Raw genomic sequence first — 54,994 nt, forward strand, 5'->3', positions numbered from 1 at the left:
GAATCCGGCGGATTCAGTTTTCCGTCGTCGGCGGCGCGACGTCCGCAGGTTTGCCCGGCCGCGCCTCGATCGCATTCTCGCTTTTCGCCGGGGCCCGCGAATGAGTAGGCCCTACTCATTCCGCCGGGGCCGCGCTTCGCGGTGGCGGGCGAACCACGCGCGCGACGACGGCGGCACGAAGAGCAGGACGATGACGGCGGCGCCGGCCAGCGCCATGACGGACGCGCCCGCGAGCACGGCGGGCGGCGCGCCCGTGCCCGTCAGCGCGTCGGCCAGCGTGGTGCCCCCATGGAGGACGACGAAGGCGCCAAAGAAGGCGGCCAGGACGCGGGGGCCACGCCATCCCGGCCACAGCCCGCGCGCGATCGCCGCGCCGAGGAGGCCGAAGGCCCCCGGCAGTACGGCGCTGCGCGGCAGGCCGCCCGCGATCAGGAGGGCGCCGGTGCCGAGGAGCAGCGCGGCGACGACGCCGACGGCGACCACCGCGCCGATCACGGGCGCCGGGGGCATGGGTTCGCTCATGACACCAACATGGCCGGGACGGGCAGGGGTGAAACCTGTTTCATGACCTGCTCCAGAACGAATGTTTACTCATGGAGTTGATCTTGTTAGTATCGGGTTTCTTATCGGTGATGATGGATTTTGACACCATAGACAGAATCCTCGGCGCGCCGCCCGCATATCCGGCATGGCGGGTGGCGCATATGGCCGCGAAGGCGGGGATATTGGCGACCTGGTTGTCCTCGGCGCAGGCCCGGGACATCGAGCTCACCGGCGCGGCGACGGCCTATCTGGAACGGGCCCGCCGCCGGGTCGCCGAGCTGGCCAGAGTGGGTGAGGAGCAGGCGGCGGCGCACGGGCTGACCGTGCTCAAGGGGCGCAGGATCGCCGTTCACATGCCCGGATGGATGCTGCGCCAGTCCGGGGACGCCGATCTGGTCGCGCCCGACGAGGAGGCGCTGTGGCGCTGCGTCCTGGACCTGTCGGCGCGTTACGGCGCCGTCCCGCAGGGTGTCAGTGTCATGGACGGAGAATTCGGACGGCATATCTGCGTGGCCATGAAGTGGCCGGCCGAGGAGCCACATCTCGACAAACCGATGGGCGCCGACGTCTCCACCTGTGCGTTCACCGGCGACCTGAAGGGAGTTCCGGTAAGGGCCGTTCCACCGGAACACGATGATTTATGCGGGCTGTTCGCCGTGGCCGAGGAAAGGTTCCAGCGCAAATTCCGAATTAAGGACCTCCTCGACTTTTCCGTGCTCGCCGGCCTCGCCGAGCGACGCCTGGGCGACGCGCTGGTGAGCGTGGTCCGCGAGCACGCCGAGGCGCTCGCGCTCGCCCCCGAGCTGCGCGCGCTCATCAAGAAGACCGGCCCCTGGTCACCCCTCTCGCCGCGCTGGCGCGCGACCCTGGACGAACTGGGACCGCCGGCCAAGGCCGAGAAGGCGCGCAGGCGGCCCGGCCGGGCGGGGGTCGCGCGGGTGCGGTACGGCTTCCCGCTGGACACCGTGCCGAGCCGCGCGATGAGGGCCACCGTCCACCGCGGGCCGGGCGGCGACGTGGCCACCACCCCGCTCGGCAGCTGCCTGCTCGTCGAGACCCCCGTGCTCACCGAGGACGTCGTGGCCGAAGCCCTCGACCACGCACGGACACTCGCAGCAGAAGGAGGTGAATCCCATGCGTCACATCGTGACCGCTGAATTCAAGATCATGACCACCGGCACGGTCAAGCCCGGCAAGTAGCGCAACGGCGGGACGCTCCTCGGGCCGCTGGGGAGCGACCGCTCATCGTCACCCCTGGAGATCACGCATGACGGCAGGCTCCTACCCCTTCGGCCCACCCGACCTGCTGCGCCTGCACCCCCGTTTCGCGCAGTTGCGCGAAAGCGAGCCGCTCTCGCGGGTCCGGATGCCCTACGGCCGCGAAGGCTGGCTCGCGACCCGCTACGAGGACGTGCGCGCGATCATCTCCGACCCCCGCTTCAGCCGGGCGCGGGCGGCCGGCGCCGACGTGCCGCGCATGACGCCCCTGCCCGGCGGGGCCGGCTCCATGGCGATGATGGACGCCCCCGAGCACACCCGGATGCGCCGCCTGGTCTCCAAGGCGTTCTCCCTGCGGCGGATCGAGGAACTGAGGCCCTCGGTGACCGCCCGCGCCGAGACGCTCCTGCGCGACCTGCGCCCACCCGCCGACCTCATGCGGGACTTCGGCGCGCCGCTGGCGCTGATGACGATCTGCGACATGCTCGGCGTCCCGTACGGCGAGCGCGACCGGTTCGGCGGCTGGGCGGAGGTCGTGGTGACCACCACCGCCTACACCGCCGAGGAGGTCGAGCGCGTCCTGGGCGAGTTCGCCCAATACCTGCTGGAACTGGTCGAGCGGCGGCGCGCCGTACCGAGGGACGACCTGCTGAGCGCGCTCGTGCACGCCCGCGACAGCGAGCGGCGGCTCAGCGAGCAGGAGCTGGTCACCTTCCTCGGCAGCTCGCTGACCACCGGCCAGGACAACGTGGCCAAGCAGGTCGGCAACATGGCCTACACGCTGCTGACCGAGCCCGGCCTCTACCGGAGCCTGGTCGAACGGCCCGGGGCGATCCCGGGGGCGGTCGAGGAACTGCTGCGCTACCTCGTCATCAGCCCCGGTCTCGGCATCGCCAGGATCGCCACCGAGGACGTCGAGATCGGCGGGCGGACCATCCGCGAGGGCGAGGCGGTGCTCGTCTCCTTCGCCTCGGCCAACCGCGACCCCGGCGCCTTCCCCGATCCCGATCAGATCGACGTGGAGCGCGAGGGCAGCGCGCACCTGACGTTCGGGCCGGGGCTGCACCACTGCCTGGCCGCCTCGCTGGTGCGGATGGAACTGCAGGAGGCGGTGCGGGCGCTCGTGCGCGGCTGTCCCGGTCTGCGGCTGGCCGTACCGGAGGAGGAGGTCGAGTGGCTGACCACGGCGATCACGATCGGACCGGTGCGGCTGCCGGTGCGGTGGTGAGCCTCTGGCGGCACGCCGACTTCGTGCGGCTGTGGTCGGCGAACACCGTCAGCCAGCTCGGCAGCCGCGCCGGCGCGATCGCCGTCCCGCTGGTGGCGGTCACCGCGCTGGCGGCCACGCCCCTGGAGATGGGGCTGCTCAACGCCGCGGGCACGGTCGGCGCGCTGCTGTTCGGGCTGCCCGCGGGCGCGTGGGTGGACCGGATGCGACGCCGGCGTGTCCTGCTCACCGCCGACGTCACGCGGGCGCTGCTGCTCCTGTCGATCCCCCTCGGGTACGCCGCCGGGGTGCTCACCGTCTGGCAGCTTCTGGCCGTCGCCCTGCTGGTGAGCATCGGGACGATCTTCTTCGACGTGGCCCATCTGGCGTACGTGCCGGCACTGGTCGAGCGCGAGCGGCTCATCGAGGCCAACGCCAAGCTGCAGGCCAGCTACTCCGTCGCGGTGGTGACCGGGCCCAGCCTCGGCGGCCTGATCGCCGGGCTGGCCGGCGCGGCCGCCACGGTGTCGGTCACCGCGGTGACGTTCCTGGCCTCGGCCGGGCTGCTGCGCCGTATCCGCACGCCCGACCCCGCGCCGGCGGCGGCGAGCAAGCGGGGGACGCCGGCCGACATCGGCGAGGGGCTGCGCTTCCTGCTGCGCGACCCGGCGCTGCGCGCGATCGGCTTCTGCACCGGCAGCGTCAACCTGTTCATGTCGATGGTCGCCGCGCTGCTGGTGCTGTTCCTGACACGCGAGCTGGGGCTTTCGCCGGTGATGACCGGTCTGGTGGCCGCCGCGTCCGGCGCGGGCGGGGTGCTCGCGGCCGTGACCGTCAAGCGGTGGACGCGCGCGTTCGGCCCCACCCGCACGATCGTGCTGTCGCTGCTGCTCACCGAGCCGCTCGGCGTGCTGATGGCGCTGTCCTCGCGCGGCTGGGCGGTCGCGCTGTTCGTCTGCGGCTGGTTCGCCTGCGGGTACGGCGGGACGCTCTACAACGTCGTCCAGGTCAGCTACCGCCAGAGCGCCTGCCCGGATCATCTGCTCGGCCGGGTGCAGGCGGCCAACCGGTTCCTGGCCTTCGCCATGGCCCCGGCCGGCGGGCTGCTGGGCGGCGCGCTGGGCACGTGGCTGGGCGTACGGCCCACCATCCTGATCGGCGTCCTGGGCGCGGTCGCCTCGACGCTGTGGCTGATCCTGTCGCCGCTGCGGCGGGCGAGCGGCGCGCCGTCGGCCGCCTGAGACGGCTCACACGGCCGCGTCGCCGCCGTCCAGGACCAGGTCGGCGCCGGTCATCCAGGCCGACTCGTCCGAGGCCAGGAAGACGGCGGCGCCGGCGAAGTCGGCCGGGCGTCCTGGCCGGCCCAGCGGGATGTCCTTGCTGCGCTCGTGCCACAGGTCGGGGTCGTCACGCCACTGCGGGGAGTTGGCCTTGGTGGCGGTCAGGCCGGGAGAGATCGTGTTGACCCGGATGCCGTACCGCGCCAGCTCGTACGCGGTGCTGCGCGTCAGCATCGACAGCCCGGCCTTGCTGGACTGGTAGTGGGCCATCGCGCTGACCGCCTTGAAGGCGCTGATCGAGCTGATGTTGATGACGCTGCCCGGTGCGCCCTCCTCGCGCAGCCGCGCGGCGAAGGCCTGGGTGGCGAAGAACGGGAAGCGCAGGTTGACCGCCATCACCCGCTCGTACTCCTCCGGCGTGAGGTCCAGGAACCCGGTCCTGGTCATCGTGGCGGCGTTGTTCACCAGGACGTCGGCGACCCCCAGCGCGCGGCCCGCCGCCTCCATCAGCTTCCGGACGCCGTCGGGGTCGGCGCCGTCCAGCAGCATGTAGTGCGCCCGCACGCCGTATCCGCGCAGCTCGGCGAGGGTGTCACGGGCCGCGTCCTCGTCGCGCAGGGCGGTGAGGAACACCTCGCAGCCCTCGCGGGCGAAGGCCACGGCGATGGCCCGCCCGATGCCGTTGGCGCCGCCGGTGACGATGGCCCGCCGCCCCTTCAACCTGTCCATGTGCCCGCCCATCCGCTGTAGAAGATCGTTTGACGACACCCTAGCCGTCCGGAACTCCGACAATCAAAATTGTCTTGACAAAAGTTTTTGTCGGCGAAATGCTCGGGGGCATGAACAGAACCCTTCTGATGTGCGGCGTCCTGGCCGGTCCCCTCTACGTCCTGGTCTCCCTGGCCCAGGCCCTCACCCGCGAGCCGTTCGACCTCACCCGCCACGCCGCCAGCCTGCTGAGCAACGGCGACCTCGGCTGGATCCAGATCGCCAACTTCGTGATCACGGGGGTGCTCGTCATCGCCTTCTCGTACGCGCTCGAGCGGCCCTGGGCCCCCTGGCTCATCCGCGCCTACGGCCTCGGCCTCATCGGCGCCGGAGCGTTCGCCGCCGACCCCGCGCTCGGCTTCCCCGCCGGCACCCCCGACGGCCCGCCCGCCGCCATCACCTGGCACGGCATGCTGCACTTCGTCGCGGGCGGCGTCGGCTTCCTGTGCATGATCGCCACCTGCCTGCTCCACGCCCGCCGCCACGCCGCCGAACGCCGGACCGGCTGGGCCCTCTTCTCCGCGCTGACCGGCGTGCTGTTCCTCGCCGCCTTCGCCGGCATCGCCTCCGGCAACTCCTCCGCCCTGGTCAACGTGGCCTTCGCGCTGGCCGTGGTGCTGTCGTGGTCCTGGATCGCCGCCACCGGCCTGCGCTTCCTGCGCGAGGCCCGGTGAGCCCCGCCGCGACACCGGCACGGCGGGGCTCCGGGGGTCAGACCGAGTACCTGCAGAGCAGCGCCTGGCTCACCCCCTGGGAGTAGCCGATGAAGTTCCACGTCGGGTGGAAGTACACGCAGGCCTGGCTCGGGTTGCCCGCCCCCGTGAAGACCAGGCCCGGCGTGCCGAAGCGGTAGCAGTTCAGCCAGCCGTTGTAGAAGCCGATGCCCGAGGTGGGGTTGACCTGGGCGGCGCAGTACCCGCCAAGGGTCAGCGGGCTGAAGACGTCCTCGACGACGGCGGTGGCGTGGGCCTGGGCGGGGGCGGCGGACAGGGCGAGAAGCGCTGCGGAGGCGAGCACGGCGAGACGACGGAGCATGGAACCTCCATGTACCAGGGGGATGGTGCTTGATCGCAGTATTAAATAGGAAACTTTCCTATGCAATAGAGGATTTTCCGGATGCACCGGCGCCTCGGCACGGCCTCGACCAGAATGGGACACCGGGCGTTCACGGACGGTGTCTACTCTCGGGTTTCGACACCCCCGGCCAGGAAAGGGTCACACCGATGAAGAGACGCAACTTCCTGCGTGCCTCGGTTCTCGGCGCCGGCGCCATGGCGCTGCCCTTCACCCTCTGGGAAGGCACGGCGCTGGCCGCGCCCGCCCAGAACGCGCCCAGCCCCTACGGCCCGCTGGGCTCCGCGGACGCCAACGGCATCCTGCTGCCCGCCGGCTTCACCGGCCAGGTGATCGCCCGCTCCGGCCAGACGGTCCCCGGTACGTCCTTGACCTGGCACAACGCCCCCGACGGCGGCGCATGCTTCGCCGACGGCGCGGGCTGGATCTACGTCTCCAACTCCGAGATCAACCCCGGCGGCGGCGCGTCGGCCATCCGCTTCACCTCCTCCGGAGCCGTGCAGTCGGCCCAGCGCATCCTCACCGGCACCCGGCAGAACTGCGCGGGCGGCAAGACGCCGTGGAACACCTGGCTGTCGTGCGAGGAGGTGAGCCGCGGGTTCGTCTACGAGACCTATCCCTTCGGCGGCGCCGCCGTACAGCGGGCCGCCATGGGGCGGTTCAAGCACGAGGCCGCCGCCGCCGACCCGGTCCGCCGGGTGATCTACCTGACCGAGGACGAGAGCAACGGCAGGTTCTACCGCTTCGTCCCCTCGACCTGGGGCGACCTGTCCGGCGGCACCCTGCAGGTGCTCGTCGCCGGCTCTTCCACCTCGGGCTCCTTCAGCTGGGCGAACGTCCCCGACCCCGACGGCTCCCCCACCGCCACCCGCAGCCAGGTCTCCGGCTCCAAGTCCTTCAACGGCGGCGAAGGCTGCCACTACGCCGACGACACCGTCTGGTTCACCACCAAGGGCGACAACCGGCTCTGGCAGCTCAACCTGGCGAACAACACCTACGAGCTGGCCTACGACGACAGCCTGGTCAGCCCCGGCAGCCCGCCCCTGACCGGCGTCGACAACGTGACCGGCTCGACCGGCGGCGACCTGTACGTGGCCGAGGACGGCGGCAACATGGAGATCTGCATGATCACCCCGAACGACCAGATCTCGGTGTTCCTGCGCATCAGCGGCCAGAGCTCGTCGGAGATCACCGGCCCGGCGTTCAACCCCGCGGGCGACCGCCTGTACTTCTCCTCCCAGCGCGGCACCAGCGGCTCCTCCTCCGGCGGCATCACCTACTGCGTGACCGGCCCGTTCCGCCCCTGACCCGTCTTCGGCGCTCACCCGGACGATGACGCGGCCGATGTGCCGGCCGAACGGCACATCGGCCGCGCCGGTCGAACGGCAAGCCGCGGCGGTCGATCCGCCGCAACTGCCCGCTCCTGCCCGCGGCCCCTTCAGAGCCCTTCCGCGCCGCGGGTTCAGTCGTCCATGGCCTCGGACAGGGCGGGGTCCAGAGTTTCGAGCCGTTCGCGCAGGTAGAGCGGCACTCCGGTGAGCCGCAACTCGGTACGCTGCCGCAGCGTGACCAGGGCGGCCAGCCCGTCGGAGTCCCACGGACCGGCCTCGGTCAGGTCCAGCACGAGGCTCGGCAGGCTCCGCGCCCGCTCCAGCAGCTCCAGCGCCGCGCCGTGGTCGAACAGGCCGGACAGGCGCAGCACCGCGCGTCCGTGGTCATGCTCCGGCAGGATCGTCGCGGGACGCTCGGCGGCCTCGCCGGGAAGCGCCATGGCGATGGTGGTGTGCGTTCCGCCGGGGCCCGTGGACACCGTCTGCTCATCAGCCAGCGTGCGCACGATCCAGAGCCCGTGGCCGTGCCTGCGGGGCCACGGCTCGCCGGGCAGGTCGTCCTCGCCCCGGCCGGGGTCACCGACCCGGCACCACACCATCCCGTCCCGTGCCCAGAGCGTCACCGTGCCGTGCCCGGATCCGTGGCGCACGGCGTTCATGGCCAGTTCGTGCACGGCGATGACCAGGTCGGCGGCGCGGCCGTGCGGCAGCCCCACGTCGGTGGCGTGCGCCTCCACACTGGCTCTGAGCGCGTAGAGGGAGCCGCCGTCGAAATCCATCGCGAGCAGGATCTCACCGCCGCCGGGCGGATCGACGGCGGGATCGGTGCGGGGCGGCCGCTCCGCACCGGTGGGCGGGTCCAGGGGCTGGTCACCGTTCATCGGCGGTTTCCACCGTAGCACCGGCGATGTCCGAAGCGCCGAGAAGCACGAAGCGCGCGGTGATCGCCGGATGGCAGCGCAGCACCACCTTGCGGTCCGGGCAGATGCTGCGCGCGCAGTCGAGGATCATCCGCGTGCAGGCGACGTCGATGAAGGTCAGCTCGGCCATGTTGACGGTGACGTCGGCGTCGCCGCGGATGACCTCCGCCAGCGCCAGGGCCAGGGACTCCCCCGCCGTGGAGTCGATCTGCCCGGCCAGCCGGATGCCCGGCGGCGCGTACTGCCGGCAGATGCGCAGCAGCGGATCGTCGTGGTAGGTGGCGGCGGCGACCGAGCGTGTGTGGAAGGCCGACACCGACGCGAGCGTGACCGGGTCGAAGCGCTCGCGGTCGTACTGGCACAGCACCGACACGCGGGTGCCCGCCAGCGTCTCGGCGATCTGCCGCTCGAAGGCGGGCAGCTGCTCGACGCCCTGGATCGGGCTCAGCGCCCAGCCCATGTCGATCGCCACGCGCAGGCCGCGATGCGCCCGCTCGGCCTCGTCGCGCTGGGCGCGCAGCCACCGCATGGCGTCCTCCAGCGCGAACTGCCGGCCGGACAGCAGCCCGTCCTGCCAGGCCACGATCCGCATCCGCCCGCTCTCGCCGGTGTGCCGGACCGCGAGGCCGCGCCGGTCGAGCTCGGCGCGGGCCGCCTGCGGCTCCTCGCTCAGCCACACCACCCGCAGCCCTTCCGCCAGCCCGTCGCGGATGTAGGCGGCGGTCAGGTCGAGGTACTCCTCGCGCTCGCCGAACGTGAGGCACGCGTGGTCGTCCAGTGTCAGATCCGTGATCTGCGAGTCCGCGTCTATCGACCCCACCCACTCCTGTCGGGGCGCGTGCCGCGCATGCCACGCGGACGTGCCGGGCTCAGCCTAGGGCAAGGCCGGACCGGGGCCCGTCACGCCGGGCCCCGGTCCGGTGGCGGGAGGTGCGGTCACCAGCGGTCGGTGCCGTCAGGCTCCCCCTCCACGTCGCCGTCCGCCTCGATGCGCTCCTTGCGCACCTGGCCGGAGACGGTCTCGTCCTCGGTGACCTCCTCCTTGGCCAGCCGTACCCGCTCGACCGGGACGGCCTCGGTGTCCACGACGGCCCGCTCGGCGTGCAGCGTGACCTCGTGCTCGGCCTCGGTGATGTCCTGGCCGCGCATCGCCGCGTCGCGATTGGCCTCGGTGATGGGCTCGCGCTCGACGCGGACCTCCTCGTGGCTGACCGGCACGGTCACCTGCTCCTCCTGGGTGACGACGTACTTGCGCAGCCGGGCGTGGCCGCTCTCGTAGCGCTCGGTGCCCACCCGCAGGTGCTCCTCCGAGCAGGTCATCGCGTCCTCGGACGTCATGTCCGTGCGGGCGGCTGTGTCGGTGCGGGCGTCGGGGCTGCCGGGCTGCCCGGGTACGAGCGGCGGGCGCCGGCCGTCGCCCCACTCGACGCCGTAGTGGCGGTAGAGCTCGCGTTCCTCCCCCTCTGACAACCGGCCGCCGGCCTCGACGTCGACCCTCGGCGCGTCCTTGATCTGGTCCTTGCCGAATCCCGCTTCGACCCGGTCACCGATCATTCTGACCGCGCGCAGCGGTACGAACGACTCGTGCATGCCGAACCACCCGGTCTTGACCGTGAGCCACTCCGGGTCTCCGGACGTGTCGTCCACGTAGATGGTCTTCACCTCCCCCACGCGGTCGCCGTCGCTGTCGTAGAGCGTGTGTCCGATCAGGTCGTGGATCTGCTCTTGCGTAATCACGTGAGAAACCCCCGATTCGCTTTTCTGGTTCGCTGCCCGCAGCCGGGGGGCCTATCGGGGGTTGCCCGAATGCCGAACCAACCCTTACCGGGGCTCACATCACGCGAACCGGGCGAACGGCCCCCCACAGCGCCGACCGCGGCACTCTCGCCCCAGGCGTCTCACATACCTGGTCAGGAGGCCGGCATGACCGTCGCTTGCACCAGGCGCCGGTTGCATGGAAAGCGGCCGAATGTGGATCTACCCGCCCCCCGGAGGGCGGCGGCGCGCGCAGTTGCGCCCGGTGACTTGACCTGACCCCTTCCCAGCATTCATGATAATCCCGACCGATATAGCAGGAAAAGCGGGAAAGGCGGATGCGGTGCGATCACTCATCCTGCTGGGCCTGGTCGGCCTGGCCGCGCAGCTCGTCGACGGCAGCCTGGGCATGGCCTACGGCGTCACCTCCACCACATTGCTGCTGGCCATCGGCACCAACGCCGCCGCCGCGTCAGCGACCGTCCACCTGGCCGAGATCGGTACCACGCTGGCCTCCGGCATCTCTCACTGGCGCTTCGGCAACGTCGACTGGAAGGTCGTCGCCAAGATCGGCATCCCGGGCGCGATCGGCGCCTTCGCCGGAGCCACGTTCCTGTCGAGCCTGTCCACCGAGCTCGCCGCCCCGATCATGTCGGTCATCCTGCTGACGCTCGGCGTCTACATCCTCATCCGCTTCACCGCGTTCGGCCTGCCGCGTGGCAACCTGGGCAAGCCACTGCGCAAGCGCTTCCTCGGCCCGCTCGGCCTGGTCGCCGGATTCGTGGACGCCACCGGCGGCGGCGGCTGGGGCCCCGTGGGCACCCCCGCGATCCTGGCCAGCGGCCGCATCCCGCCGCGCAAGGTGATCGGCTCGATCGACGCCAGCGAGTTCCTGGTCGCCATCGCGGCCAGCGTCGGCTTCCTGGTCGGCATCGGCTCGGAGAACATCAACTTCGCCTGGGTCGGCGTCCTGCTGCTCGGCGGCGTGATCGCCGCACCCATCGCCGCCTGGCTGGTGCGCCACATCCCGCCGCGCATCCTGGGCTCGGCGGTCGGCGGTGTGATCATCCTGACGAACGTGCGTACCCTGCTGCGCAGCGACTGGATCGACGCGCCCGGCAACGTCCAGGCCATCGCCTACGTCCTCATCGCGCTGCTCTGGGTCGGCGCCATCGTCTACTCGGTACGCGAGTACCGCCGCGACAAGGCGAACGAGTCGGTGGAAGCCGTCGACTCCGAGCTGGACCGGCAGGAGGAGCCCACCCCGGCCTGAGCCGCCCGTGAATCGCCTGCGATGCCCCCGGCCGCGAGCCGGGGGCATCGCGCTTTTCCGAAGGAGTGTCCCCTTGAGATCAGCTCACCGCCGCGGGGAACGCTGATGCGGATCTCCGCCAGAACCCAGTACGCGCTGCGCGCCATGTGCGCCCTGGCCACCGCCCCGGCCCCGGTGCACGCCCACCAGATCGCCGCCGGCCAGGACATCCCGCGCCGCTTCTGCGACAGCATCCTGCTGCACCTGCGCCGGGCCGGGCTCATCCGCAGCCGGCGCGGCCCCGAGGGCGGCTACTGGCTGGCCCGCCCGGCCGGGGACATCACTCTGGCCGACGTGATCGCCGTGACGGAGGGGGCCGAGCCGCCCGCCGCCCGCTTCCCCGGCGCCGCCGCCCCGCTGGCCGAGGTGTGGGAGCGGCTGAACGGCTACGAGGCGGCGCTGCTGGGCGAGGTCACGCTGGCCGACGTCACCACGCGGCCTTCCCGCTCCTGACGTACGGCCGGATCTTGACGAAGTACACCACCGCGCCCCAGGCCAGGGCCAGCAGCAGGAAGATCAGCGCGATCCGGCCGTTGCCCGACGCCGCCGACTCGCTCCTGGCGACGTACTCGGCGGCGGTGTAGACGGGCTTGCCGTCGACCACGGCTCCGACCGCGTGGATCCGGTTGGTCCCGTCGGGGTAGCGGGTGGCCGAGGTGAAGGCCTCCTCGGCGTCCTCGAGGATCTCCAGGCGTACGCGCATGCCCGCCGTGACCCCGCCCGCCGGAGTCGTGTCCAGCCGGAACGAGACGTTCTGCGGGCGGCCGGTCAGCGTGAGCAGGTAGTCGACGCGGGTGGACTGGCGGTTGCCGGTGCCGGTCTGGGTCCTGGAGACGTCGAAGGCGGCGACGGTTCCCTCGATCACCTTGACCTCGGCCATGGTGAAGTCCGGTTCGCTCTTGCCGCCCCTGTCGTTGAAGAAGATCGCGAAGCCCAGCAGGACCAGAGCGGGCATGACCCACCGGATGATCGCTTTCACCGGCTGACTATCTCACATCCGCGAACATCCGCTCGATCCCATCCAAAGCGATCGTCAGCTTGCCGGCGAACCACTCCTCATGGCCGGGACCGGCGGCCCGGGTGATGACCTCCAGCACCCGGGGGTCGAAGTTGCCGGTCCAGGCGCGCGGCGGCTCGCGGTCGCCCTCCAACGCGCCGGCCAGCATGAAGTCCCGCGACAGGACGGTGTTGCAGGCCAGGTCCAGGACGAAGTCGACGGCGAGCGTGGCCTTGTCCGGCGACAGCCCCTGCTTGATCAGGTCGAGGCACAGCCGGTTGAACGCGAGGATGAGCTCGTCGTTGGCCAGCAGGCGCCTGCCCGCCGCCATCATGAGGCCCGGGTTGTCGCGCAGGATGCCCCAGACCGTCCAGGCGGCGCCTTCCAGCAGGTCGCGCCAGTGCGCGCCCCCGGCCGGCCAGGCGGCCTGCCTGATCAGCAGCGTCACGCCGGTGTCGACGAGGTCGTCCTGGCCGCCGATGTGACGGTAGAGGGTCGCCTGGTTGACCCCGAGCCGCTGGGCGATCGCGCTCACGGACAGCTCGACGAACCCGTGCTCGACGACGGCCTTGGCCACGGCCTCCCGGTCGACCACCCGGGGGCGGCCGCCCTTTCTGGTCGGTTCGCGCATGGGTCCAGTATGGCGGTTTTGCGAATGCCGTTGCAAAACAGCGTGAGCCGCCACTACGGTAAGGCTTACCTAAGTCCTCCGAGGAGTGTCATGGCGCGGCTACGCGTGCTCTACCTGAGCGTCTTCATCATCTTCCTGGGCCAGCAGACCCTGAACCCGCTGATCGCGCCGCTGGCCCGCGAGGTCGGCCTGGCCGACTGGCAGGTCGGCGTCATGATCAGCACCTCGGCCGTCGTCGTCGTGCTCACCAGCCAGTTCTGGGGCCGCAAGTCCGCCCAGTGGGGCCGCAAGCCGGTGCTGGTCGGCGCCCTGACCGGGGCAACGGCGGCGATGCTGGCCTTCGCCGTCCTCGCGCACCTCGGGATCGCCGCGCTGCTCTCGGGCGCGCTGCTGTTCGGCCTGTTCGTGCTGACCAGGGGGGTGCTGTTCGGCGTCGCGTTCGCCGCGGTGCCGCCCACCGCCCAGGCGTACGCCGCCGACGCCACCGAGACCGAGCGCGACCGCCTGGCCGCGATGGCGGCGATCGGGGCCGCCCAGGGCATCGCGATGATCGCGGGAGCGGGCGTGGGCGGGCTGCTCGGCGGCTTCGGGCTGCTGACCCCGCTCTACGCCGTCCCGCTGATCCTCGCGGTGGGCGCCGTGCTCGTCGCGGTGCTGGTCAAGCCGCAGGACGCCCGCGAGCTCGTGGCCGCGCCGCCCCGCGTGCACCCGCTGGACCGGCGGGTGTGGCCGTACCTCCTGACAGGGTTCGGGATGTTCACCGCGCTCGGTTTCGTGCAGATCCTCATCGGCTTCCTGCTCCAGGACCGCAACGGCCTGTCGGCCACCCAGACCGCGGGCGCCACGGGCGGCACCCTGCTCGCGGCGGGGGTCGGCATGCTGCTCGCGCAGGTGGTCATCGTGCCCAGGGTCGGCTGGCCCGCGCGGCGGCTGATGCGCGCCGGCGCCCTGGTCGCGCTGGGCGGCCTGGTGCTGCTGCTGCCGGACCTCGGCCTGCCGGTGTTCGTCGCGGCCGTGCTGATCATCGGACTCGGGCTCGGGCTGGCCATCCCCGGCTACACGGCGGGCCCGACGTTCGCGATGACGAAGGAGGAGCAGGGCGGCCTGGCCGGGGTGGTGGCCGCGAACAACGCGCTCACGTTCGTCCTCGCGCCCACCCTCGCCACCTCCCTGTACGCGCTGTCGCCCCTGGTCCCGCTCGTCACCGCCGTCGCCATCATGGGCCTGGTGATCGTGCTGCTCTACACCCACCCGCTCCTGCGGCGGGACGGCGCCCGGCCCGAGCGGCCCGCCGAGGCGCGGCAGGGATAAGGTGGCTGGCCGACGACCGGGAGTGAGGGGACGCGGTGGCTCGGACCAGGCCGGCGGGACAGCGGCGCGCGCAGTTGCTCGACGCGGCGGAGGCGCTCGTGCTCAGGGCCGGAGTCGAGTCGCTGACGGTCGATGACGTCACCGCCGGGGCCGGAGTCGCGAAGGGCACCTTCTACCTGCACTTCTCTAGCAAGGACGACCTGGTCGGCGCGCTCAGGGACCGGTACGTGGAGCGGTTCGCCGCCCGGCAGATCCAGATCGCGGGCTCGGCGGACGGGGTCGAGCGGGTCGAGCGGTGGATGCTGGCCGGCATCGCGGAGTATCTCGGCGACCTCCGGCTGCACGACGTGCTGTTCCACAGCTCCGCCCGGCCGGAGCGGCCCGGACCCAACCCGGCCGTCGACGCGATCGTCGCGCTGCTGGCCGAGGCCGGCGTGGCCGTGCCCGATCCGGGGGCGACGGCGATCGTGCTCTACCACGTGATGCACGGCAGTGCCGACCACGTCTACCACTTCCCCGCCGACCGGGACCGGCTGATGGCCGAGGCCGCGCGCCTGTGCCGCGCCCTCGTCACGATCTAGGCCTTCACCGGCGCGACGCGCGGGGGCGAGGTGTCCGCTGTTGGCCAGGTGACGGTGGTTGACGGACGGTCCGGACGGGAAAAGGTCGCTGGGTGGGCTTCCCCGGTCCCGGATCGGGTGCTCCAGCAGGCCGCCGTCATCGCTGGGTCCACCGACGGTCTCGTCCTGCCTGGAGGTATCTATGCTCCGTCATCCGTTACCGGTGCTCGCCGGCGTGGTCGCGCTGGTGTCGGCGGTGCTGGCCGCGCCCGCCCACGCCGCCTTCCCCGGCGGCAACGGCCCCATCTACTTCGTCGACCAGACGACCGACCCGGACAAGGAGATCTACCGGATCAACCCGGACGGCGGCGGCCTGACCAAGCTCACCGACAACGACGTCGCCGACTCCAACGCCGCGGCCAACGCCGACAACACGCGCGTGGCCTTCACCCGCTTCGCCGACGGCTCTCACCGGCTCTGGACGATGAACCCGGACGGCACCGGGCAGGCCCAGGTGGACACCGGTGGCCCCGTCGTGGACGCGCCCGTCGACTGGTCGCCGGACGGCACGAAGATCATCTACCGGGCGGGCGACAGCACCCTGACCGTGGTCGGCCCGGACGGCTCCGGCCGTACCTCGCTCGGCGTGTTCGGCGACGCCCCCGCGTGGTCGCCGAACGGCGACAGGATCGCCTTCCGCGACCCCACCCGCAACATCTCCGTCATGAACGCCGACGGCTCCGGCGAGACCCAGCTCACCGGCTACAGCGGCAACGACGGCGCCGGACTGCCCGACTGGTCGCCCGACGGCACCAAGATCACCTACGGCTGGACGCGCTTCGCGCCCAACCGCGCCCAGATCCACGTGATGAACGCCGACGGCAGCGGCCAGGCCAACCTCTCCAACGACGCCACCTTCAGCAGCGCGCCCCGCTGGTCGCCCGACGGCACCAAGATCGCCTACACCTCCGACAACGACCTGTTCACCATGAACACCGACGGCACCGGCAAGAGCGCGCTGGCCGTCATCCCCGGCTTCCAGTTCACGATCGACTGGGCCCCGGCCGGCGCCACCGACGTGGCCGTGGACCTGGCCGCGCAACCGCGCCTCGGCCTGCTCGTCCCCTACCTGAGCTACCGCATGACCGCGCGCAACGCCGGTCCCGGCCCGCTCACCTCGGCCACGCTGACCGCGACGCTGCCGCCCGGCAGGACCGCCACCAACCTCTCCCCCGGCTGCACGTCGGTCCCCGGCACCGTCACCTGCGCCTACACCGCGCTCTCGGCCGGCGCCTCGGCGAGCGCCACCTTCCGGCTCCCGCTCGGCCTGCTCAGCCTCGGCAACGTGACCGTCACCGCGACCCGCACCGCCTCGTCCCCCGCCGACCCCAACCCGGCCAACGACAGCGACGACGCGCCCTGCACCGTCGTCACCGTCCTGCTCGCCACCTGCGCCTGACCCCTTTGTCTCCGGTACGGCTCCCGCGCGCGGGAGCCGTCAAGGGGCGTCGCGCTGGATCCGGGCGCCGATCTGGACCCGGGAGGAGATGGCGAGCTTGGTGAGGATGTTCTCCATGTGGGTGTCCACGGTGCGTTTGGCGATGCCGAGCCGTTCGGCGATCTGCCGGTTGGTCAGGCCCTGGGACACCAGCCGGGCGATCTCGTACTCGCGTTTGGTCAGCGGCTCCGGCACGCTCCGCCCGGGTGCCGGCGGGTCGGTTTCGGCGAGGATGCCGGCCAGGGTGCGTTCGAGGCCGACCTCGTGGCCGATGCGGCGCTGGGCGTCGAAGGCCTCCTCGCCCAGCGCGTCCCTGCACTGCTGCTCCATGATCTCCCTGATGAGCGTGTGCTGGGGGCCGAACATGGAGATGCCGCTGACGGTGCGCGCGTCCTCGACGGAGCCGATCAGGCGCGCGGCCGCTTCCGGTGTGCCGAGGTTGAGCAGGCAGCCGCCGTAGAACTCCAGGGCGAGGGCGATGCCGAGCATGTCGTCGAGGTCGTGCTTGACGCGCAGGGCCTCGCGCAGCCGCAGCAGGCCCGCCGACGGTTCCCCGCTGAGCATGAGCGTCATGCCCCACACCGCCTCGGCGTAGGAGCGGGCCCACAGCTCACCGGCCTCCGCCCCCGCCGTCACGACCGCGGCGGCCTGCTCGACGGCGCCGTCGAAGTCGCCCTGCAGGGCGGCGACCACCGCGATGAACACCGGCCCGAGCGGGACGAGGACGTCGCGGGTGTCCAGGCGCGCGTGGATCGCGCTGCCTTCCTCCAGCCGGGTACGCGCCTCGGCCAGCTGACCGGCGAACAGGCCGGCGATGCCGTCGACCAGGGCGATGTAGCCCTTGAGCGGCTCGTCGCCGGTCGACTCGGCGAGGGCGGCGGCCCGGTCGAGCAGCGGCCGGGCCGCGTCGGCCTCGTCGTGCATGACGATGAACAGCGCGTGCATCGTCAGGCCCTCGCCGGAGGCGGTGGTGCCGGGGAAGGCCCGCCCGGCCCAGTAGCGGGCCTCGCCGATGAGCCCGTGCATCGCGATGAGCCGGGCGACGGTGAGGAACACCTCCTCGTGCCGGCCGCCGCGCAGCAGGTGGTCGCAGGCCTCGCGGATCTGGTGCTGCTCCCGTGCGTACCAGTCCAGCCAGCCCACCTGCGCGCCGGTCGGCAGGTCGCGCCGGGCCCGTGCGGCGTTCTCGACCAGCCAGCCGGCGATCCTGGTGCGCAGCGTGTCGCGCTCGCCGCGCCGTTCGAGCTCGCGGGCGCCGAACTCCCTGACGGTGTCCAGCAGGCGGAAGCGGGCGTCGTCCTGGCTGCCGGTGCGCAGCACGATGGACTGGTCGACAAGGCTGGACAGCGTCGCGACGACGTCGTGGCGCGGCAAGTGCTCGTCGGCGCAGACACGTTCGACGATGTCGAGGTCGAAGTCGCCGGTCAGCGCGGACAGCCGGGCCCACAGGAGCTTCTCCCGGGGCGAGCACAGCTCGAAGCTCCAGCCGATCGTGGCGTCGAGGGTCTGGTGGCGGCCGCGGCGGCCGCGCCTGCCGGGCACCTCCAGGATCCGGTGGTCGAGCCTGGCCAGGATCTGCTCGGCCGACAGGGTGCGTACGTGGGCGGCGGCCAGTTCGAGGGCGAGCGGGATGCCGTCGAGGCGCTCGCAGAGCCGGTGCACGGGCTGCAGGTTGGTGGTGGTCAGCCGCCAGTCGTGGGCGACGGCGGTGGCGCGGTCGGCGAACAGCCTGGCCGCCTCCGACAGCTCGGGCTCGTCGTCGGCCGCGGGAGGCACGCAGGTCAGCGGGCCGATGCCGAGGACGTGCTCGCCGGGGATGTTCAGCGGGATGCGGGTGGTGGTCAGGATGGTCAGGCGGGGGGCGGCGCGCAGGAGGCTCTCGGTGAGGTCGGCGCAGGCGTCGACCAGGTGCTCGCAGGTGTCGAGGATCAGGAGCAGGTGCCGGCCGGCCAGGTACTCGACCAGGATCGTGCCGGGGGCGCCGACATTCTGCGCGCTCAGGCCCAGCGACTCGCAGACCGTGGCGGCGATCAGGTCGGCCTCGTGCAGGGCGCCGAGGTCGATGAAGCAGATGCCGTCGGCGTAGTTGTCGGCCGTCTGCGCGACCGCCTGGATCGCCAGCCGCGTTTTGCCGACTCCACCCGGTCCGGCCAGCGTAATCAGCCGGGATTGACCGAACAGTCGCAGAATCTCGCGCAGCTCGGCATTTCTGCCGATGAAGCTCGTGAATTCCGCAGGCAGCCGCCCCATTCGCCGCTCTGTCGCCGAAATCATCACTCCGGGATCGTAACCGGCCGGTCACGGGCCGGATAGGGTATCGAACAGCTCCGAATGGGAACGCCGAATTTCCCGATGAACCTTCAGTGAATCGCCCGGTGAACGTCGCCTTTGGTTGACATATCTGTATTTTTCGGGATATCGGCGATTAATCCTGATAGTTTTCTGGGCGCATGGGGGCAATTCTTACCCGGGGGAGAAGAATGTGGCGCCTGGTCGCGGCTACTGCCGTGCTCATGGCGCTCGGCTACGGCACGGTCGCCGGGGACGACGACCTTTTCCCTTTCGGGCCGATGGTGCAGTACGCGTTCAGCATCCCGCCCGACGGCGAGATCAGATCGCTGATCATGGAGGCCGACACCGCCGCGGGCACGCGCGTGGAGATCCCGATCGAGCCGTATTACGTCGGCATCCGCCGCGCCGAGCTCGAAGGCCAGCTCGGACGCTACGTGGCCGAACCGTCGCTGCTGCAGGAACTGGCCGCCAACCACGCCAGGATCCGCCCGGAGGACCCGCGGCTGACCAGGATCTACGTGATCACCAAGGTCATCACGCTGAAGGACCGGCGCCCGGCGTCGACGCACCACGTGGAGAGGGTGACATGGCAGGTCCGCTGACCAGGTGGTGGTTCCCGCAGGAGCCGCTGCGGCGGGTCCGTCTCCTGGGGGTCATCGTCTATCTGTTCCTGCCGGTGGACATGATGCTGTTCACCGGCGGGGTGTGGGGGCACGCGCACGGCTCGTCCATCTACCGGCCGGTCCTGGTGGCGCGCCTGCTCCACCTGCCCGGGGCCGGTACGGCGCTGGTGTACACGCTGTTCGCGCTCGTCGTGCTCGCCGCGCTCACCGCCGCCGCCGGCCGGCTGCCGAGAGTGGCGGGCTACGTGGCCGCGCTCGGCTACACCTACTGGGCCGTGCTCGCGATGTCGTACGGCAAGGTCGACCACGACCACCTGGCCCTGATCGTCACCCTGTTCGTCCTGCCCACCGTGGGGCGTACCGCCGGGGCGCCGCGGAGCGGGCAGGCGGCGGGGTGGGCGTTGCGGTGCGTGCAGATCGCCGTCGTGGCCACCTATTTCCTGTCCGCCTACGCGAAGATCCGGCACGGCGGGTGGGAGTGGCCCAACGGCGCCACCTTCCAGTGGGCGGTCACCCGGCGCGGCACGTTCTTCGGGCACTTCGTGGCGGGCATACCCGGCGCGCTGCTCATCGGCCAGTGGGTGGTGCTGCTGGCCGAGACGGCCTCACCGATCCTGCTGTTCCTGCGCGGCAGGGCGCTGTACGCCGGGGTGGGGTTCTTTCTCGCCTTCCACTTCTTCACCTGGGCGGCCATCACGATCCACTTCCTGCCGCACGTGATCTGCCTGGCCGCGTTCCTACCTCTTGAGCGGATCTTCCAGCGCGCACGCCGCGGTGCCGCCGGGCAGCCGGTGCCGGTTGCCCGCGACAAGGCGGTAGACACCATGGGCTAGCCAGCGGATCGGCGGCAGCCGCAGGATCGCGCCGAGCGGGCTCCAGGGCAGGCCCGCGTGGAGGAGGAGCTTGGCCACCGCCTGGGCGCCGCCGTACACGCCGGTTCCGGACACCCACAGCAGCTCGTAGCGCGCCCGCTCCTCCGTCACGCCGAGGGCGGCCAGGTCGGCCGCCTGCCAGGAGGTGATCCGCGGCCGGACGCGCATGCGCCGCTCGATGAAGCGCACGCACGTCGTGCAGAACCCGCAGTCTCCGTCGTAGACGAGCACGGCTGTCATGGATCCAACCTAACCCGTGCCGGACCGGGCGCGTCACAGGCGGGCGGCGTCAAGGAGGTCCTGGGTGTAGGGGTGGGCGGGGGCGGTGATGATCTGGCCGATCCAGGCAGCGGGTCGGCGAAGGCGGCCCCGGGTTGCAGCAGGTGAGAAGGTGGCCGGGCGCCGGGATCCTCGCGTACGCACCACTCGGCGGCGAGAACGTCCTGCGGGTCCTGCGCGAGGTGATGGGGCGCCCGCTCTGATCGGGGTCAGCGCGCGCCGTTCATGCCGGTGTGGTCCTCGTCGACGATGTCGGCCGCGGAGATCACGATACGCGGGTCGGGGGTCTTGACCACGCTCTCGTCCTTGTCCTCGTAGTCGAACAGGCTCAGGACGTGGCGCATCGCCTCCGTCCTGGCGCGCTTCTTGTCGTTGCTCTTGATCACCGTCCAGGGCGCGACCTCGGTGTCGGTGTGCAGGAACATGTCCTCCTTGGCGGCTGTGTACTCGTTCCACCGGTCCAGCGACTCCAGGTCCATGGGCGAGAGCTTCCACTGCCGGACCGGGTCGACCTGCCGGATGATGAACCGGGTGCGCTGCTCGGCGCGCGAGACCGAGAACCACAGCTTGACCAGGTGAATCCCCGACTCGACCAGCATCCGCTCGAACAACGGCGCCTGCTCGACGAACTCGAGGTACTGCTCGTCCGTGCAGAACCCCATCACCCGCTCCACCCCGGCGCGGTTGTACCAGGAGCGGTCGAACAGCACGATCTCCCCCGCGGAGGGCAGGTGGGCGACGTAGCGCTGGAAGTACCACTGGGTCCGCTCGCGCTCGCTGGGCTTCTCCAGGGCGACGACCGTGGCGCCGCGCGGGTTGAGGTGCTCGGTGAACCTCTTGATCGTGCCGCCCTTGCCCGCGGCGTCGCGCCCCTCGAACAGGATCACCAGCCGCCCGCCGGTGTGCTTGATCCAGTACTGGAGCTTGAGCAGCTCGATCTGCAGCAGCCGCTTGTCGTGGTCGTAGCGCGCGCGGTCCATCCGCTCGGCGTACGGATAGTGCTCGCGCCAGGTGGACACCGCCTGGCCGTCGGGGCGGATCAGGACCGGGTCGTCGTCGTCGGAGCTGTCCACGCTCAGCCCGGGGGTGATCGCCAGCAGATGGCTGTCCTCGGCGGCGGCCTGCGGATCGACGACTCCTTCTCCGGCGGCCTCAGTGTTTCCCATGACACCCAGGTACCCGCGCACGCCCAAGACCTTCCGGCGAACCAGGCGAACGTTGGGCAAACACCGCTCAGGCCTCGCGGGGTGGCGCGGGCACCTCGCTGTAGTCGACCTCCGGCAGCTTGGTGATGGCCCCGGCCCCCACGCGCACGTGGACCACGCCCTCGCCTTGGGCTCCGGCGCCGGGCGGCACCGCCAGGAAGCCCTCCCAGTGGTCCGTCCCGCGCCGCCAGGCCAGCAGGAACGCCGGGTCGCCGCCCTTGACCAGCACCATCGGCGGCATCCGCAACGGCCGCGGCTCCGTCTCGCCGGGGCCGGGGCGCGGCACGGCCGAGTAGTCGACGCGGGGCAGGTTGTTCAGCTCCCCGGCCGGCGCCCAGCGGTAGTTGAGCCCATGCACCGGTTCGCCGCGTACGTCGACCCGCGACTGCGGGACGGCCAGCCGGGCCTCCCAGCGGTCCGTGCCGCGTCGCCAGGCGAGCAGGAACGCGGGAGTCTTGCCCTGGTAAAGAACCATCGGCGGCATCTGGAGCGGTTTGACAGCATCCACACCCGGAGAGTAGCCGGGCCCGGCGACAAAAATGACCCCCTCCCGGGGGTCAGGCCGCGCAGGTGGAGCCCAGCTTGGAGACCCCGCCGGTCGGCTTGGGCCTCTTGGTGACTCCGGCCGAGGGCGACGGGGTGGCCGTGCTCGTGGACGACGGTGTGGGCCGGGTCGTGGTGCCGCCGGTGGTGACGGTCCGTACGGCCCTGCGGATGCGCGGGAAGTCCGGGTAGGCCGGGTTGTAGGCGGGCGGCACGAAGTTCATCGTCGAGACCCGGCCCGACTTGACCCGGTCGGCCAGCGGGACGAGCTCGCCCAGCAGGTCGCGAGGGATGTCGGTGACGAACGTGCTCTTGGCCGCGCGGGCCAGCGCGTTGAACTTCAGCAGCACGTTGGCCGGCTGGAGCTGGCTGAGCATCGCGTTCATGACGCACTGCTGGCGCTTCATCCGGGTGCTGTTGTCGCCTCCGGCGCAGCTGCTGCCGGGGTGGTCGCGGGCCCTGCCGTACCAGAGGGCCTGCTCGCCGTTGAGCTTGTGGGTGCCGGCCTTGACCACGCCGCCGTCGCTGCGGCCGACGCCGTAGCAGATGTCGCGCTCGACGTTGATGGTGACGCCGCCCAGCGCGTCGATCAGCCGGGCCACGCCCCACATGTTGACCATCATGTAGTAGTCGACCTTGAGGCCGAGGATCTGGCCGAGCGCGCCCTTGAGCGCGTCTCCGGCGCGGGTGCGGGCGTGGCCGGCGACCTCCGGGTGGGCGTCGGCGTACGCCCACACGCTGTTGAGCAGGTCGGCGCTGCCCCGGCCCTGGCCGGGGGGCAGCCAGAAGTTCTTGGGCGGCGGGAACCGCTTGGCCATGGCGCTTCCCGGCGGGAACGGGGCGTTCTCCATCTCCCTGGGCAGCGCGAACAGGACCGAGTTCCCGGTCTTCACGTCGATGCTGACGACGTTGATGCTGTCGGTCCTGATGCCCACGCCCTGCCGGGAGGCGGCGCCGTCGCCGCCGAGCAGGGCGATGTTGAGGCGCCGGCGCCCGTCGAAGGGGTCCTTGGGGTCGATCGGCTTGGTGGCGGCCTCCTTGAACACCTCGCCGATCGCCTCGTTGGAGGTGCGCGCGGTCGCCGCCACGAAGGTGAACGGCACCGCCACCGCCACGGCCAGCACCCCGGCGACCGCCCCGGTGGCGGCCTGCGCCCGGCGCGGCAGGCTGCCCGGCCGCATCGCCACGTACGAGGCGACCACCACGCCCGACCAGGCCAGTCCCCCGGCCACGCAGCCGACGATCAGGGCGGTCAGCAGCGACGGGTCCGCCACCAGTCCGGCGAGCTGCTTGCCGTTGACCAGGACGACCGTCGTCAGCGTCGCGAGCAGCAGGACGTAGAGTGCGAGGATCACGATTCCGGTGCGCCGCCTGCCGGCGCGCAGGTGCGCGGCGCCGGGCACGAGGACGGACAGCAGCGTCCAGCCGATCACTGACAGAATGCTCGACTTGCCCACGCCGCCTCGGCTTCCCCGACAAAAGCGCTTCCCCGACAAAAGCACAGATATGGGCAAATAACGTAGCAGGGGTTTCACCCTCTACGAGACGACGGTTCCGGCTCCTTCCCGCCCGAGGGTGGAGGCGCGGGGGTGCAGGCCGACCGGGATGAGGCGGGGGCCTGCGGGCTCACCGTTCTCGATGCGGCGGACGAGCAGGTCGACGGCCTCCCTGGCGGTGCGGGCGGGGTCGAGGTCGACGGCGGTGAGCGGCGGTTCGCTGGTGCGGGCGAGGTGGCTGTCGACGCCGACCGAGACGAGCAGGTCGCCGGGCACGCGTACGCCGCGTTCGCGCGCCGCGCGCAGCAGCCCGGTCGCCAGCCATTGCGGCGGCGCGTAGACCGCGTCGGGACGCAGGTCGAGCAGCGCGTTCGCGGCCTCGGCGGCGCTGCCCGGGAGCTTGTCGGGCTTGGCGAGCACGAGCAGCGGATCGCGCCCGCGCGCCCGCGACCACTCGGCGTAGGCGCGTTCCGCGTCGGTGAACCACGACCACTCGATGTCGACGGAGAGCATCGCGACGCGCTCGGCCCCGGCCTCGGCGAGGTGGTCGAGCACCGCCGTGGTGCTGGCCACGCTGTCGGCCGCCACCCACCACGGGTCCCCGGGGCGGGCGATGTCCCTGCCGATGGTGACCACCGGCACGTTGAGCTGGTGGAACATGGCCACCCGCGGATCCTGCGGCACGGGGTCCACGACGATCCCGCCGTCGATGCTGAACCTGCGCAGGTCGCCGAGCTCGCGCAGCGGGGGCAGTTGCAGCAGGGCCTGGTCGCGGTCGAAGGCGGCTTCCACGCAGTTCATGGTGAGGGAGAGGTAGAAGTCCACGGCGAGGATGTGGTGGCTGTTGGTGGTGTCCACGCCGACCGGCAGCAGTAGCGCGATCGTGTCGGTGCGCCCGGAGCGCAGGCTCTTGGCGTTGCTGTTGGGCCGGTAGCCGAGCCGCTCGGCCACCTCCGCCACCTTGGCCCGCGTCGCGGCGTCGACCCTTCCCTTGTTGTTGAGCACGTGGGAGACCGTCGTCTCCGACACACCGGCCGCCTCGGCGACGTCACGGATCCTCGGGCGTGCCCTTGAGGTCTTCATGGGGCCACCTTAAGCCCTTCTGCCAAATCGATTTGTCATCGGCCCTTGTGATGCCAAATCGATTTGGCCTAGAGTCCCCGTCATGCATCAGTTGGAACGAGCGGCCAGGCGTCTCGACGAGCTGTGCGAGGCCCAGGATTTCGTCACGGGCTGGTCGCTCATCGGCCTCGACGAGAGCGCGGGGGCCGCCTCACGGCACGGGTCCCGGCTGTTCCCCGCGGCCAGCACCCGCAAGGTCGCGGTCATGATGACGGTCCTGCGCGCGGTCCACCGGGGCGAGCTGGACCTGGAGGACCGCGTCGTCATCGACGGGCGCTACCGCGACCGCGTGTTCACCGGCCTTCTGCAACACCTGGACGCCGGGCTGTCCCTGTCGCTGCGCGACACGGTCACCCTCATGATCATCCTCAGCGACAACCTGTCCACCGCGCACGTCCTGGACCGGATCGGGCTCGACGCGGTCAACCAATGGTGCGAGACGGCCGGGCTCACCGCCACCCGCCACCGGCACGCGCTCATCCCCCCGCTCGCGCCCGACCATCCGGTGGAGGCGACGAACACGACGACGCCGGACGACCAGGCGCGCCTGCTGGAGCTCATCGCGCGCGGCGCCGCCGGGGAGGAGGCGGCCGCCGAGCGCCTCGGGTGCCCGCCCGGCCTGTGCGCGTTCGCGCTCGACGTGCTGCGCCGCCAGCAGTTCAGGGACGCGCTGCCGGCGCTGCTGCCGTACGGCACGCCGGTCGCGCACAAAAGCGGCGCCGGCTGGCGGGACGTCAGCGACGCCGGTGTCTTCTTCGCGGGCGGGGAGCCCCGCTACGTCCTGGCGGTCTACACCGACGAGGTGCCCGCGATCCTGCCCGGCGGGCTGCCGGGAGTCGCGGGGGCACGGGGCCACATTGCCAATCTCAGCCGTGCGTGCTGGGAGGAGTTGCATCCGTAAGGAGGCTCAGATGTCACGTCTGACCGGCCGCGTCGCAGCGGCCTCCCTGGCCGTGCTCACCGCCTGCGCCCTTGGCGCGGGATGTGCGCGCGGCGGCGGGGAACCCGCCCGCTCCACCGCGGGCGGCGGCGGGGTCCTGCGCTTCGCCTACACCGCCTTCCCCTCGACCCTCGACCCGCACAAGGCCTCCACCGCCTGGGACGAGCTCTACCTCTTCCCCATCTACGACCGCCTGGTCACGGTCGGCCCCGACGGCCGGATCGGCCCCATGGTGGCCGAGTCCTGGAGCCGCAAGGGCAAGAAGACGACCTTCACGCTCCGCTCCGGCGCCCGCTTCCACGACGGGAGCGCCCTGGACGCCGAGGCCGTGCGGGCGAACCTGGAGCGCGCCAGGAACGCCCAGGGCTCCACGGCCAAGGCGCTGCTCAAGATGATCACCGAGGTCGCGGTCGCGGACGGCAAGGTGACCGTCTCCTTCACCGGCGCCGAGAGCGCCCTGCTGAACGCCCTCGCCCATCGCGGCGGCGCGCTCATCAGCCCCGCGGCCTTCGACAAGCCGGATCTGGACCGGGCCCCGGTGGGCTCGGGCCCGTACCGCGTCACCGCCTACCGGCGCGACGACCGCGTGGTCTACCAGCCGTTCACCGGCTACTACGACCCCGCCGCCCAGCGCATGAAAGGCCTGGAGATGTCGTTCGTCAACGAGGACGACACCCGGCTGAACGGCGTGCGCTCCGGCCAGTACGACGCCACGCTCATCCGCCCGGAACAGGTGGACACCGCCCGCGAGTCCGGGCTGAAGGTGAACGAGTTCCTGACCGGGCTGGTCTACCAGATCAACATCAACACCGCCCGCTCCAAGTTCGGCGACCCCCGCGTACGGCAGGCGCTCAACCACGCCGTCGACCGCCGCACCATCGCCGAGAAGCTCCTGCTGAACTCCTGCCTGCCCACCGTGCAGCCCGCCCCCGCCGGACACTGGGCGCACGAGGCGGCCCTCGACGGCGCCTACCCCTACGACCCGGACAAGGCCAGGAGGCTGCTGGCCGAGGCGGGCCTGGCCGGCGGTTTCTCCTTCACCGCGCTGGTGTGGAACAACACGGCGTACGTGCAGGTGGGCGAGGCCGTACAGGATCAGTTCAAGCAGGTCGGCGTCGACATGAAGCTGCGGCCGATGAGCGCCGACCAGTCCATCGACCTCTACCAGAACCGCGGCGAGGCCGACGCCCTGCTCAGCCAGATCGGCGCCGCCGCACCCGACCCCGGCCTCATCACCCAGCAGGACTACCTGAAGGGCGGGCTCAACAACCCGGGCGACCTGAGCGTCGCGCGCATCGAGGAGCTCGCCGAGCGGGCGCGGGCCGCGACCGAGCCCGCCGAGCGGGAGAGCGGCTACCGGGAGATCGTCAAGCTCGCGTCCGAGCACGCCTACAACGTCCCCATCTGCAATCGCAAGCTGTACTTCGCCACCAACGACAAGGTGCGCGACTTCGAGCGGCTGCTGACCGGATACGACGACATCCGCGTCGTCGGCATGGGCTGAGCCGTCATGCCCGTCTTCCTGCTCAAGCGGCTCGCCGGCGCGGCGGTGGTGCTGTTCGTGGTCTCGATCATCACCTTCGGCCTGTCGCTGCTGGTGCCCGGCGATCCGGCCATCCACATCGCCGGTGAGCACGCCACACGCGAGGAGATCGCCGCCGTCCGCGCCGGGATGGGGCTCGACCAGCCGGTGGCCGTGCGGTACGTGAGCTGGGCCGCGGCGGCGCTCTCCGGCGACCTCGGCACCTCGCTGTACAACTCGCAGCCGGTCACCGAGATCCTCGCCGAGCGGCTGCCGGTGACGCTCTCGCTGGCCCTCGCCGCGATGGCCGTCGCCGTGCTGATCTCCGTCCCGCTGGGCACGCTGGCGGCGCTGCGGCCCGGCGGCCGGCTCGACCGGGCCATCTCCTCCGGCACCGCGCTGGCCGTGGCGACGCCGTCGTTCTGGCTGGGGCTGCTGCTGATCCTCGCCCTCGCGATCACCTATCCGCTCTTCCCCGCCACGGGCTACCGGCCGATCGGCGACGGGTTCGGCGCGTTCTCCGCGCATCTGGCGCTGCCCGCGCTGACGCTGGGGCTGGCCGCCGCGGTCGAGCCGACCCGCCAGCTCCGGGCGGCGCTGGCCGACGTGCTGGAGACCGACTACGTGCGGACGGCGCGGGCCAAGGGCCTGCTCGCGGTCACCGTGCTGCGCAAGCACGCGCTGCGCAACGCGGCCGTGCCGTACGTGACGGTGATCGGGCTGGAGACGGGCCAGCTGCTCGGCGGCGCGGTCGTGGTGGAGACGGTGTTCGGGCTGCCTGGCCTCGGAACGCTGGCCGAGTCCACCGTGACCCGCCAGGACCTGCCCGTGCTGCAGGGCATCGTGATCGCGAGCACGCTGGTCGTGGTCGCCGCCAACCTCGCGGTCGACCTCGCCTACCGCTGGCTCACCCCCGGGGAGGCGGCATGACCGTGTGGCGGCGCCTGTCCGGGCGCGCGGACGTCGTGCTCGCCGTGGCCGCGCTGGCGGTGTTCGTGCTGGTCGCCGTGGCCGCGCCGTTCATCGCCCCCTACGATCCGGTCGACCAGGACCTGCTGCGCCGGCTGGAGGGGCCGAGCGCCGCGCACTGGCTCGGCACCGACGAGTCCGGCCGCGACGTGCTCAGCAGGCTCATGTACGGCACCCGCGTCTCGCTGGGCGCCTCCCTGCTGGCCGTCACCGTGGCCGCGGTGGGCGGAGTGCCCCTGGGCCTGCTCGCCGGCTACCTGGGAGGCGGCTTCGACCTGGTCGTCTCCCGCGTGGCCGACGCGGTGCTGTCGATCCCCGGCCTGGTGCTGGCCATCGCCATCGCCACCGCGCTCGGGCCCAGCCTCACCAACGCGATGCTGGCCGTCGGCGTGGTCTACGCGCCGGGCTTCTACCGGGTGGTCAGGGGCTCGGCGCTGGCCGTACGCGGCCAGACCTACGTCCAGGCGGCCATCGTCGGCGGATGCTCGACGCCGCGGATCATCCTGCGGCACGTGCTGCCCAACGTGAGCACGCCGCTCATCGTCAAGGTCTTCCTCACCTTCGGCTACGCCATCCTCGCCGAGGCCGGCCTGAGCTTCCTCGGCCTCGGCGTGCAGCCGCCGCTGGCCAGCTGGGGCTCGATGCTCAAGCGGGCGGTACGCCACCTGGAACAGGCGCCGCTGCTGGTCATCCTGCCCGGCGTGGTCATCCTCGTGGCGGTGCTGGCGTTCAACACAGTCGGCGACGGCCTGCGCGACGCGCTGGCCCGCCGGGATCGGGAGCACGTATGAGCACGCTGCTGGAGGTCGAGGGCCTGTCCATTGCCGCGCGCTCGGGCGGCGGGAGCGTCCCGCTGGTGCGCGAGGTGTCCTTCCGGCTGGAGGCGGGCGAGGCGGCCGGGCTCGTCGGCGAGTCGGGGTCCGGCAAGTCGATGACCGCGCTCGCGCTGCTCGGCCTGCTGCCGCGCGGCGTCACCGTCACCGCAGGCTCGGTACGCCTGGACGGGACCGACCTCCTCTCCGCCGATCCCCGGACGCTGGCCGGCATCCGCGGCCGCCGGATCGCCATGGTCTTCCAGGACCCGATGGCCAGCCTCAACCCCGCGATCACGGTGGGCGAGCAGGTCGCCGAGGTGCTCCGGCGCCACCTCGGCCTGGCGCGGGGGCCGGCGGCGCGGCGGGCGGTCGAACTGCTCGGTGCGGTGGGCATAAAGGAGCCCGGCCGGCGCGCCGCCGAGTACCCGCACACCTTCAGCGGCGGCATGCGACAGCGCGTGATGATCGCCATGGCGGTGGCCTGCGAGCCGGCCGTCCTGATCGCCGACGAGCCGACCACCGCGCTGGACGTGACCGTGCAGGCCCGCATCCTCGACCTGCTGGTCCGCATGCAGGAAGAACTCGGCATGGCGCTGCTGCTGGTCACCCACGACCTCGGCGTCGTGGCGGGCACCTGTCACCGCCTCGCGGTGATGTACGCGGGCTGCCTCGTCGAGGAGGGCGAGGTGGGCGAGGTGTTCGACGCGCCGCGCCACCCGTACACCGCGGCGCTGCTGGCGGCCGCGCCGGAGAACGCCATGCACGGCCGCCCGCCCGAGGCCATCCCCGGGGTGGTGCCGGCGCCGGGCGCGCTCCCGTCCGGCTGCGCGTTCAGCCCGCGCTGCGCGCACACCAGGCCCGGGGTCTGCGACGGAACACCCGTCGAGGTCGAGGTCACCGGGTCCCGGCGGGTGCGCTGCGCCCGCAGCCGGGAGCTCACGCTGGCGGGGGTGCGCCGATGAGTGTTCTTGAAGCTCGGGGGCTGGTCAAGGCGTTCCGGGGCAAGCCCGCTGTGCGGGAGGTCTCGTTCGCGGTGGCGGCGGGCGAGACGCTCGCGATCGTCGGCGAGAGCGGGTCGGGCAAGTCCACCACGGCCCGCATGCTGGCCGGCCTGCTGCGGCCGGACCGCGGCCAGGTCCTGCTGGACGGCGCCGACCTGGCCCGGCTGCGCGGCCGCGCGCTGCGGGCCAGGCGCCGCGACCTGCAGATGGTCTTCCAGGACCCGCTCGGCTCGCTGAACCCGATGATGCGGGTCGGCGCGAGCATCGCCGAGCCGCTGCTCCTGCACACCGGCCTCGACGCGGCCGGTCGCCGCGAGCGGGTGGCCGGCCTGCTCACCCAGGTGGGGCTGCGCCCCGAGCACGCCGAACGGCTGCCGCGGGAGTTCTCCGGCGGCCAGCGGCAACGGCTGGCCATCGCCCGCGCGATCGCCTGCCGCCCGCGCGCGCTGATCTGCGACGAGCCGGTCTCCGCCCTCGACGTCTCCACCCAGGCGCAGATCCTCGGCCTGCTGGCCGAGCTGCGCGCGAGCACCGGCTTCGGCTGCGTGTTCATCTCCCACGACCTCGCCGTGGTCCGGCTCATCGCCGACCGGATCGGCGTGATGTGCGGCGGGGAGCTGGTCGAGCTCGGCCCGGCCGAGCAGATCTACTCCGACCCCCGCCACGACTACACCCGCGAGCTGGTCTCGGCCGTGCCCTCGTTGCACGCCAGGCGCAGCCCCGTCAGGAAGGAGGTGGGCGGGTGAGCACTCCCGTCCGGCTGATCGAGGTCGAGGTTCCCGGCGACGGCCGGGCCGCCGGCCAGGCGTACGGCGAGGCCGTACGCGATCTGGTGCGGCGCCACCACGAGATGATCGTCCGCGACCTGGACCCGGCCGCCGCCCGCGGGCACGCGCTGGCCGTCCGTGAGGTCACCGCCGCGGTCGCGCCGGAGCTGGCCGCCGAGGTGGACGGCGTGGGCGAGGGCGCCGGCCTGAGCGCGGCCGACGGCTGGATCCTGCAACTGCGCGCCGAGCTGACCGGCTGGAACACCGCCGCGCCCGAATGCAGCTCGCTGGCGCTGGTCGGCCCGTCGCGTCCCGGCGGGCCGATCGCCGCGCAGAACGCCGACCTGCCGCCGGAGACCGCTCCCCTGTTCGTCGCGCTGCGCCGCCGGCCCGCCGGCGGACCGGCGCTGCTCACCGTCACCCCCGCCGGGCAGCTCGGCCACCATGGCATGAACGAGGCCGGCGTCGCCGTCTTCGGCAACTTCCTGCGCACCGCCCAGTGGGGCACCGGCGTGCCGCGGTACCTGCTCACCCGGCTGGCGCTCGGCCAGACCGACCGGCACGGCGCCGCGCGGGCGGTCACCGCCGTGCCGCGCACCGGGCCGCGCAACCTGCTCATCGCCGACGACGACGGCGCGCTGGACATCGAGACCACGCCGTCGGGCGTGGGCCGGCTCGAACCGGCCGGGGGCACGCTCCTGCACACCAACCACTTCCTCACCGAGCGCGCCGAGGAGGAGAACGCGCCGCCGTCGTGGCTGCGCAACTCCACGGCCCGGCTGGAACGGCTGCGCGCCCTGCTGGCCGAGGCCGGCCCGCACGCCGGCCCCCGGGAGCTGGCCGCGGTCCTCGCCGACCGCGACGGAGCGCCGGACGCCCTGTGCCACCACGCCGCCGACGCGCCCGGCATCGACATCGCGACCGTGATCTCCACGATCGCCGAGATCCGCGCCCGGCGGCTGCACGTCTGCGCCGGACCACCCGACCAGGGCGCCTATGCCGTCTACGACCTGAAGGAGAACCGGTGAGCGAACTGGCCTACCTGCCGGCCACCGACGCGCTGGCGAGGTTCGCGGCCCGCGAGCTGTCGCCCGTCGAACTGCTGGAGGCCGTCCTCGCGCGGGCCGAGCGAGCCGAGCCGCAGGTGAACGCGTTCGCCGAGCGGTGGTTCGAGCAGGCCATGGAGCAGGCCGGGCAGGCCGCGGACCGCTACCTGCGCGGAACCGCCAGGCCGCTGGAAGGACTGCCCGTGGCGCTGAAGGAGGAGCAGCCCATCGCCGGGCGCCCCCTGCGCGACGGCTCGCTGCTGCTGCGCGACAACGTCGCCGACGTCACGCACCCCATCGTCGATCGCATCGTCGCCGCCGGCGGCATCGTGCACGCGCGCACCACCACGCCGGAGTTCTGCGCGGCCGGGTTCACCCACAGCGACCTGTGGGGCGTCACCCGCAACCCGTGGAGCCTGGAGCACTCCAGCGGCGGCTCCTCCGGCGGCTCCGGCGCCGCGCTCGCGGCGGGGACGGCGGTGCTCGCGACCGGTTCCGACATCGGCGGCTCGATCCGCATCCCCGCCTCCTTCAACGGGGTCGTCGGGTACAAGCCGCCTTATGGCCGGGTGCCCGCGCTGCCGCCGTACAACCTCGATCATTACTGCCACGACGGGCCCATGGCCAGGACCGTCGCCGACTGCGCGCTGCTGCAGAACGTGATCGCCGGCCAGGACCCGCGCGACCACGTCTCGCTGCCCGCGCCGCCGCCGATCCCGCCCTACTCGGGATCGCTGGCGGGGCGGCGCGTGGCCGTCTGCGTCCGGCTGGGCGACTACGCCGTCGAACCCGAGGTGGTCGCCGCCACCTGGGACGCCGCGCGCGCCCTCACCGAGGCGGGAGCCGTCGTCGAGGAGGTCGAGCTGCCCTGGACGCGGGCCGAGATCATGCGCGCGGCGTGGGCCCACTACGGGGCGATCTTCGGTCCCATCGTGGCCGAGGAGGTGGCCGCCCACGGTGACGGCCTCACCCGCTACGCCCGCGACTTCATGGAGCGCAGCCTGAAGGCGGCCGCCGAGACCGGCTTCTACGGCGCGCTGAAGATCGAGGCGCGCGTGCACGAGGACCTGGCCGCGATCTTCCGGCGCTTCGACGCGCTCCTGTGCCCCGCCTCCGGCACGCCCGCGCTCCTGGCCGGGGAGGACTACCTCGGCACGCCGCTCGTGGTCGACGGGGTCGTCCTGGACCACAACCTGGAGGCGCCGCTCACGGTGCCGTTCAACCTCGCCAGCCGGTGCCCGGTGCTCAGCGTGCCCTCCGGCCGCTCGGAGCTGGGGGTTCCCACCGGGGTGCAGGTGGTCGGCCGGCCGTACGACGACGCCACGGTGTTCGAGGTCGGCGCGGCCGTGACCGCCGCCCTGCCCTGGTACGCGGACGCGGCGTGGAGGCCGCAGCTGTGACCGCGCCCCGCCGCCACGGCATCGAGCTGAGCTACTACGACCTCGGGCACACCCCCTTCTTCGCCTGCGCGGCCGACCAGCGCTTCTCCTACTGCCTGTACGTGCCGGAGGACTACGACGAGGCCGGTGAGCGGCGCTACGACCTCGTGGTCGTCGTCCACGGCACCGACCGCACCGCGGCCGAGTACCGCGACCGGTTCGCCGCGTTCTGCCGGGAGCACGGCTGCGTCGTGCTGGCGCCGCTCTTCCCCGCCGGCATCGGGCGGCGCGACGAGCTGCACGACTACAAGTTCCTGGACCACGGCGGCATCCGGTTCGACCGGGTGCTGCTGTCGATGGTGGACGAGGTGGCCGCCAAGTACCGCGTGGACGGCTCCCGGATGCTGATGCACGGCTTCTCCGGCGGCGGCCAGTTCGCGCACCGCTTCTTCTATCTGCACCCCCGGCGGCTGCGCGCGGTGTCGATCGGCGCGCCCGGCCTGGTCACGCTGCTCGACCCGCGGTGGCCGTGGTGGGCGGGCACGAAGGACTTCACCCGGCGTTTCGGCGCCGGGCCCGACCTGGAGGCGATGCGCGAGGTGGCCGTGCAGATGGTCATCGGCGCGGAGGACACCGACACCTGGGAGATCACCGTGACCGAGCGGGACGAGCTGTGGGTGCGGGGAGCCGACGCCGCCGGGCCGACCCGGATCGACCGGCTGAACAGCCTGCACCGCGGTTTCGCGGAGGCGGGCATCGACGCCCGGCTCGACGTCGTGCCGGGGGCGGCGCACAACGGATACCAGGTGCTGCCCGCCGTGCAAGACTTCTTCGGTGAGACGATGGGAGACGGGCCGTGCCGTTCCTGGTGAAGCTGGGGGTTCTCGAACTGACCGTGGGGGTCCTGACGGGCTGGTTCATGGTCTACATCACCCGCACCCCGCGTGCCGAACGGCTGCGCCGCGGCCTGCGCGACCCCCGCCGGATCCGGCAGGGCCACATCGAACTGCTCATGATGGGCACGATCCTCATCGCGCTCGGCGCCGCCGTCCCCGACCCGCCCGCGGTGGCCCTGGCGCTCATCGCGTTCTTCTCCTGGCTCGCCCCGCTCTCCTTCTTCCCCGCCGCCGTCCGCCCCGACCTGGCCGACAGCCGGGGCATGCGCTGGGTGGACACGATCACCTTCCTCGGCCTGTCCACCGGGTACGTGGTGCTCGCCGTGGCCGTCCTCCTGCGCTGACGCGTCTCCACGCGCTTTCGGAACGGCGCCGGGGTCGCCCGCGGCTCCACGATCCCCTGCTGATCGCCGGTACGGCGGAGCCGCTTCCCCGGCCATGGGCGGCTCCGCCGTGGCGGATGGTTCTCAGTGGGCGTCGGCGAGGACGCGGTCCAGGGTGCGGCGGCCCATCTCGCTCATCCCCGGGTTGCTGTCCAGGTAGTACCAGACCAGGCCGATCGCCTGGATGAAGGCCCACGCCCTGCCCCGCGCCCACTCCAGGTCGCCGCCGCCGACCCGCTCGCGCAGCACCGCCCGCGGCCCGGACTCCAGCAGGTGCCAGGCGCCCACGAGGTCGAGGGCGGGGTCGGCCGGTCCGAAGCCGCCCACGTCGAGGACCCCGGCCAGCCGGCCGGCCGAGACGAGGACGTTGCCGGGGATCAGGTCGCCGTGGTTCATGACGTCGGCGGCCTCGCGCGGCAGGGTCCGCAGGGCGGTCCACGTGGCGCGCAGCCGGGGCACGTCCAGCAGGTGCTCGCTCTCGCGCAGGCACCTGTCCACCCACGCGTCGTGCGTCGTCAGATCGCCGCCCCTGCCGCCCCCGGTGAACCGGCGGCCGCGCGTTTCCACCGCGCGCAGCCCGGCGATGAGCTCGGCCAGGTCGCGCGCGAAGGCCACCGACTCCCCCGGGTCCTCGTCGGTGGCCACGGCGCCCGGCAGCCAGGTCTGCACCGACCACGGCAGCGGGTAGCCCTCCCCCGGCTCGCCGAGCGCGATCGGCGCCGGGGTGCGGAACCGGGTGGCGTCCAGCAGTTCGCGGGCCGCGGCCGCCTCGGCCTCCAGCCATCGCCGCGCCGCGCCGGGCTCGCGCGCCTCAAGAGGGAACCTGGCCGCGAGATCCTCGCCGATGCGGAAGATGGCGTTGACCGTGCCCTGGCCGGCGACCCGCCTGACCGGCAGGTCCTTCCACTCGGGGAACTGCCCGGCGACCAGCGCGCGGACCGTGTCGAGGGGGACGGCCAGTTCGTCGGCGTGCATCTTCATCGGAAGAGCCTACGCTGTGGCGTGATCAGGCTCTGACAAGGAAGGCCAGGTGCAACGCATGATCGCGCGAACGTGGCGAGGATGGGCCGGCAAGGCGACGGCCGACGACTACCAGCGGCACTACGCGGCGGAGGTGGCCGTGAACCTGCGGAAGATCGACGGCTTCCGCGGCGCCCGGCTGCTGCGGCAGGACGACGGGGACGAGGTGCTGTTCACCTCGATCGCGTACTTCACCGGCATGGACGAGATCCGCGCCTTCGCCGGCGAGGACCCCGGGCAGGCCGTACTCGCGGACGTGGCCCGCCGCGCCCTGACCCGGTGGGACGAGCGCGTCACCCACCACGAGGTCGCCGTGGACCTGCCGGTCCACGACTCCTGACCGTTCCTCGGTCAGGCCGCCGGGGGCGGGCCGTCCAGCGGCGCGCCCGTCCCCGCAGGCCGTCCACCCGGGCACGCCCGCGCCCGCAGGCTGTCTGGTTGGTACACCCATCCGCAGGCCGTCCACCGTGACCGGCCGCTGCGCCCCGCCGGCGCGGCGACTACCTCAGGTGGCGGACGCGGACGGTGGTGCGGACGTCGTGCTCGTCGACGTACTCGGCGACCTCGGCGTAGCCGTGCCCGGCGTAAACGCGGCCGAGTACCGGGCTGCCGGCCCAGTGGTCCAGGGCCAGGGCGGGGGCGTCGTGCGCTCTGGCCAGGCGCTCGGCCTCCGCCATGAGGGCCGGGCCGACGCCCCGTCCGGCGGGCCCGCGGTCGGTCATCACGGTGTGGATGAACATCGAGCCGCCGGGGACGGCGGCGGGCGGGATGCGCGGCGGGGTCGACGGGGCCGCGGCCAGCATGCCGACCTGACGGCCGTCGCGTTCGGCCAGGGTGACGACGCCGAGGCCGGTCCACTCGGCCACCCGGCCGGGGAAGCCGGGGATGGCGGAGAAGGGCACCGTTCCCCATTGCTCGGGCAGGTCCTGGGCGATGAGCCAGGCGTGGACGGAGTCCATCAGGGCCAGCAGGGCCGGTACGTCGCCGGGCGTCGCGGGTCGCAGGTGGACGGGAAGGGTCGCCATCATGGCCTCCTGGTGGGTTAGACTCCGGTCACGCCCCATTGATTCAATAATCTAAGGATTAGATTGTCAAAGCAATCCAGGATCGAGGCCGTGGCCAGGGCCGTACAGGATCTGCAGGACGCGACCGACCTCATCGACGAGCTGGCGGCGCGGCGGCTCGGCGTCAACCGGACCGACGTGCGCTGCCTGAGCCGCCTGACCGCGCGCGGCCCGCTCACGGCGAGCGAGCTGGCGGCCGGAGCGGGCCTGACCGGCGGCGCGGCCACCACCGCCATCGACCGGCTGGAGCGGGCGGGGCTGGCCGAGCGGGTACGCGACACCGCCGACCGGCGCCGGGTCCTGGTGCACCTGAGCGAGCGGGGCCGGGAGGCGGTCGAGGAGGTCTGGGGGCCGATCGCCGCCGAGGCCCGGGCCGGGCTGCGCCGTTACACCGTCGCCGAACTCGACGTGGTCGAGACGTTCCTGCGGCTCGCGCTGCTCAACCAGACCCGGCACGCCGAACGGCTGCGCGGGGGCGACGCAGAGGAATGACCGGTTTCCCGCTCGACACGGAAATAGCCCAGCGGATCACCCGCGAAGGCTACACCGGCTGACGAATCGCTTGCCGCAGGACAGAAGAACACTGACAGTGCCTTTGCGCATCAATCCCGGCCTGCCCCTCTTGTATCGATGATCCTTTCATTGATACGGAGGGGGAGGAATTGAAGAAGAGTGTGCGCCTTTTCCTGGCGAGCCTGCTGATGACCGTTATGGGCGCGGTCCTGCCGGCCGAGGCAACAATGTCCAGGCTTATCGAGCATGTGCATTTCATGCATTTCCTCGCACATGAGGATGACGACCTCCTCTTTCTCAATCCCGACATCCATCAGACCATTCGCGCCGGTTATCCGATTGCGTCCGTTTTCATCACCGCGGGCGAGGCGCAGGAGGGCTTCGCCTACGCCGAGGGCAGGCGGGAGGGCTCGCGGGCCGCGTACGCGCGCATGGCGGGCGTGGACGCGCCGGTCTGGGACACCGAGGCCCTGCGGGTCGGCACGCAGGTCATCGAGCACAACCACCTGCGCGGCACCGGGGTCCACCTGCTGTTCCTGCGCCTGTCCGACGGCGGGAACAAGCGCCGCCAGGACGCGCGCGGGCGCGGCGCGCTGGTCCGGCTCTGGGACGACCGGGGGAAGGCGGGCTGCCTGCCGACGTTCACCGAGCGCGGCTCGCCGTACGAACAGTGCTATACCTACGGCGGGCTCGTCGGCACGCTGCGCAGGCTCATGGAGATGTTCACCCCGCACGCGATCCGCACGCAGGACCCGCAGCCGGACCTCTACCGCACGCACGACCACCCCGACCACGTCCAGACGGCGCGCTTCACCGCCGAGGCCGCCCGCCAGCACCGTGACGCGAACCCGCGGCTGGTCGAGATCAACTTCCGCGACTACTTCATCCAGGACGTGCCCGCCAACCTGGGCCCGGCCGAGCGGGACATGAAGAAGGACGTCTTCGACGCGTACGCCCCGCACGACCCGCTGGCCAGGGACTCCGACCTCAACTATCCGGCCTACGTCTGGCGGATGAACCGGATGGTCTACCGCTGGACCGGCGAGCTGCTGCGCGTGGCCACCAACGCCGACAAGCGGCTGAGCGTCCTGTCCGTGCAGGGGCGCCGCGTGGTCTCCTGGGACCAGGGCGCCGACGGCCGCTGGCGGGGGCCCAGCTCGCTCGGGTACGCCGGTTCGTGGCTCGCCCCCGGCGTCGCCGTCGAGCGCGACCGTGACGGCAGGCTGCGCGCCTTCGCCATCCGGCTGCGCGAGAACGGGCTGACCGACGCGATCGTCACGACCGCGCAGCGCACCCCCGGCGGTCCGTGGACCGGCCGGTGGACCGACCTCGGCCGCCCGCCGTACGGGGGCAACCGCACCGGCACCCCCGCGCTCGCGCTGGACCAGCTGGGCCGGATCAACGTCTTCGTCCAGACCGGCACCCACCAGATCAGCTACCGGACCCACTACGGCAACGGCAGGTGGTCGCCGTGGTGGACGCTGTCGGAGCGGGGGCTGCGCAGCGGCATCACCGCCATGCGCGACCGGTTCGGGCGGATCGAGCTGTTCGCCACGTTGTGCGCCCGCGCGGATCCGGCCAGGACCCGGTGCGACTCCGCGCGCATCCTGCGCTGGCGGCAGACCAAGCCCAACGGCGGCTTCCGCTCGGCCCCCATCGGCTCCGCCACGCCCGGCAGCCCGCCCACGCTCGTGCTCAACGCGGACGCGCGCCTGGAGCTCCTCTACCGCCAGGGCGATCTCGACACCGGTACGGTCACCGTCGGCGACGTCGTCAGAACCCGGCAGGAGCCGCCCTCCTACGGATGGGCCCCGGCCTCGACCCTCCCGGCTCCCGGCGGCGTGGGCAACGTCCAGGCCGCCCGCGGGCCGAACGCCTCCGTCCCCTCCTCCCGGGTGGTGCTGGCCGTCCGCAACCCGGCGATGGGCGTCTCGGTGGCCGTGCAACAGGCGGCGAACGGCGCCTACGGCCCCTGGCAGGACCTCGGCGGGAAGATCATCGGTGTGCCCGCCGTGTCCGCCGACCGCTCCGGCCGCGTCATGGTCTTCAGCCTCGGCGTCAAGGGCCAGCTGTTCGCGTGCTGGCAGGAGGAGGTGGGCGGCGCGCGGTTCACGCCGTGGCGGATCCTGGGGTGGTGAGCGCGCGCCGTTCGGTGAGGTCGAGGTAGTCGTGGAGGACCTGCCGGGTGCCGACCAGCGCGTCGATGCTCTCGTCGAGCCTGGTCAGGCGCTCGCGCAGGCCGTCCACCAGCTCGGGGCAGGGCTCCAGATCCGGTCGCTCGCCGCTGGCGCAGGGCAGCACGTAGCCGATCTCCCGGGTCGACAGCCCGGCCGCGAGCAGCTTCCTGATCTGGGTCACGGTCAGCACGGCGGCGTCGGCGTACTCGCGGTAGCCGTTGGCGCCGCGGTGTGGCTCCAGCAGGCCCTGCGACTCGTAGTAGCGCAGCTGGTGCGTGTTGACCCCGGTCCGCCGGCTCAGTTCACCGATGTGCACGGTCACGGCTCCTTGACATTCATATCGGTGTGAACGTTGAGGATTCTGCCATGAACAGCAACCGGCAGTACGCCGTGACGGTCCTCGGCCTCGGGCTGATGGGCGAAGCCCTGGCCCGCGCCTTCGTGCGCGCCGGCCACCCCACGACCGTGTGGAACCGTTCGCCGGGCAAGGCGGACCGCCTCGTCGCCGAGGGGGCGCGGCTCGCCGGCTCGGCGGCCGAGGCGGTCGCCGCGAGCCCGCTCGTGGTCGTCTGCCTCACCGGGTACGACGCCGTCCACGACCTGCTCGGCCCGCTGGAGAAGATCCTTGACGGCCGGGTCCTGGTGAACCTGACCTCCGGCACCTCCGGGGCCGCGCGCGAGACCGCCGCCTGGGCCGGGAGCCGGGGCGCCGGCTACCTCGACGGCGCGATCCTGGCCGTGCCCCAGACGATCGGCACCGCCGACGGCCTCATCCTCTACAGCGGGCCCCGGCCGGTCTTCGACCGGTACGAGCCCGTGCTGGACCGCCTCGGCGCGAAAGCCACGTACCTCGGCACGGACCCCGGGCTGTCCTCGCTCTACGACGTGGCCTCGCTGAGCCTGTCGTGGAGCGTCCTGAACGGCTTCCTGCAGGGCGTCGCGCTGCTGGGCACCGCGGGGGTGGACGCCGCGACGTTCGCCGCGTTCGCGAAGGAGGGCCTCGGTGCCGTGGCCGGCTGGCTGGAGGGGTACGCGCGGCAGATCGACGACGGCGTGTACCCGGCGCTCGACGCCACCATCGACACCCAGCGGGCGGCGATGGCGCACATCGTCCACGAGAGCGAGTCGCTCGGCGTCAGCGCCGAACTGCCGAGGTTCGTCAAGGCCCTGGCCGACCGGGCCGCGGCCGCGGGCCACGGCGGCAGCGGCTACGCGGCGATGATCGAGCAGTTCCGCACGCCGCCTCAGGAGACAAGGTGACGCGGCAGGACGTCGCCGGCGTGGAGGCGAGGCCGCGGACGATCAGGCGGCCCAAGACGGGCTTCTCTCGCAGAGAGTGATGCTCAGGGAAGTGTGAAGGATTCACGACCGCCGCGGCACGGGTACTCCTGAGCGAGGGAGAAAACCGGCCGGGCCGGGGTGTCGATTTCGCCGCGGCCCGTTTGTCTATGACGTGACCCTTCCCGAGAACCCAGGAGGACACGATGAAGTACATGCTGCTGATCAGCCACGGCGATCCTGCCGCGTGGGAGAACCTGCCGGAGGAGGAGCAGAAGGCGCTGCCCGCGGCGTACCAGGCGATCGAGGACACCCCGGGGGTGACACCGGGGCAGTGGATGCAGGCGCCGGACACGGCCACCACGGTGCGGGTGCAGGACGGCAGGACGCTGACGACCGACGGCCCGTTCGTGGAGATGAAGGAGGCGATCGGCGGCTACCTGTTCTACGAGGCCGACGACCTCGACGCGGCGATCGAGCTGGCCGGGCGGATCCCGGCGGCCCGCATGGGCGGCGCGGTCGAGATACGCCCGCTGCACCGGTGACCGAGGTGCTGGAGCGGGTCTTCCGCGAGCAGTGGGGACGTGTTCTGGCCGCGCTGATCGGCTTCCTCGGCGACTTCGACCTCGCCGAGGAAGCCGCGCAGGAGGCCTTCGCGATCGCCGCCGACCGGTGGCCGCGCGACGGGACGCCGGCCCATCCCGGCGCCTGGCTGATCACGACGGCGCGCAACCGGGCGCTCAACCGCGTCCGCCGCGACCGCACACTGGCCGAGAAGACCCGCCTGCTCGCGGCGCGGCGGTCCTGGGAGGACGAGATGGACGACGCCGTGATCCGCGACGAGCGGCTCGAACTCATCTTCACCTGCTGCCATCCGGCGCTGTCCATGGAGGCGCAGGTCGCCCTGACGCTGCGGGCGCTCGGCGGGCTCAGCACCGGCGACATCGCGCACGCGTTCCTGGTGCCGGAGCCGACGATGGCGCAGCGCCTGGTGCGGGCCAAGCGGAAGATCAGGGTGTCCGGGATCCCGTTCCGGGTGCCGGCCGACCATCTGCTGCCCGACCGGCTGGCGGCGGTGCTCGCGGTGGCGTACCTGATCTTCAACGAGGGGTACACGGGGCGGGTGGACCTGGCGGGCGAGGCGATCCGGCTCGGGCGGGCCCTGGTCGAGCTCATGCCCGACGAGGCCGAGGCGCACGGGCTGCTGGCCCTCATGCTGCTGCACGACTCGCGCCGCCGGGCCCGCTTCCGCGACGGCGAGCTGGTGCTGCTGGCCGAGCAGGACCGGTCGTCGTGGGACGCCGCCATGATCGCCGACGGGCGCCGTACGCTGGCGCGGGCGCTGGCTCTGCACGGGCGCGGGCCGTACGTCGTCCAGGCGGCGATCGCCGCCCTGCACACCGAGGAGGCGGCCGACTGGCCGCAGATCGCCCTGCTGTACGGCGAGCTCGCCCGGCTGACCGGTTCCCCGGTGGTCGAGCTGAACCGCGCCATCGCGATCGCCCAGACGCGGGGTCCGGAGGCCGGGCTCGAGATCATCGACCGGCTGCCGCTCCAGGACTTCCACTACCTGCACGCCGCCCGTGGCGAGCTGCTGGATCGCGCCGGCCGTACCGGGGAGGCGCGCGCCGCCTACGAGCGCGCGCTCGCCCTCGTCCACGACGACGCGGAACGGCGGCTGCTCCGGCGGCGGCTGGATCGGCTCGTCCAGCCTTGATTTATTGGATGGAAGGCGCTTTCTCCCCGCTTGTACAGTGACCCCCAGCCGACCGGGGGAGGGATCATGCGCGTGCACTATCCGCGTACCCCTCACCTGCCCTGGTCGCCGGGCGTGAGCCCGGACGACGTGCGCGCGGGCGACCTGTCCGGGCTGCGCGGGCGCGAGGTCGTGGTGACGGAGAAGCTCGACGGGGAGAACACGACCCTGTACCCGGACGGCCTGCACGCCCGGTCTCTGGACTCCGCCCATCATCCTTCACGGGCCTGGGTGAAGGGGCTGCAGGGGCGGATCGGGGCACGGATTCCGGCGGGGCTGCGGGTGTGCGGGGAGAACGTGTACGCCCGGCACTCCATCGCCTACGAGGAGCTGGAGAGCTGGTTCTACGGGTTCTCCGTGTGGGACGGCGAGCGGTGCCTGGGCTGGGATCGCACGGTCGCCTTTCTGCGTGAGCTGGGGATTCCCGTCCCTCCCGTGCTGTGGCGCGGGGTCTTCGACGAGCGGGCGCTGCGGGGGGTGCGGCTGGACCCGGAGCGGCAGGAGGGCTACGTGGTGCGGGCCGCCGAGGGGTTCGCCCTGGCGGACTTCGCGGGGCGGGTGGCGAAGTGGGTGCGCCGGAACCACGTGCGGACGGACACGCACTGGATGCACGCGCCGGTGGTGCCGAACGGGCTCGGTCCCGGTGCGGCGTTGTGGTCGGTGCGCTCGGGCGCGCAGGCGGACGTCACGGCGCTGCTGACGGCGGTGAATCTCGGGCCTGAGCCCAGGGACGGCGCCACCCCGGCGGCGGTGGATCTCGGGGCTGAGGCGGTGGAGGGCTCGGCCGCCGAGGAGGTGGCCGAGGTGGCGGGTCGGCTGGACGCGATCGGCCGGGGCGGGGACGCGCGGCTGGCCGGGGTGCTGGCCGTGGCGTTGCGTCCGGCGCCCCGGGCCGTGCTGGCGGCGCGGCTGGCCCGGCCCTTGGGCATGCCTCTGGCCCGGCGGATCGCGGACCTGGCCGGGCTGCGGGACGCGTTGCGGCGGCCGTTTCCCGACGAGGAGCGGCGGGCCGGTCTCGGCCGGATGGCGCTGGCCGCCGACCTGGGCGTGCTGCACGCCGTCGCCGCGGTACTGCCGGCCGGGTCGGCAGGGGAGGCCCGCGAGCAGGTCGCCTGGTCGGCCCTGCACGCCGAGGACGCCGGGCTGCTCGGACCGGATCCGCTGGAGCCGTTGCGGACCGGGCTGCGTGCGGGATTGGCCGGGCTCGACGGCGAGGCCGCCGGCCGGTGCTGGGCCGAGGCCCGCGCCGCCTGGGCGGCGGGACGGATCGCCACGCCCGAGGAGGCCGTGGCCGCGACGTGGCGGTGGCGGGCGGGGACCTTCCCCCGGCTGGTGCATCTGGTCGGGCCGTCGGGCAGCGGGAAGAGCACGTTCGCCGCCGGGCTGACGGACACCGTTCACGTGTCGCTGGACGAGCTTCGCGCCGCGCGGGGGTCGCGGGCCGGCCGGCGGGACGACGGGGCCGTGCTCGGGGAGGGGCTGGATCGGCTTGACGCCGCCCTGGCCGCGGGCGGGACGGTCGTGTGGGACGCCACCTCGCTCAACCACCACCAGCGGAGCCTGGTCCACGCCGTGGCGCGCCGCCGCGACGCGCTGACGACACACGTGGTCGTCCTGCTGGAGCAGGACGAGCTGCGCCGGCGCAACGCCGCCCGCGCCGCCGCGGTGCCCGCGCACGTGCTGGACGCGCAGGTGCGGCGCTACGTCCCGCCGTATCCGGGCCAGGCCCATCGCACCTGGTACGTCGGCGAGCGCGGGACCGTGGACGACAGGGACGGGGACCTGTGATGCGTACCAGCGAAGAGATCTATCACCGGGTCCGCTGGGATCCGCGCTTCGACCCGTCCCGCTTCGTCCTGGGCGTCGGCCAGCGCGACGCAGCGCCCAAGCGGGTCGCGCTGGCCGCGTTCACGCCGGGCGGCGAGATCCCCTGGCACCGGGTGCTGTTCGTCGAGGCGGACGGCGAGCTGGTCTGGGACCGGGCCACGGGCCTGGACCGCCTCGACACGTGCGAGGCCGGCCGGGCGCGCGACCCGCGCCGCCTGCGCGCGCCGTTCTTCACCGCCAGAACGCCGTACGCGTGGGATCCGACGGGGGAATGGCTGCCCGCCGCCGGGCGACCCGGCTCCGGACCTCACGACGGGGTGGTGCGCGTGCTGACGTGGAACACGCTGTGGGACCGCTACGACAGCGACCGCATCGACACCGCCCGCCGCCGGGCCCTGCTTCTGCGCGCCCTTGAGGAGGCCGGCGCGGACGTCCTGGCGCTGCAGGAGGTCGAGCCCGCGCTGGTGTCGATGCTGCTGGCCGCCCCCTGGGTACGCGCCGCCTACACCCTCGGCACCGACCCCCGCGGACCGGACGTCGGCGACGGCGGCCTCCTGCTGCTCAGCCGGCTGCCCGTACGCGAGGCGGCCGTCCACGAGCTCGGCCCGCACAAGTCGGTGGCCGCCGTCGTCGCCGACACCGCCGCCGGGCCGCTCGTCGTCGCCGTCACCCATCTGACCAGCGACCATTCCGCCGACGGCGCGGGCAGGCGGCGCGCCGAACTGGCCCGGATCGCCGAGGGGCTGTCCGGCCTGGACGGCGACCTGGTCCTGATGGGCGACTTCAACGACGGCACCGGCACCCCGGAGTCCGCGCTCGGCCTGCGCGACGCCTGGACCGAGGCGCACGGCGCCGACCAGACCCCCACCTTCGACCCCGGCGTCAACCCGCTGGCCGCGCTCTCCTCCCGGTCCGGCCGCGCGGCGCGCCTGGACCGCGTTCTGCTCCGCGGACGCCCCCGGGTGGTCTCGGCGGCCCTGCGCGGCGACACGCCCGGCCCCGGCGGGCTGTACGTCTCCGACCACTACGGGGTCGAGGCGGTCCTCGACGTCTCCGGCGCCGAGGACGGCGGGGCGCTGGACGTGCCGCCGACGGCGCGTACGGCGGTGGCGTGGATACCGCCGCCCGAGCTGTGGCCGCCGATCCAGGAGGTCAGGCGCGCGCACGATCCGCAGCTCGACCGCTGGCCGCCGCATGTCAACCTGCTGTTCGGGTTCGTGCCGGAGGCGGAGTTCGAGGCGGCGGCGCCGTTGGTGGCCGCGGCGGCGGCCGAGACGGAGCCGTTCACCGCCCGGCTGGAGGGGGTGCGCACGTTCCGTCACCGCACCCACACGACCTCCTGGCTCGACCCCGCCGCCGCCGGCCCCGCGCCCTGGGCCGGGCTGCGCCGTTCACTCGAACGGCGTTTCCCGCGCTGCGAGGGCCGCCGGGAGGGCTTCACCCCGCACCTGACGCTCGGCCGCACCGACGCCGCGATCCGCCTCGCCGCGATGACGGCGCCGGTCGGCGAGCTGGTACTGCTGTCGCGCCGCGCCGAGGAGCCCATGCGCCCGCGCGCCCGGATCACCCTGGGCACCGGCGAGATCCACTGGCTCCCCGACCTGCCGTCCCCCACACCACAGACGACCGGCGCACCCGAGCGGCCCGGCCAAGCGGCCAGGGGACCGAAGCGACCTGACCGAGCGGTCGCCGGCGAACCGGCGGGTGGACGTGATCGTCGCGATCCGGCGGCGGTGGCCGCGCAGGTGGTGCGACGGCTGGAGGAGGCGCTGGAGCCGGGGGTCGTGCACGTCGCGGGGTCGCGGCGCATGGGCTGTGAGCTGCCCGGCGCGGACCTGGACCTGGTGGCGGTGCTGCCCGGCGCGGCCGGCGCCGAGTCCCTGGTACGCGCCGCGCTGCCCGAGGCGACCCGGCTGCGCCAGGTGATCGGCGCCCGGGTGCCCGGCCTGCGTTTCCACACCGGCGGACTGGACGTGGACCTGACCGTGGTGTCCGCCGGCGCCCTCCCGCCGGACCAGGCGCTCGCCCGCCGGGCCGAGCTGGGTGAGCGGGCGGCCATCGCGCTCAGCGCCGTCACCGACGCACAGGCCCTCCGCGCCGCCACCGACCCCACAGCCCCCGGCCTCGCCGGTGACGGGCATGCCCGCTTCGCCCGCCTGGCCAGGCAGGTGAAGGCGTGGGCACGGGCGCGTGGCCTGGACTCCGCGCCGTTCGGCGGCCTGCCCGGCCTGGCCTGGGCGGTCATGGCCGCGCGTACCGTGCGCGAGAGCGGGCCCGGCGACGACCCGCTGAGCGTGTTCTTCAGCACGTGGGCCGCCTGGGACTGGCGCGACCCCATCGCCCTCGACCCCGCCGCGGCCGCCCGGGAACCGGCCCACGTCACGGTGCTGACGCCCAGCGACCCGGTACGCAACTGCGCCCGCCAGGTCGGCCCCGGCGGCCTGGACCTGCTCACCCAGGAGCTCTACCTGGCCTGGGAGCTCACGGAGAACGGCCGGGGCGCCGAACTCCTGTCCACGCCGCCCCTGCACCGCAGGCACAGGGCCTGGGCGGTGGTGAGCGTCGGCTCGCCGGAGGAGCTCGGCCGCGTCAGAGGACGGATGCTGGACCTGCTGGCCGCCCTGGCCGAGGCGGGGGCGGCGGACGCGCATGCCTGGCCGCGCCCGTTCGAGAGCGGCCCGCGGCGCACCCGCTACGCGATCGGCCTGGGCCGCACTCCCCCGCCGGCCGGGCGGCTGGACGAGATCGCCGGCCGGTGGGCCGGAGATCTGGCGGGCGTCTCGGTCGAGCACGCCGAGGGCGGGGCCGTACCGACCTTGATATGAATGCCGGGTGAGCGGACGGGTGCGGCTGAGGGCGGCACGGCCGGACGAGGCCGGGCCGCTGAGCGAGCTGGCGATGCGGTCCAAGGCGTCCTGGGGGTATGACGAGGCGTTCCTGGAAGCCTGCCGGGAGGAGTTACGGCTGCGCGACGTCGTCGGCCGCAGGACCGTGGTGGCCGAGCGGGACGGCGGCGTGGTGGGGTTCGCCACCCTGGACGGCGACCGGCCGCACGGCGAGCTGGGCATGCTGTTCGTGGAGCCGGAGGCGATCGGCCAGGGCGTGGGCGGGCTTCTCTACCGGCGGGTGCTCGAGGAGGCGGGTCGGATCGGGTTCACCCGGCTGTCGATCGCCTCCGACCCGCACGCCGAGGGCTTCTATCTGGCGATGGGCGCGCGGCGGCACGGAACCTCCGGCGTGCTGCCGCTGCTGGTCGCCTGGCCGCCGGGACCGGAGCCGGCGTGGGTGGACGCGTGGACCGGCGGGCGGCCGGCGGTGCACGTGGGCAACGTCGCCGAGTTCAACCGGACGTTCAGCCCGATCCCGGCGGGACGCGACCACTACTCCTGCCTCGCGGTGTTCGCGAGCCCGCGTCCCGCGGTCGTGATCCTGCCGGAGCCGGTGGACGGGGCGTGGATCCGGGATCTGGCGGACGTGCTCGGCTGGGGCGAGGTGGAGGTCCACGGCGGCGTCGCCGCGGACGGCGGGGTGTCGGCGGCGATCGCCTCCAGGCCGGACCTCACGGAGTGCCTGGGCCGGGGCCGCGTGCTGCCCTGGGGGCGTACCGCGGAGTTCGAGCGGATCATCCCGTCGGCGGGCGGCGTCCTCCGGGCCGTCGAGAGGTTCGAGTCCAAGCGCGGCGCGCACGAGCTGTTCCGGGCGCTGGCCCCCGGGCATCCGGGAATCCTCATCCCGCGGCAGCGGCCGGTCGGCTCCCGGCGGGACCTGCTGCGCGAGCTGGCCCGGGGAGAACCGCTGGTGCTGAAGACCGACTACGGCGTCGGCGGGTCCGGCACGCTGGTCGTGACCGGCGCCACGCCGCGGATCGGGGCACTGGCGCGACGATGGGCGCGCGAGGGCGGGCTGATGGAGGAGTACGTGGACGGCTCGGGCCCGTTCCGCGCCCCGACCTTCGACGCCGTCGTCGACGACGCCGGTGAGGTCCACCCGGTCGGGACGGGCGCGATGGTGATGGACGGCACCCGCTACCAGGGGGTCACCGTCGGCCCCGGCGTGCTGCCCGCGGCGCTCGAAGAGACGGCCGCGCGGTTCGGCGGCGCGGTGGGACAGGCGCTGGCCGAGCACGGATACCGGGGGTGGTTCGACGTGGACTACGTCACCGGCCCGACCGGCCGCCTGTCCCCGACCGAGATCAACCTGCGGCTCACCGGCCCGGCGGCGGCGTTCTGCGTCCAGGCCCGGCTGGACCGGCTCCACGGCGGCCGCCACTTCGTGCGCACCCTGGACTACCTGCCGCTCGGCGCCCGCCTGCCCCCGGCCGCGCTGCGCGCCCATGTCGCGCGGGCGGCCGATGAGTGCCGGGGGCTCGGGGCGACGCTCCTGGTCACGGTGCCGACGGCGGCCGCGGAGGCGGAGCCGTACCTCGGCGTGGCGATCGCCGCGCGCACGGCCCGCGCCCTCGACGAGGCGGAGGCCGCGCTGCGCGGCGCGAACGAGGCACTCGGCGCCATCTTCACCGCCTCGGCACGACCACGAAGAGGACGAGCACGGCCGCGGCGATCATGAGGGTGATGTTGAACCCGTAGACCAGCGCGGCCTGGCGCGGCCAGTCCGTCTTGGCGGCGAGCCGGTAGAAGTTGTCCTGCGGCCACCACGCGACCAGCAGCCAGGTGATCGCCAGCTGCGCGAGCGTCGTCAGCCACGCCGGGCGGCCCAGCCGGGCCAGGAACGACCGGCCGGACACCAGGAACATGACGCCCAGCCCGAACGACACGTACTCGGCGGCGTAGAGCCCGCGGAAGAACCCCGCCCACGGCTGGGGCACACCGGTCAGATCCGTCGAGTACGGCCAGAACACGTCCGTCAGCGCGAACGCCACCATCCCCGCCGCCACGGCGACCAGCACCCGGACGGGCACCATGCTTCCGGGGTCACCGCCCCACCCGCCCGCCTTCCCGCCGCCGCTCCTGTTCGGCCCGGCCCGCACGGGCAGCGGCAGGCTCCCGTGCTCGATCTCGCCCTCCGGCGTGCGTGGCAGCACGGGCACCACCGCGACCAGGTCGGGCACCTGCCGCTCCGGCAGCCGCCCGCGCAGGAAGGAGGCGAGCTCCCGTCCCCGCGTCCCGCCGGGCGCGACGACGTAGGCGATCAGCGTCGTGCCGTCCCTGACGACGGCGCAGTCGGCCACCTTCGGGTGCGCGCGTAACTCCCTTTCGATGACGCTGAGGCGGTCCGGCATACACGGCCCCCATCTCCAGTCGATGATCGTCGTCCCCCGAGGTTGTACCCAGCCCTTGCGGAGCCGTCGCGCTCGCGGTCATGCTCGATCTTCGAGCACAAGTCGATGTCGGGAGGCGCGGTGCGCACACGCCGGAGCGGCCCATGACGGTGACGGTGACGGCGAGGCCCCCGGCCCGGCGCGAAAGATCGGTCTCCGGGCGGGTGCGGCTGCTGTCCGGGCTGGCCCTGCTGGCGCTGACGCTGCTGCTGGGCGCGTTCGTGGCCGGGGCGGCGAGCACCGGCACGGGCCTGCGCACCATCGGGCACGACGCCGGCCCCCAGGTGCTCGCCACCACGGGCCTGTACCGGCAGATGTCGGAGATGGACGCGCTGGTGGCCGAGACCCTGCTGCTCGGCAGAGAGTACGGCCCGCAGCAGCAGGCCGACCTGACCGGCTACGACCAGCGGCGGCTGGAGATCTCCGAGAGCCTGCTCAAGGCCTACCGGCTCGCCCTGGACAACCCCGCCGAGCAGCGCACGGTCGAGTCGCTGATCGAGGGCCTGGGCCGCTACGAACGGCTGGCCGCCCACGCCCGCCTGCTGGACACCCAGTCCGGGCACACCGCGGGCGCGCCGCCCGACGACGTGGTCGCCGCCTACCAGCGGGCCACCGACCTCATGCACCGCGAACTGCTCCCCCAGGCCTACAACCTGACGCTGGAGACCGGGACGATCGTGCGGCGCGCGCACGACGCCGAACGCTCGGCCACCTCGCTGGCCCGCACCGCGGTCATCGTCACCGGGCTGCTCGCGCTGGGCTGCCTGCTGGCGTTGCAGGCGTACCTGACCCGCAGGTTCCGGCGGGTCTTCGCCCCGGCCCTGGTGGTGGCCACCGTGCTCACCGCGGCCGGCCTGGTGAGCGGCCTGGCCCTGCTCAACCAGCAGGGCCGGGCGCTGGAGGAGGCCAAGGCCCGTGGGTTCGACTCGGTGCTGACCCTGACCAGGACGCGGGCGATCAGCAAGAGCATGCACGGCGACCAGAGCCGCTACCTGCTCGACCGCTTCCGCAAGGACACCTACGAGCACACCTTCCTGGACAAGGCGCGCACGATCGTCGCCGTCGAGTCGACCAGCCTGCCCGACTACCAGAGCAAGCTGCACCGCGGCTTCCAGGGGGTGCTCGGCGGCCTGGCCGGGCGCGACCGCGACCGGCTCTTCGCCGTCTACCAGCGCTTCCAGCAGGCCGACGCGCGGATGCGGACCATGTCGGGCGAGGCGGCGATCAAGTTCTGGGACGGCGAGCTCACCCAGGCCTACGAGGGCTACGACCAGGTGCTGGAGGAACTCGTCCGGCGGCACGAGTCGGACTTCGAGCGGGCCATCGACAGCGGCGACGGCGCTCTGGAGACGCTGTGGCGGTGGATCCCGGCGGGGCTGGCCGCGGGTGCCCTGTTCATCCTGGCCGGCATCCGGCCCCGGCTGAGGGAGTACCGGTGAGAAGACTGCTGATCTGCCTCGTCCTGATGCTCACCGCCTGCGGCACCGCCCGGCCGGAAACCTTCGTGGACAAGGACGAGCTGATCGTCGCCATCCGCTCCGACGTGCCGCTGATCAGCTTCAAAGGGGCGGACGGCGCCTATCAAGGCTTCAACATCGACGTCGCCCAGGACCTCATCTCCCGGCTGGGCAAGCGCATCCGATGGCTGGAGATCAAGGCCGGCGACCAGACCAACGTGCTCACCGACGGGCGGGCCGACGTGGTCTTCGCCCACATGTCGGTCACGCCCGAGCGCAAGAAGCTGATCGACTTCGCCGGGCCGTACCACGTCGACTTCCAGGACATCGCGGTACGGCCCGCCGACAAGGGCGTCATCCGCGACGTCCGCGACCTCGAAGGCCGCAAGATCTGCTTGGTGAAAGGCACGAACATCGCCCAGCGGATCGTGGACGAGCGCCGCGTCGAGGCGGAGCCGGTCGAGGCGCCCGACTACAACGTGTGCCTCGACATGATCAAGGACGGCCGGATCGACGCCATCTCCACCAACAGCCAGATCCTCGCGGGGCTGCTCACCAAACCGGGCGTCGACCTGCACCTGGTCGGCGCGACGTTCAACGAGCAGCGCACCTCGATCGGCGTGCGCAAGGGCGACGTCGACGGCTGCGAGGAGCTGAACCGGGCCATCACCCGCATGTACCAGGACGGGACGGCGCACATGCTGCTGGACAAGTGGTTCGGCAAGTCGGGCATCGACCTGTCGGTGGTCTCGGTGCCGCAGTTCGAGGGCTGCTCCTAGGCGGGCGGCCCGGCGACCTCCGCGCCGAACCTGGTGACGAGCTCCTGCTTGGCCCGCCCGGCGGCCTCCACGTCGTAGGGGACCAGCTTGACCGTCGCCGGGTCGGCCGCCTTGGAGTGCGGCGGCACCCGCGTGTTGGTGGGCAGGGCGTAGAACTTCACCAGCGGCCCGAGCCGCTGGGAGGCCCCGCTCAGCGCCCAGTCGACGTAGGTGCGCGCGCTGCCCGGATTGTGCGCCCCGGCCAGGACGGCCAGCCCGCCCAGCTCGTAGCCGGTTCCCTCCTGCGGGAAGGTCACCTCCAGGTCCGGATAGCCCTGCTCCTGGGCGGCGACGCAGTCGTGGGAGAACACGACGCCGACCGCCGCCTCCCCCTTGGCCGCCTGCACGGCGGCCTCGCTGCCGGAGGTGTTGTACCGCAGCACGTTCTGGTGGAGGCCGCGCATGTAGCCGAGCGCCGCGCCGGTGTCGCGGCCGTTCAGCTCCGCCTGGGTCCACAGCGCGGTGTAGGCGGTGCCCGAGGTGGCCGGATGGGCGATGGCGACGCCGCCGCCGCGCAGCCTCTTGTCCAGCAGTTCGCCCCAGGAGCGGATCGGCTTCATGCCGCGCTCGGCCAGCTTCTTGGTGTTGTTGCAGAACGACAGCACCCCGGCGTAGATCCCGCTCCAAGCGCCGTCGCGGTCGGCCCAGCCCGGCCGGATCTCCCCGGACACCTCCGACCGGTACGGCTCCAGCAGCCCCTGCCCCTTGGCCGCCACGTAGGCGTCAGCCGGGCCGCCGTGCCAGACGTCGAACTCCTGGCGCTCCCTGGCCCCCTTGATCCGTTCCAGCGCCTCCCCGCTGGACAGCCGCACGTAGTCGGCCTCCACGCCGGTGGCGTCGGCGAACCGCTTGACCATCATCGCGCACCACCGCTCGCTCGCCCCGCACGCGACCGTGATCTTGTCCCGTCTCGGTGACGCACAGCCCGCGGCGACGAGGACCACTACCAGCACGGCGGCCAACGGCCTCATTGCCTCTCCCAGGGGGTCGCCCAGATGTGATCTCATTCGACACTCCGCCGCGCGGCTCACGCAACGGGGTACCCGGGTACTCCTCGCCGAAGTACCCCGGTACCTGCCGAAGATCCGCCTGGATGCGGAGGATCCGCGCCCCTGCCGCCGGGAGCCTGGAAAGGACAGGCACCACCTTTCAGGGAGGCTCTCTTGCTGTGGCTGGCATGGCGGACGGTACGCCGGCATCCGGGCAGCGTGCTGGGCGCGCTGATCACGCTCATCCTGGCCGCCACCGTGGTCGGCGCGATGTGGTTCGTGGTCGACTCGGCCGAGCGGCAACGGCCCGTGGTCGAGCGTTACGCCGGGGTCCCGCTCGTGGTCGGCGCCGGCGGCATCGCGGGGGCGTTGCCGCCCGGCCTGGTGCGCGCGCTCGGCGCGCTGCCCGAGGTGGCGCGGACCGTGCCGGACCTCACGTTCATCGCACCGCTGGCCGTGCGCGGGACGACGGTGAGCGTCCCGGGCGACCAGTACCCGAGCCCGGCCGGGCACGGGTGGGGCAGCGCCGCGCTGACGCCGTTCCGGATCGAGCGCGGCCGGCCGCCGGGCGCGCCGGGCGAGGTGGTGATGGACGCGCGGCTGGCCGGGGCGGCGGGGGCCGCCGTGGGCGAGCGGGTCGAGGTGGCGGTGTCCGGGGTCTTCCGGCCGTACGAGGTGGTCGGAGTGGCGGTGGCCGCGGGGGCCTGGCGCCACCAGTCGGCGTTGTTCTTCACCGACGATCACGCGGCGGAGCTGGCCGGGCGGCGTGACGGCGTCGACGCCGTCGGCGTCTTCCCGGCCGTCGGCGTCGATCCGGAGCGGCTGGGGCGGGCGGTCGGCCGGGTGCTGGAGCCGTACAACCGGCTGACCGCGCATCCGATGCGGGTCTCCACCGGCGACGCTCGCGGCCTGGCCGAGGGCAACGTCGTCACGAGTTCCGGCGGGGGGTTCAACACCCTGTGGTTCCTGGTGTACATGACCGGGCTGGTCGCGGTCGGCATGGTGTCGGCGGTCATGGGGCTGTCGCTGCGGCGCAGGGGCAGGGAACTGGCGGTGCTGCGGGCCGTCGGCGCGCGTCCCGGTCAGCTGCGGGTGATGCTGGTCGCGGAGGCGGTCCTGCTCGCCCTGGCCGCGGGCGCGGTGGCGGTGCCGCTGGGCGCGCTGCTCGCGCCGGTGGTGGCCGGCCGCCTGCGCGGGTTCCGCGTGCTGAACGCCGCGTTCGAGGTGCGCCACACGCCGCTGCCCGCGCTCTGGACGGTCCTGTTCGGCGTGGCCGTCGCGCTGGTGGCGAGCATGCTGGCGGTACGGCGGGCCATGCGCATCCGCCCCGGCGACGCGCTGGCCGAGGCCCCGGCCGAAGGCGCCCGGCTGGGCCGTGGCCGGCTGGTCACGGGGCTGGCGATGTTCGCGCTGGCCGTGGCGCTCACGGTCGTCCTGCTCGGGAACCTGGTCGCGCTGCCGGAGCCGCTGGGGCCGATGATCGCGCAGTTCGCGATCGTGGTGGCGCTGGTCACCGGCGTGGGGCTGGTGGCCCCGTGGTTCATCCTGCTCACCGGCCGGCTGCTGCGGCCGGTGGCGGCGCGGGCCGGCCGCGCGGGCGTCTTCCTGGCCACGGCCGGCGTGGTCTTCAACCACCGCCGCTTCGCGGGGGCCGTCGGCTCGCTCACGCTGGGCATCACTCTCGCCGGCGTGATCATCGGCACGCAGCTCTTCTACGACTGGCGCGCGGCCCACCGGGCCACGGCCGAGGTCGTCGCGGACCACGTGCTCACGCCCTCGCCGATCGGCAACGCCGTGGGCGAGGACCTGCGCCGCGGCCTGGGCGATAGGGCGGTGGGCGTCCGGATGCTGCCCATCACCGTCCTTCCTGAGGGGCGGGCGCCGGTCGCGATGACCGCCTCTCTGGTCACCGGCGATCTCACCCGGGTGCTGAGCCTTCCGGTGCGGGGCGGCCCGCTCGGCGGCCTGAAGGCCGGGCAGGTCGCGATGAGCGAGGGACTGGCCGCGAAGCACGGCGCCGGCGTCGGGTCGCGGATCCGGATCCGGCTGCCGGGGACTCTCGACCATGCGAGCGTCACCGTGGCGGCCGTCTACGCCGGCACCACCGAGCTCGGGCAGGTGCTGCTGCCCTCGGCCGGCCCGCTGCAGGCGCAGCCGTACGCGGCGATCTATGTGCGGGGGCCGCTCGGACGGGAGGTCTCCTCCGCGGCGGTCGTCTCCCACGACCGGCGGGAGTACGTGGAGAGCAAGGCGCGCGAAAGT

53 protein-coding genes (1 of these 53 only partly in view) are annotated in these 54,994 nt (G+C 72.8%); 34 read left to right on the plus strand and 19 right to left on the minus strand.

Going from position 1 to position 54,994, the window contains the following annotated elements; translation table 11 throughout:
- Positions 1-111 precede the first annotated feature (111 nt).
- Positions 112-522, minus strand: a complete 411-nt coding sequence (locus ACIBI5_RS26435) for a hypothetical protein (RefSeq protein ID WP_397251136.1) — start codon at positions 520-522, stop codon at positions 112-114.
- A 71-nt stretch (positions 523-593) separates the two neighbouring features.
- On the opposite strand from ACIBI5_RS26435, the gene ACIBI5_RS26440 reads away from it, so the two are divergent.
- The 3 genes from ACIBI5_RS26440 (at position 594) to ACIBI5_RS26450 (ending at position 4,209) form a co-directional block, all read left to right on the plus strand.
- Entirely contained in the window at positions 594-1,700 is a 1,107-nt protein-coding gene (locus ACIBI5_RS26440) for a hypothetical protein (protein ID WP_397251138.1), read from the plus strand.
- A 110-nt stretch (positions 1,701-1,810) separates the two neighbouring features.
- Positions 1,811-2,989 carry a cytochrome P450 gene (locus ACIBI5_RS26445; RefSeq protein ID WP_397251140.1) on the plus strand — a complete coding sequence of 393 codons (1,179 nt, stop codon included), beginning with the start codon at positions 1,811-1,813 and terminating at the stop codon, positions 2,987-2,989.
- A complete protein-coding gene (locus ACIBI5_RS26450) occupies positions 2,986-4,209 on the plus strand; it encodes an MFS transporter (RefSeq protein ID WP_397251142.1) in 1,224 nt (407 codons plus the stop codon). Before ACIBI5_RS26445 ends, ACIBI5_RS26450 begins: the two co-directional genes overlap by 4 nt.
- Positions 4,210-4,215: 6 nt before the next feature.
- Here the strand turns inward: ACIBI5_RS26450 and ACIBI5_RS26455 are convergent, their stop codons facing one another.
- Positions 4,216-4,977: an SDR family NAD(P)-dependent oxidoreductase gene (locus tag ACIBI5_RS26455; RefSeq protein WP_397251144.1), complete on the minus strand. Its 762-nt coding sequence runs from the start codon at positions 4,975-4,977 to the stop codon at positions 4,216-4,218.
- 110 nt (positions 4,978-5,087) lie between these two features.
- Here ACIBI5_RS26455 and ACIBI5_RS26460 point away from each other — a divergent pair, with 110 nt between their 5' ends.
- A complete protein-coding gene (locus ACIBI5_RS26460; RefSeq protein WP_397251146.1) occupies positions 5,088-5,690 on the plus strand; it encodes a DUF998 domain-containing protein in 603 nt (200 codons plus the stop codon).
- Positions 5,691-5,727: 37 nt separating this feature from the next.
- Here the strand turns inward: ACIBI5_RS26460 and ACIBI5_RS26465 are convergent, their stop codons facing one another.
- Positions 5,728-6,051, minus strand: a complete 324-nt coding sequence (locus ACIBI5_RS26465; protein WP_397251148.1) for a hypothetical protein — start codon at positions 6,049-6,051, stop codon at positions 5,728-5,730.
- 188 nt (positions 6,052-6,239) lie between these two features.
- On the opposite strand from ACIBI5_RS26465, the gene ACIBI5_RS26470 reads away from it, so the two are divergent.
- Positions 6,240-7,397 carry an alkaline phosphatase PhoX gene (locus ACIBI5_RS26470; protein ID WP_397251150.1) on the plus strand — a complete coding sequence of 386 codons (1,158 nt, stop codon included), beginning with the start codon at positions 6,240-6,242 and terminating at the stop codon, positions 7,395-7,397.
- A gap of 155 nt (positions 7,398-7,552) precedes the next feature.
- Here ACIBI5_RS26470 and ACIBI5_RS26475 read toward each other — a convergent pair whose 3' ends face one another.
- The 3 genes from ACIBI5_RS26475 to ACIBI5_RS26485 form a co-directional block, all read right to left on the minus strand.
- A complete protein-coding gene (locus tag ACIBI5_RS26475; RefSeq protein WP_397251152.1) occupies positions 7,553-8,302 on the minus strand; it encodes an ATP-binding protein in 750 nt (249 codons plus the stop codon).
- A complete protein-coding gene (locus ACIBI5_RS26480) occupies positions 8,292-9,161 on the minus strand; it encodes an MEDS domain-containing protein (RefSeq protein ID WP_397251154.1) in 870 nt (289 codons plus the stop codon). The genes ACIBI5_RS26475 and ACIBI5_RS26480 overlap by 11 nt, the downstream gene beginning before the upstream one ends.
- 116 nt (positions 9,162-9,277) lie before the next feature.
- Positions 9,278-10,078 carry a DUF2382 domain-containing protein gene (locus ACIBI5_RS26485; protein ID WP_397251156.1) on the minus strand — a complete coding sequence of 267 codons (801 nt, stop codon included), beginning with the start codon at positions 10,076-10,078 and terminating at the stop codon, positions 9,278-9,280.
- Positions 10,079-10,439: 361 nt separating this feature from the next.
- Here ACIBI5_RS26485 and ACIBI5_RS26490 point away from each other — a divergent pair, with 361 nt between their 5' ends.
- Positions 10,440-11,369: a sulfite exporter TauE/SafE family protein gene (locus ACIBI5_RS26490; protein WP_397251158.1), complete on the plus strand. Its 930-nt coding sequence runs from the start codon at positions 10,440-10,442 to the stop codon at positions 11,367-11,369.
- 105 nt (positions 11,370-11,474) lie between these two features.
- On the plus strand, positions 11,475-11,861 hold the full coding sequence (locus ACIBI5_RS26495; protein WP_397251160.1) for an RrF2 family transcriptional regulator: 387 nt from the start codon (positions 11,475-11,477) through the stop codon (positions 11,859-11,861).
- Here ACIBI5_RS26495 and ACIBI5_RS26500 read toward each other — a convergent pair.
- Entirely contained in the window at positions 11,836-12,387 is a 552-nt protein-coding gene (locus ACIBI5_RS26500) for a hypothetical protein (RefSeq protein ID WP_397251162.1), read from the minus strand. The two genes, ACIBI5_RS26495 and ACIBI5_RS26500, sit on opposite strands and share 26 nt — an antisense overlap.
- A 7-nt stretch (positions 12,388-12,394) precedes the next feature.
- Positions 12,395-13,036: a TetR/AcrR family transcriptional regulator gene (locus ACIBI5_RS26505; RefSeq protein WP_397251164.1), complete on the minus strand. Its 642-nt coding sequence runs from the start codon at positions 13,034-13,036 to the stop codon at positions 12,395-12,397.
- Between the two features lie 90 nt (positions 13,037-13,126).
- On the opposite strand from ACIBI5_RS26505, the gene ACIBI5_RS26510 reads away from it, so the two are divergent.
- From ACIBI5_RS26510 to ACIBI5_RS26520, 3 genes are all read left to right on the plus strand, one after another.
- Complete coding sequence (locus tag ACIBI5_RS26510; protein ID WP_397251166.1) at positions 13,127-14,347, plus strand: MFS transporter; 1,221 nt, start codon at positions 13,127-13,129, stop codon at positions 14,345-14,347.
- 35 nt (positions 14,348-14,382) lie between these two features.
- A complete protein-coding gene (locus tag ACIBI5_RS26515; protein WP_397251168.1) occupies positions 14,383-14,928 on the plus strand; it encodes a TetR/AcrR family transcriptional regulator in 546 nt (181 codons plus the stop codon).
- Between the two features lie 181 nt (positions 14,929-15,109).
- The gene (locus ACIBI5_RS26520) at positions 15,110-16,366 is read left to right on the plus strand and encodes a hypothetical protein (protein WP_397251170.1); all 1,257 of its coding nucleotides are present in this window, start codon (positions 15,110-15,112) and stop codon (positions 16,364-16,366) included.
- A 39-nt stretch (positions 16,367-16,405) separates the two neighbouring features.
- Here ACIBI5_RS26520 and ACIBI5_RS26525 read toward each other — a convergent pair whose 3' ends face one another.
- Positions 16,406-18,655, minus strand: coding sequence for a LuxR C-terminal-related transcriptional regulator (locus ACIBI5_RS26525; protein ID WP_397251172.1), 2,250 nt, complete (start codon positions 18,653-18,655; stop codon positions 16,406-16,408).
- A 230-nt stretch (positions 18,656-18,885) separates the two neighbouring features.
- On the opposite strand from ACIBI5_RS26525, the gene ACIBI5_RS26530 reads away from it, so the two are divergent.
- Both ACIBI5_RS26530 and ACIBI5_RS26535 read left to right on the plus strand, forming a co-directional pair.
- Entirely contained in the window at positions 18,886-19,299 is a 414-nt protein-coding gene (locus ACIBI5_RS26530; RefSeq protein ID WP_397251174.1) for a hypothetical protein, read from the plus strand.
- Complete coding sequence (locus ACIBI5_RS26535) at positions 19,284-20,153, plus strand: hypothetical protein (protein ID WP_397251176.1); 870 nt, start codon at positions 19,284-19,286, stop codon at positions 20,151-20,153. Before ACIBI5_RS26530 ends, ACIBI5_RS26535 begins: the two co-directional genes overlap by 16 nt.
- On the opposite strand, the gene ACIBI5_RS26540 is transcribed toward ACIBI5_RS26535, so the two are convergent.
- From ACIBI5_RS26540 to ACIBI5_RS26560, 5 genes are all read right to left on the minus strand, one after another.
- The gene (locus ACIBI5_RS26540) at positions 20,058-20,432 is read right to left on the minus strand and encodes a thiol-disulfide oxidoreductase DCC family protein (RefSeq protein WP_397251178.1); all 375 of its coding nucleotides are present in this window, start codon (positions 20,430-20,432) and stop codon (positions 20,058-20,060) included. The genes ACIBI5_RS26535 and ACIBI5_RS26540 overlap by 96 nt on opposite strands.
- A gap of 248 nt (positions 20,433-20,680) precedes the next feature.
- Positions 20,681-21,637 carry a polyphosphate kinase 2 gene (gene ppk2 / locus ACIBI5_RS26545; RefSeq protein ID WP_397251180.1) on the minus strand — a complete coding sequence of 319 codons (957 nt, stop codon included), beginning with the start codon at positions 21,635-21,637 and terminating at the stop codon, positions 20,681-20,683.
- Positions 21,638-21,704: 67 nt separating this feature from the next.
- Positions 21,705-22,184, minus strand: coding sequence for a hypothetical protein (locus ACIBI5_RS26550; RefSeq protein WP_397251182.1), 480 nt, complete (start codon positions 22,182-22,184; stop codon positions 21,705-21,707).
- Positions 22,185-22,233: 49 nt separating this feature from the next.
- Positions 22,234-23,652 (minus strand): LCP family protein, encoded by a 1,419-nt coding sequence (locus ACIBI5_RS26555; protein WP_397251184.1) that lies wholly within the window; start codon positions 23,650-23,652, stop codon positions 22,234-22,236.
- A gap of 105 nt (positions 23,653-23,757) precedes the next feature.
- The gene (locus ACIBI5_RS26560) at positions 23,758-24,798 is read right to left on the minus strand and encodes a LacI family DNA-binding transcriptional regulator (RefSeq protein WP_397251186.1); all 1,041 of its coding nucleotides are present in this window, start codon (positions 24,796-24,798) and stop codon (positions 23,758-23,760) included.
- A gap of 82 nt (positions 24,799-24,880) precedes the next feature.
- Between ACIBI5_RS26560 and ACIBI5_RS26565 the strand changes: the two genes are divergently transcribed.
- The 10 genes from ACIBI5_RS26565 to ACIBI5_RS26610 are packed head-to-tail and all read left to right on the plus strand — an operon-like array spanning position 24,881 to position 34,516.
- Positions 24,881-25,738, plus strand: a complete 858-nt coding sequence (locus ACIBI5_RS26565; RefSeq protein ID WP_397251188.1) for a serine hydrolase — start codon at positions 24,881-24,883, stop codon at positions 25,736-25,738.
- A gap of 10 nt (positions 25,739-25,748) precedes the next feature.
- Positions 25,749-27,281 carry an ABC transporter substrate-binding protein gene (locus ACIBI5_RS26570; RefSeq protein WP_397251190.1) on the plus strand — a complete coding sequence of 511 codons (1,533 nt, stop codon included), beginning with the start codon at positions 25,749-25,751 and terminating at the stop codon, positions 27,279-27,281.
- A gap of 6 nt (positions 27,282-27,287) precedes the next feature.
- Entirely contained in the window at positions 27,288-28,229 is a 942-nt protein-coding gene (locus ACIBI5_RS26575) for an ABC transporter permease (RefSeq protein WP_397251192.1), read from the plus strand.
- Positions 28,226-29,059 carry an ABC transporter permease gene (locus ACIBI5_RS26580; protein ID WP_397251194.1) on the plus strand — a complete coding sequence of 278 codons (834 nt, stop codon included), beginning with the start codon at positions 28,226-28,228 and terminating at the stop codon, positions 29,057-29,059. The genes ACIBI5_RS26575 and ACIBI5_RS26580 overlap by 4 nt, the downstream gene beginning before the upstream one ends.
- Positions 29,056-30,045 (plus strand): ABC transporter ATP-binding protein, encoded by a 990-nt coding sequence (locus ACIBI5_RS26585; RefSeq protein ID WP_397251195.1) that lies wholly within the window; start codon positions 29,056-29,058, stop codon positions 30,043-30,045. Before ACIBI5_RS26580 ends, ACIBI5_RS26585 begins: the two co-directional genes overlap by 4 nt.
- Positions 30,042-30,830 (plus strand): ATP-binding cassette domain-containing protein, encoded by a 789-nt coding sequence (locus ACIBI5_RS26590; RefSeq protein ID WP_397251197.1) that lies wholly within the window; start codon positions 30,042-30,044, stop codon positions 30,828-30,830. Before ACIBI5_RS26585 ends, ACIBI5_RS26590 begins: the two co-directional genes overlap by 4 nt.
- Entirely contained in the window at positions 30,827-31,879 is a 1,053-nt protein-coding gene (locus ACIBI5_RS26595; RefSeq protein WP_397251198.1) for a C45 family autoproteolytic acyltransferase/hydolase, read from the plus strand. Before ACIBI5_RS26590 ends, ACIBI5_RS26595 begins: the two co-directional genes overlap by 4 nt.
- Positions 31,876-33,297: an amidase gene (locus ACIBI5_RS26600; protein ID WP_397251200.1), complete on the plus strand. Its 1,422-nt coding sequence runs from the start codon at positions 31,876-31,878 to the stop codon at positions 33,295-33,297. The genes ACIBI5_RS26595 and ACIBI5_RS26600 overlap by 4 nt, the downstream gene beginning before the upstream one ends.
- Positions 33,294-34,148 (plus strand): hypothetical protein, encoded by an 855-nt coding sequence (locus ACIBI5_RS26605; protein ID WP_397251201.1) that lies wholly within the window; start codon positions 33,294-33,296, stop codon positions 34,146-34,148. The genes ACIBI5_RS26600 and ACIBI5_RS26605 overlap by 4 nt, the downstream gene beginning before the upstream one ends.
- Positions 34,133-34,516: a hypothetical protein gene (locus ACIBI5_RS26610; protein WP_379624864.1), complete on the plus strand. Its 384-nt coding sequence runs from the start codon at positions 34,133-34,135 to the stop codon at positions 34,514-34,516. The genes ACIBI5_RS26605 and ACIBI5_RS26610 overlap by 16 nt, the downstream gene beginning before the upstream one ends.
- 123 nt (positions 34,517-34,639) lie before the next feature.
- Here the strand turns inward: ACIBI5_RS26610 and ACIBI5_RS26615 are convergent, their stop codons facing one another.
- A complete protein-coding gene (locus ACIBI5_RS26615) occupies positions 34,640-35,536 on the minus strand; it encodes a phosphotransferase (protein ID WP_397251203.1) in 897 nt (298 codons plus the stop codon).
- A 58-nt stretch (positions 35,537-35,594) separates the two neighbouring features.
- Here ACIBI5_RS26615 and ACIBI5_RS26620 point away from each other — a divergent pair, with 58 nt between their 5' ends.
- Entirely contained in the window at positions 35,595-35,915 is a 321-nt protein-coding gene (locus ACIBI5_RS26620; RefSeq protein ID WP_397251205.1) for an antibiotic biosynthesis monooxygenase family protein, read from the plus strand.
- A gap of 160 nt (positions 35,916-36,075) precedes the next feature.
- Here ACIBI5_RS26620 and ACIBI5_RS26625 read toward each other — a convergent pair whose 3' ends face one another.
- Positions 36,076-36,603: a GNAT family N-acetyltransferase gene (locus ACIBI5_RS26625; protein WP_397251207.1), complete on the minus strand. Its 528-nt coding sequence runs from the start codon at positions 36,601-36,603 to the stop codon at positions 36,076-36,078.
- Between the two features lie 60 nt (positions 36,604-36,663).
- Here ACIBI5_RS26625 and ACIBI5_RS26630 point away from each other — a divergent pair, with 60 nt between their 5' ends.
- Together ACIBI5_RS26630 and ACIBI5_RS26635 are read left to right on the plus strand one after the other, a co-directional pair.
- A complete protein-coding gene (locus ACIBI5_RS26630; protein WP_397251208.1) occupies positions 36,664-37,131 on the plus strand; it encodes a MarR family winged helix-turn-helix transcriptional regulator in 468 nt (155 codons plus the stop codon).
- Positions 37,132-37,409: 278 nt separating this feature from the next.
- Positions 37,410-39,290 carry a PIG-L family deacetylase gene (locus tag ACIBI5_RS26635; protein ID WP_397251210.1) on the plus strand — a complete coding sequence of 627 codons (1,881 nt, stop codon included), beginning with the start codon at positions 37,410-37,412 and terminating at the stop codon, positions 39,288-39,290.
- Here ACIBI5_RS26635 and ACIBI5_RS26640 read toward each other — a convergent pair.
- Entirely contained in the window at positions 39,262-39,651 is a 390-nt protein-coding gene (locus tag ACIBI5_RS26640; protein ID WP_397251212.1) for a MerR family transcriptional regulator, read from the minus strand. The genes ACIBI5_RS26635 and ACIBI5_RS26640 overlap by 29 nt on opposite strands.
- Positions 39,652-39,695: 44 nt before the next feature.
- Here ACIBI5_RS26640 and ACIBI5_RS26645 point away from each other — a divergent pair, with 44 nt between their 5' ends.
- From ACIBI5_RS26645 to ACIBI5_RS26670, 6 genes are all read left to right on the plus strand, one after another.
- Entirely contained in the window at positions 39,696-40,589 is an 894-nt protein-coding gene (locus ACIBI5_RS26645; protein ID WP_397251214.1) for an NAD(P)-dependent oxidoreductase, read from the plus strand.
- Positions 40,590-40,813: 224 nt separating this feature from the next.
- Positions 40,814-41,152, plus strand: a complete 339-nt coding sequence (locus tag ACIBI5_RS26650) for a YciI family protein (RefSeq protein ID WP_397251217.1) — start codon at positions 40,814-40,816, stop codon at positions 41,150-41,152.
- Positions 41,149-42,324, plus strand: coding sequence for an RNA polymerase sigma factor (locus ACIBI5_RS26655; protein WP_397251219.1), 1,176 nt, complete (start codon positions 41,149-41,151; stop codon positions 42,322-42,324). Before ACIBI5_RS26650 ends, ACIBI5_RS26655 begins: the two co-directional genes overlap by 4 nt.
- Positions 42,325-42,390: 66 nt before the next feature.
- Positions 42,391-44,151, plus strand: coding sequence for an RNA ligase family protein (locus ACIBI5_RS26660; protein ID WP_397251221.1), 1,761 nt, complete (start codon positions 42,391-42,393; stop codon positions 44,149-44,151).
- A complete protein-coding gene (locus tag ACIBI5_RS26665) occupies positions 44,151-47,015 on the plus strand; it encodes a poly(A) polymerase (protein ID WP_397251223.1) in 2,865 nt (954 codons plus the stop codon). Before ACIBI5_RS26660 ends, ACIBI5_RS26665 begins: the two co-directional genes overlap by 1 nt.
- A 7-nt stretch (positions 47,016-47,022) precedes the next feature.
- Positions 47,023-48,756: a GNAT family N-acetyltransferase gene (locus tag ACIBI5_RS26670; protein WP_397251224.1), complete on the plus strand. Its 1,734-nt coding sequence runs from the start codon at positions 47,023-47,025 to the stop codon at positions 48,754-48,756.
- Here the strand turns inward: ACIBI5_RS26670 and ACIBI5_RS26675 are convergent.
- Entirely contained in the window at positions 48,704-49,429 is a 726-nt protein-coding gene (locus ACIBI5_RS26675; protein ID WP_397251226.1) for a hypothetical protein, read from the minus strand. The genes ACIBI5_RS26670 and ACIBI5_RS26675 overlap by 53 nt on opposite strands.
- A 143-nt stretch (positions 49,430-49,572) precedes the next feature.
- On the opposite strand from ACIBI5_RS26675, the gene ACIBI5_RS26680 reads away from it, so the two are divergent.
- Both ACIBI5_RS26680 and ACIBI5_RS26685 read left to right on the plus strand, forming a co-directional pair.
- Complete coding sequence (locus tag ACIBI5_RS26680) at positions 49,573-50,907, plus strand: hypothetical protein (RefSeq protein WP_397251228.1); 1,335 nt, start codon at positions 49,573-49,575, stop codon at positions 50,905-50,907.
- Complete coding sequence (locus tag ACIBI5_RS26685) at positions 50,904-51,704, plus strand: substrate-binding periplasmic protein (protein ID WP_397251230.1); 801 nt, start codon at positions 50,904-50,906, stop codon at positions 51,702-51,704. Before ACIBI5_RS26680 ends, ACIBI5_RS26685 begins: the two co-directional genes overlap by 4 nt.
- Here the strand turns inward: ACIBI5_RS26685 and ACIBI5_RS26690 are convergent.
- Positions 51,701-52,714, minus strand: coding sequence for an ABC transporter substrate-binding protein (locus tag ACIBI5_RS26690; RefSeq protein WP_397251232.1), 1,014 nt, complete (start codon positions 52,712-52,714; stop codon positions 51,701-51,703). The two genes, ACIBI5_RS26685 and ACIBI5_RS26690, sit on opposite strands and share 4 nt — an antisense overlap.
- 192 nt (positions 52,715-52,906) lie before the next feature.
- Between ACIBI5_RS26690 and ACIBI5_RS26695 the strand changes: the two genes are divergently transcribed.
- Positions 52,907-54,994, plus strand: the 5' portion of a protein-coding gene (locus tag ACIBI5_RS26695; protein WP_397251234.1) for an FtsX-like permease family protein. Its footprint extends 381 nt past the window's final position; the window shows 2,088 of its 2,469 coding nt (coding positions 1-2,088); the start codon lies at positions 52,907-52,909; the stop codon falls past the right edge of the window.

Source organism: Nonomuraea sp. NPDC050540, from assembly GCF_044457485.1.
In the GTDB taxonomy this organism is placed as follows: Bacteria; Actinomycetota; Actinomycetes; order Streptosporangiales; family Streptosporangiaceae; genus Nonomuraea.

Bases quoted from the DNA above. Each gene is read 5' to 3' on its own strand.
- ACIBI5_RS26540 (WP_397251178.1), bottom strand. From the start codon at position 20,432: ATGACAGCCGTGCTCGTCTACGACGGAGACTGCGGGTTCTGCACGACG.
- ACIBI5_RS26645 (WP_397251214.1), top strand. From the start codon at position 39,696: ATGAACAGCAACCGGCAGTACGCCGTGACGGTCCTCGGCCTCGGGCTG.
- ACIBI5_RS26525 (WP_397251172.1), bottom strand. From the start codon at position 18,655: ATGGGGCGGCTGCCTGCGGAATTCACGAGCTTCATCGGCAGAAATGCC.
- ACIBI5_RS26660 (WP_397251221.1), top strand. From the start codon at position 42,391: ATGCGCGTGCACTATCCGCGTACCCCTCACCTGCCCTGGTCGCCGGGC.
- ACIBI5_RS26650 (WP_397251217.1), top strand. From the start codon at position 40,814: ATGAAGTACATGCTGCTGATCAGCCACGGCGATCCTGCCGCGTGGGAG.
- ACIBI5_RS26465 (WP_397251148.1), bottom strand. From the start codon at position 6,051: ATGCTCCGTCGTCTCGCCGTGCTCGCCTCCGCAGCGCTTCTCGCCCTG.
- ACIBI5_RS26585 (WP_397251195.1), top strand. From the start codon at position 29,056: ATGAGCACGCTGCTGGAGGTCGAGGGCCTGTCCATTGCCGCGCGCTCG.
- ACIBI5_RS26675 (WP_397251226.1), bottom strand. From the start codon at position 49,429: ATGCCGGACCGCCTCAGCGTCATCGAAAGGGAGTTACGCGCGCACCCG.
- ACIBI5_RS26470 (WP_397251150.1), top strand. From the start codon at position 6,240: ATGAAGAGACGCAACTTCCTGCGTGCCTCGGTTCTCGGCGCCGGCGCC.
- ACIBI5_RS26570 (WP_397251190.1), top strand. From the start codon at position 25,749: ATGTCACGTCTGACCGGCCGCGTCGCAGCGGCCTCCCTGGCCGTGCTC.
- ACIBI5_RS26590 (WP_397251197.1), top strand. From the start codon at position 30,042: ATGAGTGTTCTTGAAGCTCGGGGGCTGGTCAAGGCGTTCCGGGGCAAG.
- ACIBI5_RS26665 (WP_397251223.1), top strand. From the start codon at position 44,151: ATGCGTACCAGCGAAGAGATCTATCACCGGGTCCGCTGGGATCCGCGC.
- ACIBI5_RS26560 (WP_397251186.1), bottom strand. From the start codon at position 24,798: ATGAAGACCTCAAGGGCACGCCCGAGGATCCGTGACGTCGCCGAGGCG.
- ACIBI5_RS26495 (WP_397251160.1), top strand. From the start codon at position 11,475: ATGCGGATCTCCGCCAGAACCCAGTACGCGCTGCGCGCCATGTGCGCC.
- ACIBI5_RS26620 (WP_397251205.1), top strand. From the start codon at position 35,595: ATGATCGCGCGAACGTGGCGAGGATGGGCCGGCAAGGCGACGGCCGAC.
- ACIBI5_RS26680 (WP_397251228.1), top strand. From the start codon at position 49,573: ATGACGGTGACGGTGACGGCGAGGCCCCCGGCCCGGCGCGAAAGATCG.
- ACIBI5_RS26690 (WP_397251232.1), bottom strand. From the start codon at position 52,714: ATGAGGCCGTTGGCCGCCGTGCTGGTAGTGGTCCTCGTCGCCGCGGGC.
- ACIBI5_RS26535 (WP_397251176.1), top strand. From the start codon at position 19,284: ATGGCAGGTCCGCTGACCAGGTGGTGGTTCCCGCAGGAGCCGCTGCGG.
- ACIBI5_RS26475 (WP_397251152.1), bottom strand. From the start codon at position 8,302: ATGAACGGTGACCAGCCCCTGGACCCGCCCACCGGTGCGGAGCGGCCG.
- ppk2 (WP_397251180.1), bottom strand. From the start codon at position 21,637: ATGGGAAACACTGAGGCCGCCGGAGAAGGAGTCGTCGATCCGCAGGCC.
- ACIBI5_RS26440 (WP_397251138.1), top strand. From the start codon at position 594: ATGGAGTTGATCTTGTTAGTATCGGGTTTCTTATCGGTGATGATGGAT.
- ACIBI5_RS26635 (WP_397251210.1), top strand. From the start codon at position 37,410: ATGCATTTCCTCGCACATGAGGATGACGACCTCCTCTTTCTCAATCCC.
- ACIBI5_RS26625 (WP_397251207.1), bottom strand. From the start codon at position 36,603: ATGATGGCGACCCTTCCCGTCCACCTGCGACCCGCGACGCCCGGCGAC.
- ACIBI5_RS26460 (WP_397251146.1), top strand. From the start codon at position 5,088: ATGAACAGAACCCTTCTGATGTGCGGCGTCCTGGCCGGTCCCCTCTAC.
- ACIBI5_RS26575 (WP_397251192.1), top strand. From the start codon at position 27,288: ATGCCCGTCTTCCTGCTCAAGCGGCTCGCCGGCGCGGCGGTGGTGCTG.
- ACIBI5_RS26505 (WP_397251164.1), bottom strand. From the start codon at position 13,036: ATGCGCGAACCGACCAGAAAGGGCGGCCGCCCCCGGGTGGTCGACCGG.
- ACIBI5_RS26530 (WP_397251174.1), top strand. From the start codon at position 18,886: ATGTGGCGCCTGGTCGCGGCTACTGCCGTGCTCATGGCGCTCGGCTAC.
- ACIBI5_RS26580 (WP_397251194.1), top strand. From the start codon at position 28,226: ATGACCGTGTGGCGGCGCCTGTCCGGGCGCGCGGACGTCGTGCTCGCC.
- ACIBI5_RS26520 (WP_397251170.1), top strand. From the start codon at position 15,110: ATGCTCCGTCATCCGTTACCGGTGCTCGCCGGCGTGGTCGCGCTGGTG.
- ACIBI5_RS26615 (WP_397251203.1), bottom strand. From the start codon at position 35,536: ATGAAGATGCACGCCGACGAACTGGCCGTCCCCCTCGACACGGTCCGC.
- ACIBI5_RS26510 (WP_397251166.1), top strand. From the start codon at position 13,127: ATGGCGCGGCTACGCGTGCTCTACCTGAGCGTCTTCATCATCTTCCTG.
- ACIBI5_RS26435 (WP_397251136.1), bottom strand. From the start codon at position 522: ATGAGCGAACCCATGCCCCCGGCGCCCGTGATCGGCGCGGTGGTCGCC.
- ACIBI5_RS26445 (WP_397251140.1), top strand. From the start codon at position 1,811: ATGACGGCAGGCTCCTACCCCTTCGGCCCACCCGACCTGCTGCGCCTG.
- ACIBI5_RS26455 (WP_397251144.1), bottom strand. From the start codon at position 4,977: ATGGACAGGTTGAAGGGGCGGCGGGCCATCGTCACCGGCGGCGCCAAC.
- ACIBI5_RS26565 (WP_397251188.1), top strand. From the start codon at position 24,881: ATGCATCAGTTGGAACGAGCGGCCAGGCGTCTCGACGAGCTGTGCGAG.